51 protein-coding genes and 1 riboswitch (2 of these 52 cut by a window edge) are annotated in these 57,671 nt (G+C 53.8%); of the genes, 25 read left to right on the top strand and 26 right to left on the bottom strand.

Going from position 1 to position 57,671, the window contains the following annotated elements; translation table 11 throughout:
• The 3 genes from bglG to GA0061070_RS04045 all read left to right on the top strand — a co-directional run.
• Positions 1–132, top strand: partial view of a transcriptional antiterminator BglG gene (bglG, locus tag GA0061070_RS04055; protein ID WP_090133861.1) — the 3' end only. It extends 702 nt beyond the left edge of the window; 132 of the gene's 834 nt are visible here — the last part of the coding sequence; its start codon lies beyond the left edge, outside the window; it ends in the stop codon at positions 130–132.
• A gap of 127 nt (positions 133–259) precedes the next feature.
• Entirely contained in the window at positions 260–2,116 is a 1,857-nt protein-coding gene (bglF, locus tag GA0061070_RS04050; RefSeq protein ID WP_090133859.1) for a PTS beta-glucoside transporter subunit IIABC, read from the top strand.
• Between the two features lie 15 nt (positions 2,117–2,131).
• Positions 2,132–3,523, top strand: a complete 1,392-nt coding sequence (locus tag GA0061070_RS04045) for a glycoside hydrolase family 1 protein (protein WP_090133858.1) — start codon at positions 2,132–2,134, stop codon at positions 3,521–3,523.
• Positions 3,524–3,553: 30 nt separating this feature from the next.
• Here the strand turns inward: GA0061070_RS04045 and GA0061070_RS04040 are convergent, their stop codons facing one another.
• Positions 3,554–4,468 carry a LysR family transcriptional regulator gene (locus GA0061070_RS04040; protein ID WP_090133856.1) on the bottom strand — a complete coding sequence of 305 codons (915 nt, stop codon included), beginning with the start codon at positions 4,466–4,468 and terminating at the stop codon, positions 3,554–3,556.
• 73 nt (positions 4,469–4,541) lie between these two features.
• Between GA0061070_RS04040 and GA0061070_RS04035 the strand changes: the two genes are divergently transcribed.
• The gene (locus GA0061070_RS04035) at positions 4,542–5,498 is read left to right on the top strand and encodes an MBL fold metallo-hydrolase (protein WP_090133854.1); all 957 of its coding nucleotides are present in this window, start codon (positions 4,542–4,544) and stop codon (positions 5,496–5,498) included.
• A 58-nt stretch (positions 5,499–5,556) separates the two neighbouring features.
• Here GA0061070_RS04035 and yohP read toward each other — a convergent pair whose 3' ends face one another.
• Positions 5,557–5,640, bottom strand: a complete 84-nt coding sequence (yohP, locus tag GA0061070_RS26125) for a small membrane protein YohP (protein ID WP_015572324.1) — start codon at positions 5,638–5,640, stop codon at positions 5,557–5,559.
• 106 nt (positions 5,641–5,746) lie between these two features.
• On the opposite strand from yohP, the gene GA0061070_RS04025 reads away from it, so the two are divergent.
• The gene (locus GA0061070_RS04025; protein ID WP_090133852.1) at positions 5,747–6,517 is read left to right on the top strand and encodes an SDR family oxidoreductase; all 771 of its coding nucleotides are present in this window, start codon (positions 5,747–5,749) and stop codon (positions 6,515–6,517) included.
• Here GA0061070_RS04025 and GA0061070_RS04020 read toward each other — a convergent pair.
• A complete protein-coding gene (locus GA0061070_RS04020) occupies positions 6,514–7,098 on the bottom strand; it encodes a DedA family protein (protein ID WP_090133850.1) in 585 nt (194 codons plus the stop codon). The genes GA0061070_RS04025 and GA0061070_RS04020 overlap by 4 nt on opposite strands.
• 168 nt (positions 7,099–7,266) lie before the next feature.
• Between GA0061070_RS04020 and GA0061070_RS04015 the strand changes: the two genes are divergently transcribed.
• Positions 7,267–7,854 carry a Yip1 family protein gene (locus GA0061070_RS04015; protein ID WP_090133848.1) on the top strand — a complete coding sequence of 196 codons (588 nt, stop codon included), beginning with the start codon at positions 7,267–7,269 and terminating at the stop codon, positions 7,852–7,854.
• Between the two features lie 169 nt (positions 7,855–8,023).
• Positions 8,024–8,971, top strand: coding sequence for a D-alanyl-D-alanine endopeptidase (pbpG, locus tag GA0061070_RS04010; protein ID WP_090133846.1), 948 nt, complete (start codon positions 8,024–8,026; stop codon positions 8,969–8,971).
• On the opposite strand, the gene GA0061070_RS04005 is transcribed toward pbpG, so the two are convergent.
• The gene (locus GA0061070_RS04005) at positions 8,972–9,526 is read right to left on the bottom strand and encodes a GNAT family N-acetyltransferase (protein ID WP_090133844.1); all 555 of its coding nucleotides are present in this window, start codon (positions 9,524–9,526) and stop codon (positions 8,972–8,974) included.
• Positions 9,527–9,628: 102 nt separating this feature from the next.
• Positions 9,629–11,377, bottom strand: a complete 1,749-nt coding sequence (gene dld / locus GA0061070_RS04000) for a D-lactate dehydrogenase (RefSeq protein ID WP_090133843.1) — start codon at positions 11,375–11,377, stop codon at positions 9,629–9,631.
• A gap of 187 nt (positions 11,378–11,564) precedes the next feature.
• Here dld and bglX point away from each other — a divergent pair, with 187 nt between their 5' ends.
• From bglX to GA0061070_RS03975, 5 genes are all read left to right on the top strand, one after another.
• Entirely contained in the window at positions 11,565–13,862 is a 2,298-nt protein-coding gene (gene bglX / locus GA0061070_RS03995; RefSeq protein WP_090133908.1) for a beta-glucosidase BglX, read from the top strand.
• Positions 13,863–14,011: 149 nt separating this feature from the next.
• Positions 14,012–14,929, top strand: coding sequence for a glycine betaine ABC transporter substrate-binding protein OsmF (osmF, locus tag GA0061070_RS03990; RefSeq protein ID WP_090133841.1), 918 nt, complete (start codon positions 14,012–14,014; stop codon positions 14,927–14,929).
• Between the two features lie 8 nt (positions 14,930–14,937).
• Positions 14,938–16,092: an ABC transporter permease gene (locus tag GA0061070_RS03985; RefSeq protein WP_090133839.1), complete on the top strand. Its 1,155-nt coding sequence runs from the start codon at positions 14,938–14,940 to the stop codon at positions 16,090–16,092.
• Positions 16,085–17,032 carry an ABC transporter ATP-binding protein gene (locus GA0061070_RS03980; RefSeq protein WP_090133838.1) on the top strand — a complete coding sequence of 316 codons (948 nt, stop codon included), beginning with the start codon at positions 16,085–16,087 and terminating at the stop codon, positions 17,030–17,032. The genes GA0061070_RS03985 and GA0061070_RS03980 overlap by 8 nt, the downstream gene beginning before the upstream one ends.
• Entirely contained in the window at positions 17,016–17,753 is a 738-nt protein-coding gene (locus GA0061070_RS03975; RefSeq protein WP_090133836.1) for an ABC transporter permease, read from the top strand. Before GA0061070_RS03980 ends, GA0061070_RS03975 begins: the two co-directional genes overlap by 17 nt.
• On the opposite strand, the gene GA0061070_RS03970 is transcribed toward GA0061070_RS03975, so the two are convergent.
• Complete coding sequence (locus tag GA0061070_RS03970) at positions 17,728–17,841, bottom strand: protein YohO (protein ID WP_090133835.1); 114 nt, start codon at positions 17,839–17,841, stop codon at positions 17,728–17,730. The genes GA0061070_RS03975 and GA0061070_RS03970 overlap by 26 nt on opposite strands.
• 58 nt (positions 17,842–17,899) lie before the next feature.
• Entirely contained in the window at positions 17,900–18,631 is a 732-nt protein-coding gene (gene mlrA / locus GA0061070_RS03965) for an HTH-type transcriptional regulator MlrA (RefSeq protein ID WP_090133833.1), read from the bottom strand.
• 220 nt (positions 18,632–18,851) lie between these two features.
• On the opposite strand from mlrA, the gene GA0061070_RS03960 reads away from it, so the two are divergent.
• The 3 genes from GA0061070_RS03960 to GA0061070_RS03950 are packed head-to-tail and all read left to right on the top strand — an operon-like array spanning position 18,852 to position 21,782.
• On the top strand, positions 18,852–20,540 hold the full coding sequence (locus GA0061070_RS03960; RefSeq protein ID WP_090133906.1) for a sensor histidine kinase: 1,689 nt from the start codon (positions 18,852–18,854) through the stop codon (positions 20,538–20,540).
• On the top strand, positions 20,534–21,253 hold the full coding sequence (gene btsR / locus GA0061070_RS03955; protein ID WP_090133830.1) for a two-component system response regulator BtsR: 720 nt from the start codon (positions 20,534–20,536) through the stop codon (positions 21,251–21,253). Before GA0061070_RS03960 ends, btsR begins: the two co-directional genes overlap by 7 nt.
• Before the next feature lie 52 nt (positions 21,254–21,305).
• The gene (locus GA0061070_RS03950; protein WP_090133828.1) at positions 21,306–21,782 is read left to right on the top strand and encodes a YehS family protein; all 477 of its coding nucleotides are present in this window, start codon (positions 21,306–21,308) and stop codon (positions 21,780–21,782) included.
• A gap of 110 nt (positions 21,783–21,892) precedes the next feature.
• Here the strand turns inward: GA0061070_RS03950 and GA0061070_RS03945 are convergent, their stop codons facing one another.
• Both GA0061070_RS03945 and metG read right to left on the bottom strand, forming a co-directional pair.
• Positions 21,893–22,348: a YehR family lipoprotein gene (locus GA0061070_RS03945; protein WP_090133826.1), complete on the bottom strand. Its 456-nt coding sequence runs from the start codon at positions 22,346–22,348 to the stop codon at positions 21,893–21,895.
• Positions 22,349–22,421: 73 nt separating this feature from the next.
• Complete coding sequence (metG, locus tag GA0061070_RS03940; protein ID WP_090133904.1) at positions 22,422–24,455, bottom strand: methionine--tRNA ligase; 2,034 nt, start codon at positions 24,453–24,455, stop codon at positions 22,422–22,424.
• Positions 24,456–24,727: 272 nt separating this feature from the next.
• On the opposite strand from metG, the gene apbC reads away from it, so the two are divergent.
• Complete coding sequence (gene apbC, locus GA0061070_RS03935; RefSeq protein WP_090133824.1) at positions 24,728–25,837, top strand: iron-sulfur cluster carrier protein ApbC; 1,110 nt, start codon at positions 24,728–24,730, stop codon at positions 25,835–25,837.
• Between the two features lie 107 nt (positions 25,838–25,944).
• On the opposite strand, the gene GA0061070_RS03930 is transcribed toward apbC, so the two are convergent.
• The 3 genes from GA0061070_RS03930 to GA0061070_RS03920 form a co-directional block, all read right to left on the bottom strand.
• The gene (locus GA0061070_RS03930; RefSeq protein ID WP_208598148.1) at positions 25,945–26,376 is read right to left on the bottom strand and encodes a GNAT family N-acetyltransferase; all 432 of its coding nucleotides are present in this window, start codon (positions 26,374–26,376) and stop codon (positions 25,945–25,947) included.
• 4 nt (positions 26,377–26,380) lie between these two features.
• Positions 26,381–26,716 (bottom strand): RcnB family protein, encoded by a 336-nt coding sequence (locus GA0061070_RS03925; RefSeq protein WP_090133821.1) that lies wholly within the window; start codon positions 26,714–26,716, stop codon positions 26,381–26,383.
• 200 nt (positions 26,717–26,916) lie between these two features.
• Positions 26,917–27,930: a zinc-binding alcohol dehydrogenase family protein gene (locus GA0061070_RS03920; RefSeq protein ID WP_090133819.1), complete on the bottom strand. Its 1,014-nt coding sequence runs from the start codon at positions 27,928–27,930 to the stop codon at positions 26,917–26,919.
• A 429-nt stretch (positions 27,931–28,359) separates the two neighbouring features.
• Between GA0061070_RS03920 and GA0061070_RS03915 the strand changes: the two genes are divergently transcribed.
• A complete protein-coding gene (locus GA0061070_RS03915) occupies positions 28,360–29,898 on the top strand; it encodes a methyl-accepting chemotaxis protein (protein WP_090133818.1) in 1,539 nt (512 codons plus the stop codon).
• 235 nt (positions 29,899–30,133) lie between these two features.
• On the opposite strand, the gene GA0061070_RS03910 is transcribed toward GA0061070_RS03915, so the two are convergent.
• The 5 genes from GA0061070_RS03910 to GA0061070_RS03890 are packed head-to-tail and all read right to left on the bottom strand — an operon-like array spanning position 30,134 to position 36,156.
• Positions 30,134–31,630: a TolC family protein gene (locus GA0061070_RS03910; RefSeq protein ID WP_244153030.1), complete on the bottom strand. Its 1,497-nt coding sequence runs from the start codon at positions 31,628–31,630 to the stop codon at positions 30,134–30,136.
• On the bottom strand, positions 31,627–33,393 hold the full coding sequence (locus GA0061070_RS03905) for an FUSC family protein (RefSeq protein ID WP_090133816.1): 1,767 nt from the start codon (positions 33,391–33,393) through the stop codon (positions 31,627–31,629). Before GA0061070_RS03905 ends, GA0061070_RS03910 begins: the two co-directional genes overlap by 4 nt.
• The gene (mdtN, locus tag GA0061070_RS03900) at positions 33,380–34,426 is read right to left on the bottom strand and encodes a multidrug transporter subunit MdtN (RefSeq protein WP_425256036.1); all 1,047 of its coding nucleotides are present in this window, start codon (positions 34,424–34,426) and stop codon (positions 33,380–33,382) included. Before mdtN ends, GA0061070_RS03905 begins: the two co-directional genes overlap by 14 nt.
• A gap of 6 nt (positions 34,427–34,432) precedes the next feature.
• Positions 34,433–34,699 (bottom strand): YtcA family lipoprotein, encoded by a 267-nt coding sequence (locus GA0061070_RS03895; protein ID WP_090133814.1) that lies wholly within the window; start codon positions 34,697–34,699, stop codon positions 34,433–34,435.
• 2 nt (positions 34,700–34,701) lie between these two features.
• Positions 34,702–36,156: a metal-dependent hydrolase family protein gene (locus GA0061070_RS03890; RefSeq protein ID WP_090133813.1), complete on the bottom strand. Its 1,455-nt coding sequence runs from the start codon at positions 36,154–36,156 to the stop codon at positions 34,702–34,704.
• Positions 36,157–36,624: 468 nt separating this feature from the next.
• Here GA0061070_RS03890 and gad point away from each other — a divergent pair, with 468 nt between their 5' ends.
• The 4 genes from gad to GA0061070_RS03870 all read left to right on the top strand — a co-directional run bounded on the left by gad (position 36,625) and on the right by GA0061070_RS03870 (position 40,543).
• Positions 36,625–38,025 carry a glutamate decarboxylase gene (gad, locus tag GA0061070_RS03885; RefSeq protein ID WP_090133811.1) on the top strand — a complete coding sequence of 467 codons (1,401 nt, stop codon included), beginning with the start codon at positions 36,625–36,627 and terminating at the stop codon, positions 38,023–38,025.
• A gap of 41 nt (positions 38,026–38,066) precedes the next feature.
• The gene (gene gadC, locus GA0061070_RS03880) at positions 38,067–39,599 is read left to right on the top strand and encodes a glutamate/gamma-aminobutyrate antiporter (RefSeq protein ID WP_090133810.1); all 1,533 of its coding nucleotides are present in this window, start codon (positions 38,067–38,069) and stop codon (positions 39,597–39,599) included.
• Positions 39,600–39,714: 115 nt separating this feature from the next.
• Entirely contained in the window at positions 39,715–40,035 is a 321-nt protein-coding gene (gene hdeB / locus GA0061070_RS03875) for an acid-activated periplasmic chaperone HdeB (protein ID WP_090133808.1), read from the top strand.
• 139 nt (positions 40,036–40,174) lie between these two features.
• Positions 40,175–40,543, top strand: coding sequence for a DUF1622 domain-containing protein (locus tag GA0061070_RS03870; RefSeq protein ID WP_244153029.1), 369 nt, complete (start codon positions 40,175–40,177; stop codon positions 40,541–40,543).
• A gap of 323 nt (positions 40,544–40,866) precedes the next feature.
• On the opposite strand, the gene GA0061070_RS03865 is transcribed toward GA0061070_RS03870, so the two are convergent.
• Both GA0061070_RS03865 and GA0061070_RS03860 read right to left on the bottom strand, forming a co-directional pair.
• A complete protein-coding gene (locus GA0061070_RS03865) occupies positions 40,867–41,127 on the bottom strand; it encodes a hypothetical protein (RefSeq protein ID WP_090133806.1) in 261 nt (86 codons plus the stop codon).
• Positions 41,102–41,617 (bottom strand): DUF2778 domain-containing protein, encoded by a 516-nt coding sequence (locus GA0061070_RS03860; RefSeq protein WP_341844367.1) that lies wholly within the window; start codon positions 41,615–41,617, stop codon positions 41,102–41,104. Before GA0061070_RS03860 ends, GA0061070_RS03865 begins: the two co-directional genes overlap by 26 nt.
• Positions 41,618–41,833: 216 nt before the next feature.
• Positions 41,834–41,930, top strand: a riboswitch (TPP riboswitch).
• 37 nt (positions 41,931–41,967) lie between these two features.
• On the opposite strand from GA0061070_RS03860, the gene thiM reads away from it, so the two are divergent.
• The 3 genes from thiM (at position 41,968) to fbaB (ending at position 44,756) form a co-directional block, all read left to right on the top strand.
• A complete protein-coding gene (thiM, locus tag GA0061070_RS03855) occupies positions 41,968–42,756 on the top strand; it encodes a hydroxyethylthiazole kinase (protein ID WP_090133803.1) in 789 nt (262 codons plus the stop codon).
• The gene (thiD, locus tag GA0061070_RS03850; protein WP_090133801.1) at positions 42,753–43,553 is read left to right on the top strand and encodes a bifunctional hydroxymethylpyrimidine kinase/phosphomethylpyrimidine kinase; all 801 of its coding nucleotides are present in this window, start codon (positions 42,753–42,755) and stop codon (positions 43,551–43,553) included. The genes thiM and thiD overlap by 4 nt, the downstream gene beginning before the upstream one ends.
• 150 nt (positions 43,554–43,703) lie before the next feature.
• Positions 43,704–44,756, top strand: a complete 1,053-nt coding sequence (gene fbaB, locus GA0061070_RS03845) for a class I fructose-bisphosphate aldolase (RefSeq protein WP_090133799.1) — start codon at positions 43,704–43,706, stop codon at positions 44,754–44,756.
• A gap of 101 nt (positions 44,757–44,857) precedes the next feature.
• Here fbaB and yegS read toward each other — a convergent pair whose 3' ends face one another.
• A complete protein-coding gene (gene yegS, locus GA0061070_RS03840; protein ID WP_090133797.1) occupies positions 44,858–45,757 on the bottom strand; it encodes a lipid kinase YegS in 900 nt (299 codons plus the stop codon).
• Between the two features lie 251 nt (positions 45,758–46,008).
• Positions 46,009–47,370: a prephenate-dependent tRNA uridine(34) hydroxylase TrhP gene (gene trhP, locus GA0061070_RS03835; RefSeq protein ID WP_090133795.1), complete on the bottom strand. Its 1,362-nt coding sequence runs from the start codon at positions 47,368–47,370 to the stop codon at positions 46,009–46,011.
• A gap of 413 nt (positions 47,371–47,783) precedes the next feature.
• Between trhP and GA0061070_RS03825 the strand changes: the two genes are divergently transcribed.
• The gene (locus GA0061070_RS03825) at positions 47,784–48,245 is read left to right on the top strand and encodes a helix-turn-helix domain-containing protein (RefSeq protein WP_208598147.1); all 462 of its coding nucleotides are present in this window, start codon (positions 47,784–47,786) and stop codon (positions 48,243–48,245) included.
• Positions 48,246–48,276: 31 nt separating this feature from the next.
• On the opposite strand, the gene baeR is transcribed toward GA0061070_RS03825, so the two are convergent.
• The 5 genes in view from baeR to GA0061070_RS03800 are tightly spaced (each overlapping or abutting the next) and all read right to left on the bottom strand, a layout consistent with a single transcriptional unit that may run on beyond the window.
• On the bottom strand, positions 48,277–48,999 hold the full coding sequence (gene baeR / locus GA0061070_RS03820) for an envelope stress response regulator BaeR (RefSeq protein ID WP_090133791.1): 723 nt from the start codon (positions 48,997–48,999) through the stop codon (positions 48,277–48,279).
• Positions 48,996–50,504: an envelope stress sensor histidine kinase BaeS gene (baeS, locus tag GA0061070_RS03815; protein ID WP_090133789.1), complete on the bottom strand. Its 1,509-nt coding sequence runs from the start codon at positions 50,502–50,504 to the stop codon at positions 48,996–48,998. The genes baeR and baeS overlap by 4 nt, the downstream gene beginning before the upstream one ends.
• The gene (mdtD, locus tag GA0061070_RS03810) at positions 50,501–51,916 is read right to left on the bottom strand and encodes an MFS transporter (protein WP_090133788.1); all 1,416 of its coding nucleotides are present in this window, start codon (positions 51,914–51,916) and stop codon (positions 50,501–50,503) included. Before mdtD ends, baeS begins: the two co-directional genes overlap by 4 nt.
• Entirely contained in the window at positions 51,913–54,990 is a 3,078-nt protein-coding gene (gene mdtC, locus GA0061070_RS03805) for a multidrug efflux RND transporter permease subunit MdtC (protein ID WP_090133786.1), read from the bottom strand. Before mdtC ends, mdtD begins: the two co-directional genes overlap by 4 nt.
• A protein-coding gene (locus GA0061070_RS03800) for an MdtB/MuxB family multidrug efflux RND transporter permease subunit (RefSeq protein WP_090133784.1) crosses the window boundary here: on the bottom strand, positions 54,991–57,671 show its 3' portion. 442 nt of this gene lie beyond the right edge of the window; only the last 2,681 of its 3,123 coding nucleotides appear in the window; its start codon lies off the right edge, out of view; it ends in the stop codon at positions 54,991–54,993.

The following is a 57,671-nucleotide window of genomic DNA, read 5'->3' as shown; positions in this document are numbered from 1 at the left end:
TATCGGCTGGCATGGCAGTGCGCGGAAAAAGTTGCTCGCCATCTGGTCAGCCGCTATCAGCGTCAGCTAACGAACGAAGAAATTATGTTCCTCGCCATTCATATTGAACGGGTGAGAAAAGAAACGCGTTAAAACAAGCTACAAAAGGATTGTTACTGCATTGTGCAGGCAAAACCTGAGACCGGCTCCGCGAGGCGCTGGCTCAGGTTTTTTTTTACTCAGTCACCGCCTTCGGGCGACAGATGCAAGGGAATTCAACATGGAATATCAAGCGTTGGCGAAAGCGATCCTCAGCCACGTTGGTGGGAAGGAGAATATCAGCAGCCTGGTACACTGTGCGACCCGGTTGCGTTTCAAACTCAAAAACATCCAGCAAGCGGATGCCGAAGGATTAAAAACCAACCCCGGCGTGATTATGGTGGTAGAGAGCGGCGGCCAGTTTCAGGTTGTGATTGGCAACCATGTGAACGCAGTATGGCAAGCCGTGCGCCAGGAGGCAGGATTAACGGACGAAACGCCAATGGCGGCAGCAGAAGATAAAGGCAATCTGCTGGGGCGATTGATTGATATTGTTTCCGGCATTTTTACCCCGTTTATCGGCGTTCTTGCCGCATCCGGGATCCTCAAAGGGCTGCTGGCTCTGGCGATTGTCTGTGGCTGGCTCACAACCGACAGCGGCACTTATAAAATCTGGTTTGCTGCCAGCGATGCGCTCTTTTTCTTCTTACCGCTGGTGCTGGGTTATACCGCTGGGAAAAAATTCGGCGGCAGTCCTTTTGTCACCATGGTGATTGGCGGCGCGCTGACGCACCCGTTGATGATAGCAGCCTTCAATGCCAGCCAGGCTGATGGTGCGGCCAGCGAATCTTTCCTCGGCATTCCTGTGACGTTCCTTAATTACAGCGGTTCCGTCATCCCGATTATTCTTGCCGCCTGGGTCAGTTGCTGGCTGGAAAAACAGGGCAATCGTTTCCTGCATGCGGCGGTAAAAAACTTCTTTGCGCCGCTAATCAGCATCGCCATCACCGTCCCGTTAACCTTCCTGATCATTGGCCCAGTCGCGACCTGGCTGAGCCAGATGCTGGCGCATGGCTATCAGACCATCTATACGCTGGCACCCTGGCTTGCGGGGGCGTCTCTGGGCGCGCTATGGCAGGTCTGCGTGATCTTTGGTCTGCACTGGGGGCTGGTACCGTTGATGATCAACAACCTTGCTGTCTTTGGGCAGGACTCCATGTTGCCAATCCTGCTACCCGCGGTGTTCGGTCAGGTTGGCGCAACGCTAGGTATCTTTCTGCGTACCCGCGATGTGCGCCAGAAGATGCTGGCGGGTTCATCCATCGCTGCCGGGATTTTCGGCATCACCGAACCGGCCGTGTACGGTTTAACGCTGCCGCTGCGCCGTCCGTTTATCTTTGGTTGCGTGGCAGGAGCCATCGGCGGAGGCATTGTTGGCTTTAGCGGTAGCCATGTCTATTCCTTTGGTTTCGCCAACATCTTTACGTTGGCTCAGATGATCCCACCGGGCGGCATCGATGCAACGTTGTGGGGCGGTATTATCGGTAGCATTGTGGCGCTGCTCTTATCCAGCGTGCTGACTTTTTTTGCCGGACTGCCAAAAGTTTCGGTTGCCGCAGAGCCGGGCGGCGCGGCAACGTCTGCGGAGAACGTGGTTCTGGCGCCAATGAGCGGTACGGTTCTGGCGCTGGATCAAGTAGCGGATGCCACCTTCGCCAGCGGTTTGCTGGGGCAAGGTGTGGCGATCATTCCACAGGACGGTCGCGTAGTGGCACCGTTTTCCGGGGAAGTGGCATCGCTGTTTGCCACCAAACATGCGATCGGACTGCTCAGCAATAACGGTGTTGAAGTGTTGATTCACGTCGGTATTGACACCGTCAAGCTGGGAAGTGGGCTCTTTAGCGCCCATGTTCAGGTGGGTGACAAAGTGAATGTGGGCGATCTGCTACTGGAGTTCGATCGCGCAGCGATCCTTGCTGCCGGCTACGATCTCGCTACGCCGATTATTATCAGTAACAGCGACAGTATTGGTAGTGTGCGTACTGTGGCTGAAACCTCAGTACAGGCCGGAATGCCGTTGCTTGCAGTCGTCGGTTAATCAAAGGAGAAAATAATGAAAGCATTTCCGAAATCGTTCTTGTGGGGCGGCGCGATTGCTGCGAACCAGGTTGAAGGCGCGTATCTGGAAGGTGGAAAAGGCCTTTCAACGTCGGATGTCCAGCCAAAAGGGGTGTTTGGCGACGTGGTTGAACGCGTGGCAGGAGACAGTGCGCTGAAAGATGTCGCCATCGATTTTTACCACCGCTACCCGGAAGATATCGCGCTGTTTACGGAGATGGGGTTTAGCTGCCTGCGCGTGTCGATTGCCTGGACGCGTATTTTCCCGAACGGTGATGAAGCCACGCCGAATGAAGCGGGCCTTGCCTACTACGACAAGCTGTTTGATGAACTGGCAAAGTACGGCATTACGCCGCTGGTCACCTTATCCCACTATGAGATGCCGTGGGGGCTGGTGAAACAGTATGGTGGCTGGGGCAGCCGTCAGACCATTGGTTTCTTCGAACGTTATGCGCGTACCGTGTTCAGTCGCTACAAGGCGAAGGTGAAATTGTGGTTGACTTTCAACGAGATAAATATGTCATTGCACGCGCCGATGACCGGTGTCGGGTTGCCGGAGAATAGCAGTAAAGAGGCGGTTTATCAGGCGATTCACCATCAACTGGTGGCCAGCGCGCTGGCCGTGAAGGCATGCCATGAGATTATCCCGGATGGCAAGATCGGCAATATGCTGCTGGGTGGGCTGATGTATCCGTTGACCTGCAAGCCGGAGGATGTGCTCGAAGCGTTGCAAGAGAACCGTAGCTGGCAGCTTTTTGGCGATGTGCAGTGCCGTGGCGCATATCCTGGCTATATGTTGCGCTATTTCCGTGATAACGGTATTCGCATTGAGATCACCGCTGCCGATCGCGAAGCGCTGGCATCCACCGTCGATTTTATTTCGTTCAGCTACTACATGACTGGCTGCGTGACCACCGATAAAGCGCTGAATCAGCAGGCGCGCGGCAATATTCTCAGCATGGTGCAAAACCCGCATCTGGCCAGCTCAGAGTGGGGCTGGCAGATCGATCCGGTTGGCCTGCGTACCCTGCTGAATATGCTGTGGGATCGCTGGCAAAAACCGCTGTTTATCGTTGAGAACGGTCTGGGTGCGAAGGACAAGGTGGAAGCCGATGGCAGCATCAACGACGACTACCGCATTGCTTATCTCAACAACCATCTGGTGCAGGTGCGCGAAGCGATTGACGACGGTGTCGAGGTGATGGGTTACACAAGCTGGGGGCCAATTGACTTGGTCAGCGCATCGAAAGCCGAGATCTCCAAGCGTTACGGCTTTATCTATGTGGATCGTGATGATAACGGCAATGGCACGCTGGCGCGTAGCCGCAAGAAGAGTTTTTACTGGTATCGTGATGTCATTGCCAGCAACGGCACAATTCTGAAGTAATGCAAACAGGCCCGCTGACGAGCCCGTTTGTTATCCGATCAGATGGCGGATAAACGCTTTCAGCCACATCACCGCCGGGTCACTGCTGTGACGCTGGTGCCACAGTAGCGCCACTTCGACCGGTTCTGCATCCAGCGGCAGCGGGCTTGCCAGTAAGCTGCGTGTTCTCTGCCACTCCGTTGCCAGTCCGGCGGGTACGGTCGCCAGTGCTGGCATCGTTTCCAGCAGACCTGGCAGGGCGGCAAAATGCGGAGTGGTGTAATGCACACGGCGTTGATGGCCGGTTTTTGCCAGCAGCGTATCAAAATGGCTGCTGGTTGCCTCACGGTAACTAACCATCAAATGGGGATGAGCGGCAAACGTGTCGACATCCAGCGGCGCGCTGAGCGTCAGTTGCTGCGGGTGCCAGAGCGTGACAAATGACATGGTGGTCAGCACTTCACGTTCAAGCCAGCGCGGCCCGGCGGTGGCAACGCTGATCGCCATATCCATTTCGCCACCTTCGAGCCGCGTGGCATCGCTGAAAGGATCGCTGGCTACCACGTTCAGACGCATGCCGGGAGCCGCCTGCTGAAGCGCCGGTATAAGACGCGGCATCAGCCACATTTCTACCCAGTCGGCCATACCGAGCGTCAGCGTGATGTTCACGGTTTTCACATCAAACGCCGCTTGCTGAAACAGCGCGCTCTGCAACTGTTCCAGCAGCGGCAGCAACTCGCTGTGCAGCTCTTCCGCACGGGCTGTGGGTTGCATGCGATGGCCGCTGCGGATAAACAGCGGATCGTCAAACAGCGTGCGCAAACGCGACAGCACACCGCTCACTGCGGGCTGCCCCAGATGTAGCTTATCCGCCGCAGCGGAGACGCTCTGTTCACGAAACAGTACGGCAAAGGCGATCAGCAGGTTCAGATCGATTTTGCGAAAATCATTCTCTTTGATAGTCATTATCACTCCAATCAATTGGTGCGATAGTAGCGCTGGCGGGATACTGTTGCAACGAAAACAACAGGAGAAAGTGATGAAACATTATCCTCTGCTAATGGCGCTGGTGGGCGCAACGATGATCTTCAGCGCCCACGCAGCGCAACCACCCAGTACGCATCAAGCGCAGGCGCCGGGATATTACCGGATGGCGATGGGCGACTGGCAAATCACCGCCGTTTCCGACGGCACGGTCGCCGTGCCGTTTGACAAGCTGCTCACTCATATTTCCCCGGCAACGCTGCAATCGCAGATGGCGAAAGCCAACCTGGCAGTTCACGCCGAAACGTCAATCAACGCCTTTGTCATTAATACCGGTAAACAGTTGATTCTGGTCGATACGGGAGCCGGGCCGCTGTTTGGTGATGCGGGCGGGCATCTTCCGGATAACTTGCGGGCGGCGGGCATCGATCCAGATGCGATTGATACGGTGTTGCTGACTCACATTCATGCCGATCACTCTGGCGGCGTGCAGCGCGACAGCAAGCCGGTGTTTCGCAATGCCACGGTTCGGGTCGATCAGCGCGACGTGGATTTCTGGCTCAACCCGGCACATCTGAAAGAGGTTGAAGAGAGCCAGCGTTACACCTTTGCTGAATCCGAACGCTCGCTGCGCCCGGTGATCGATGCCGGTAAACTCAGTACGTTCCACGCACCGACGGAAATCATTCCCGGCATTGACGCAGTACCTGCGCCAGGGCATACGCCGGGTAGTGTGATCTATCGGGTTACCCACGGCGGTAAGACATTGATGTTGTGGGGCGATATTATCCATGCGCATCCGGTGCAGCTACCGGATCCTGGCGTGGCGATCCATTTTGATGTCAACCAGCAGCAGGCCGTTGCCACACGCCAGAAAGTACTGGCACAGGTTGCCCGCGAAGGAGACTGGATAGCCGCCGCGCATATTGCGTTCCCTGGCATTGGCAAAGTGATAAAAGCCGATAAAGGCTACCGCTGGGTGCCGATTAACTACAGCGCGCAGGGGAATTAATCTGACGGATAGCGCTGCACTTCAGGTTGGCTGAAGTGCAGCCGCCACCCGCTCAGCATTAAAAAATCATCTTAAACACACCTGTCACCACCAGCAGACCAATCAGAAAGATAATCAGGATCACCCAAAGTAAAATTTTCAACATTTTTAACGCCCTCCATACATGTGGAAGTACAAAGCGTAGATAATCTGCTGCATTTTTGCCTTTTTTCTATACTTAATGGTTTGCAATCACCGGAGGGCGAACAATGTCTGTTACCCATGTTGCAGTGGTCACTGCCGCAGATTCCGGTATCGGCAAGCAATGCGCGCTGATGCTGGCAGAGCAGGGTTTTGATATTGGTATTACCTGGCATTCAGATGAAAAGGGCGCACAAGATACGGCACGGCAGGTGCAAGCTTTCGGGCGAAGGGCCGAAACCATCCAGCTCGATCTTAGCCAGTTGCCGGAAGGCGTGCAGGCGATACAAACGCTGATTTCCCGTTTCGGACGCATCGATGTACTGGTCAATAATGCTGGCGCGATGAGCAAAGCGCCTTTCCTGGAGGTGACGTTCGAAGACTGGCGCAGCATTTTTACCGTCGATGTTGACGGCGCGTTTCTCTGCTCGCAAATTGCGGCGCGGCAAATGGTAGCGCAGGGGCAGGGCGGACGCATCATTAACATCACCTCGGTGCATGAATATACGCCGCTGCCGGAGGCAAGTGCCTATACCGCTGCGAAACATGCGCTGGGCGGATTAACTCAGTCGATGGCGCTGGAGCTGGTTGATCACAACATTCTCGTCAATGCGGTTGCGCCCGGCGCGATAGCCACGCCGATGAATAACATGCGCGATGATGATGCGAAACCCGGTTCGATGCCAAATATTCCGCTGGCCCGGCCCGGCACCACCAAAGAGATAGCCAGCATGGTGGCCTGGCTCTGTTCAGAGCACGCCAGTTATACCACCGGGCAGTCGTTTATTATCGACGGCGGATTTATGCTTGCTAACCCGCAGTTCAAACCTAAAGCTTAATCCTGCTTTGTGCTGTTCTGGCGCTTCTTACGGCGGTGCCGGAACCACCAGCGCAGACAAACCACCAGCGCAATAGCGATAACCAGCCAAATCCAGCGTTTTACATGCTGATCGAACTGATGCAGCCACGGGCCAATCACTTCCCCGCCAACGTAGCCCAGCGTGGTGAACAGTAACGCCCAGACGATCGCGCCAAGAATATTCAGCGGCAGAAAAATTTTCGGACGCAGATGGCTGGTGCCAATCAGCAATGGGCCCACGATGCGAAAGCCATACATAAAGCGCGAACCAATCACAAACAGGTAAGGATGGCGGCGAATCAGCGTTTGCGCCTGATGGATTTTGTCGCGATGGCGTGAGAAGCGGCGCAGTATTTTCATGCCGTAACGGCGGCCGAGCAGATAGAGCAGTTGGTCGCCAAACATGCCGCCCAGCGCCACAGAGATAACCACCAGCGGGAAGTGTAATAATCCCTGATGCGCTGCAACTCCGCCAAGCAGCGTAATGGTCTCACCTTCAGCAATACTGCCAATAACCAGCGCGGCATAGCCATACTGGCTAATCAGTTCATTGATATCCATTAAAAAGAAGCCCTCCCGGTAAAACGCTTATAAGCATACACCCGACTGAAGGTTCTTGCCGGAAGGATATTTTGTGCTACAGCGCTATTTTTACTTCTGTACAAAAAATAATCACAATAGTGAATTATACTTGCAGTGTCGTTGTTCGGGCTGTCAGAAGGGGGCGTTATGAACCATGTCTGGGGACTGTTTTCCCATCCCGATCGTGAAATGAAGGTGATCAAAAGCGAAGACGAGACGGTTTCGCATCACTACACTCACCATGTGCTGTTTATGGCGGCAGTACCGGTTATTTGTGCGTTTATTGGTACCACACAAATCGGCTGGAACTTCGGTGAGGAGAATGTTGTCAGGCTGTCGCTGTTTACTGGCTTCTACATGGCGGTACTGTTTTATGCGCTGATGCTGGCGGGAGTGGCCGTGATGGGCCGCGTCATCTGGTGGATGGCACGAGGCTACCCGCAGCGCCCCGGGCTTGCGCGCTGTATGGTGTTTGCCGGTTATGTCGCAACACCGCTGTTCCTGAGCGGTATTGTGGCGCTCTATCCGCTGGTATGGCTATGCGCGTTGGTGGGTACCGCCGCACTGTTCTATACCGGTTACCTGCTCTATGTTGGTATTCCGACCTTCCTCAATATCAATAAAGAAGAGGGGCTGAGCTTCTCCAGTTCCACGCTGGCGATTGGTGTGCTGGTGCTGGAAGTGCTGCTGGCACTGACGGTTATCCTCTGGGGCTACGGCTACCGCCTGTTTTGATAAAATGCATTGCTGGCGCAAATGCCAGCAATGCAATCTTCAGCAATGATTCTTCTGTGGCGACAACCCTGTATGGCGGCTATTATGCGCAGGCTAGCCTCATTATTTTCCTGATTAATGAAAGCGGTGTGCGTAATAACGTGCGTGAATAATTTTCAGAAGTCTCACCATGCAGAAATTTCGAGTCCCTTTATTAAGCCTGGCTTTATTGCTGGCTGCGCCCGTGGCGCCGTTTGCTGTTGCGAAAACTACTGCTGCAACCACTGCCGCACAACCTGAAATCGCCTCAGGTAGCGCGATGATTGTCGATCTGCAAACCAATCAGGTGATCTACTCCAGTCACCCGGATCTGGTGCGTCCTATCGCCTCCATTACCAAGTTGATGACCGCGATGGTGGTGCTGGATGCTCATTTGCCGCTGGATGAGAAACTCAAAGTTGATATCAGCCAGACGCCGGAAATGAAAGGGATATACTCCCGCGTACGTCTGAACAGCGAGATCAGCCGTAAAAATATGCTGCTGCTGGCGCTGATGTCGTCGGAAAACCGCGCTGCCGCCAGCCTTGCGCACCACTATCCGGGCGGTTACAACGCGTTTATCGCCGCGATGAATGCCAAAGCCAAAGCGCTGGGCATGACCAATACGCATTATGTTGAACCGACCGGGCTGTCGATTCACAACGTTTCTACCGCACGCGATCTGACTAAACTGCTGATTGCCACCAAACAGTATCCGCTGATTGGGCAACTGAGCACCACGCGCGAAGAGATGGCAACTTTCAGCAATCCGGCCTATACGCTGCCGTTTCGCAATACCAACCATCTGGTCTACCGCGATAACTGGAATATTCAGTTAACCAAAACCGGCTTTACCAATGCGGCAGGGCACTGTCTGGTGATGCGTACGGTGATTAATAACAAGCCGGTGGCGCTGGTGGTAATGGATGCATTCGGCAAATTTACGCACTTTGCCGATGCCAGCCGTTTACGTACCTGGATTGAAACCGGGAAAGCACAGCCGGTTCCGGCGTCGGCGCTGAGTTATAAGCGCCAGAAAGCGGCGCAGATGACGCAGAATAACAGTTCAGCGGGCGAGCAAACCGCGCAGAACGATTAATTACTCCGGCAGCGTCCAGTCACCATCGTTGAGTGGACGCTGCATAATCAGCGTATCTCGCCAGTCCCCTTTCTTGTAGCCGACGCTACGCAGTTGCCCGACAATCTCAAAGCCGTACTTTTTATGCAGCCGCAGGGAGCCGGAATTATTATTGCCGTCGCCAACCACCGCAATCAGTTGCCGCCACGGCCCCTCTTCACAGCGTGCAATCAGGGCACTCATCAGCGTTGAACCGATCCCGCGACCAGTCATGCTGGCATCGACGTAAATCGACTCTTCCAGCGTATAGCGATAAGCCTGACGCGGGCGATAGAAACCGGCGTAGCAGTAGCCAACGATAATGCCGTGATACAGTGCCACCATCCACGGCAGGCCATCGCCGGCGATTTTGCTCATGCGGACACGCATTTCATCAATCGTCGGGGGGACTTCTTCGAAGGAGGCGCGACCGTGTAGCACATGCCAGGCATACAGCGATGCAATGGCGTGCACATCGTCAGGTGTGGCGTCGCGCACCACGACAGCAGGGCCGGAGAGAATATCGACAGCAGACATGGAAAGGTGTGCTCCTTCGAAACGGGGAGCCAGAGAAACGTTTCTCTGGCGTTTTTTGTTACTCTATTACGAAAGGAGCACACAATACAGTCTGTCTAATGGCTATTTTATCGCCGCTTTAGCGTGATTATCTGCTGTTGACTCTTCTTGCCAGAATTTACGCTTGGTGGTTTTTCCGATACCGGGATTCATGCTGTTTGTCGGATCATTTTCCCGATAAAACTGTTTTAGCGTTTCTGCGGCTTCATACAGGTGGCCCACGTTATGTTCCGCAGGGTATTGCGCGCCACGCTGGCGCAGCAGTTCAAGCATTTGCTCTTTCAGTGCATGGGCGTCGACGCCTTTTTTGACGATGTAATCCTGGTGGAAAACATGGCACATAAAATGGCCATAGTAGAGTTTGTGCACCAGTTGGTTGTCGATTTCCGGCGGCAGATGTTCAAACCACTCGCTATCGTTGCGCCTGAGAGCGATATCGAGAGCCAGAATATCTTCTACTTCGTCGGCATGTACCGCCTGATAGCGGATCGCCGCACCGGCGGCGGCAAAGCGGTGTAAAAAGGCTTTGCTCCCTTCCTCCGGCGTACAGACGAAAAAGCCGCCTTCAGCACTGGCAAAATAGTTCGTCAGCCAGTTTTGCGCTTCCGCAATGCCGTCGCCGGACATCTTCAACAACAGATGATGCTCATACTTATCGCGCCATGTTTTCATTCGCGGTGGCAGGTGCGACGGAAAAATGGCGCTGATTTTTTGCAGTGAACGGTCAATAAAGTGTGGCTTGAACAGCGGCGCTTTATCCAGCAGCGCTTCTGTGCGTCCCTTCAGGGTAAAGAACAGCGGCATTTTGTCAGTGCCGAGCTTATCGATCATCAGGAACGTGTCTTTCCCGTAGCGTTCGGCAATGTCGTAAATATCGCGGTGCATATATTCGCCCGCTACTGGCAGGTGGGCGAAATTCGCCAGAATGTGGCGGCGGATCTCCGTTAATACGGCGGTCTGATTGGTGCCGATATAGAACACCTGCTGCTGTTTTTCCGCCGGGAAAGTATCCAGACGCACAGCAAAAACCGCGAGTTTGCCCGCACAGCCGGAGGATTCAAATAGCCGATCTGGATCGGCATTGTAGCGCGCCGGGGTATCGGCTTCGACATCGCGCACGCGGGTAATGTAATCATTATCATGGCCGTGACGCTGATCGTGTCGCACGTTATCCGCTTTGATGTTTTCGTCATCTAACGCGTTGAGGATCTGCTCCGGTGTTTCCCCCAAATCAATGCCCAGATGGTTAACCAACTGCAATTTGCCCTGCTCATCGATACGGGCGAACAGCGACATCTCTGTATAGGCCGGGCCACGTTGCACCAGTGAACCACCGGAGTTATTGCAGATCCCGCCAATCACCGAGGCGCCAATGCAGGAGGAGCCAATCACCGAGTGCGGCTCGCGGCCCAGCGGTTTAAGCGCCTTTTCCAGCGAGTAGAGCGTGGTACCAGGATACGCCAGCACCTGCTCACCGTTATCCAGCAGATGCAACTTGTCGAGCCTCAGGGTGCTGATAATCACAATATCGCGGTCATAATCATTGCCGCTGGGCGTTGAGCCTTCGGTCAGGCCCGTATTTGCCGCCTGCATCAGGATGATTTTATCAGCGCTGACGCAAGCAAGTAGCACGCGCCACAGCTCCACTAAGGTTCCGGGAAACACAACCGCCAGCGCATCGCCGTGGCCGGAGCGAAAGCCTTTACGGTAGCGGGCGGTTTTGGCGGGATCGGTCAGCAGGTGAGACGCGCCGACCAGTCGTTTCAGCTCGTGTAAAAATGTGTGGTTCTCGTTTGACGTTGCGAATGACATATTCCACTCCTGTGGTGAGTCAGCATTTTTGTGCCTGTAATAGTAGTCCCGCTAAACCTGACGAGGGAGCGAATTCGCAGAAAAATCAGAGTTCAACTCTGCAAGACATGCCAGGATTATGGCACACTGCGTTTTTTTCGCGGTTCGTTCCGTGGTTATGGGTGAAATACAAGAGAGTAAATACGACATGAAATGGCTATGTTCTGTAGGTGTCGCGATGAGCCTCGCGCTGCAACCCGCGCTGGCTGAGGAGTTGATTGGCAACCATCCGCTGACGCCGGAAGCAAGGGATGCATTTGTCACTGAGTTGCTCAAAAAGATGACGGTTGATGAAAAAATTGGCCAGTTACGTCTTATCAGTGTTGGCCCGGATAACCCGAAGGAAGCTATCCGCGAGATGATCAAAAAGAGCCAGGTGGGGGCGATTTTTAACACCGTCACCCGTCCGGATATCCGCGAGATGCAGGATCAGGCGATGCAGCTTAGCCGCCTGAAAATTCCTCTCTTTTTCGCCTACGATGTGATTCACGGCCAGCGTACCGTCTTCCCGATTAGCCTTGGCCTGGCCTCCAGTTTTAACCTTGATGCGGTGCGCACGGTGGGGCGCATTTCTGCCTGGGAAGCTGCCGATGATGGCCTGAATATGACCTGGGCGCCGATGGTGGACGTTTCCCGCGATCCACGCTGGGGCCGCGTGTCGGAGGGGTTTGGCGAAGACACCTTCCTGACCTCTGAAATGGGGCGCACGATGGTAGAAGCGATGCAGGGCAAAAGCCCGGCGGATCGCTACTCTGTGATGACCAGCGTTAAACACTTTGCCGCTTATGGCGCGGTGGAAGGCGGTAAAGAGTACAACACCGTCGATATGAGCCCGCAGCGTCTGTTTAACGACTATATGCCGCCGTACAAAGCAGCGCTTGATGCCGGTAGCGGCGGCGTGATGGTGGCGCTTAACTCGCTAAACGGTACGCCCGCTTCGTCGGATTCCTGGCTGTTAAAAGATCTGCTGCGTGATCAGTGGCACTTCAAAGGTATCACCATTTCCGATCACGGTGCGATCAAAGAGCTTATCAAACATGGCACGGCCGCCGATCCGGAAGATGCGGTGCGTGTGGCGCTGAAGTCCGGCATCAACATGAGCATGAGCGACGAGTACTACAGCAAGTATCTGCCGGGGCTGCTGAAATCCGGCAAGGTGACGATGGCGGAGCTGGACGATGCCACGCGCCATGTGCTGAACGTGAAGTACGACATGGGCTTATTTAACGATCCTTACAGCCATCTCGGCCCGAAAGAGAGCGACCCGAAAGATACCAATGCGGAAAGCCGTCTGCATCGCAAAGAAGCGCGTGAAGTGGCGCGCGAAAGTATGGTGCTGCTGAAAAACCGCCTTGAGACACTGCCACTGAAAAAAACCGACACCGTGGCGGTAGTTGGGCCGCTGGCCGACAGTAAACGCGACTCGATGGGAAGCTGGTCTGCGGCGGGTGTGGCCGATCAGTCCGTTACCGTGCTGACCGGCATTCGCAATGCGCTGGCCGATAAAGGCGAGGTGCTGTACGCCAAAGGGGCGAACATCACTAACGACAAAGACATCGTTAACTTCCTCAATCTGTATGAACCGGCGGTAGTGGTGGATCCTCGTTCGCCGAAAGAGATGATTGATGAAGCGGTGGCGGCGGCGAAGAAATCCGACGTAGTGGTTGCGGTGGTGGGTGAAGCGCAGGGGATGGCGCACGAAGCTTCCAGCCGTACCGATATAACCATTCCACAAAGCCAGCGCGATCTGATTGCCGCGCTGAAAGCGACCGGTAAACCGCTGGTACTGGTGCTGATGAATGGTCGTCCGCTGGCGCTGGTGAAAGAGGATCAGCAGGCTGATGCGATCCTCGAAACTTGGTTCGCCGGGACGGAGGGCGGTAATGCCATCGCCGATATTCTGTTTGGTGATTACAACCCGTCCGGTAAGCTGCCGATGTCTTTCCCGCGCTCGGTGGGACAGATCCCGGTTTACTACAGCCACCTGAATACCGGCCGTCCGTACAATGCCGATAAGCCGAATAAATACACTTCCCGTTACTTTGATGAAGCGAACGGTCCGCTCTATCCGTTCGGTTACGGTCTTAGCTACACCACTTTCAAAGTCTCTGACGTGAAAATGTCCGCGCCGTCGATGACCAGCACCGGCAAACTGACCGCCAGCGTGGAGGTGACCAACACCGGTAAGCGCGCGGGTGAAACAGTGATCCAGATGTATTTGCAGGATGTCACTGCGTCGATGAGCCGTCCGGTGAAACAACTGCGTGGCTTTGACAAGGTGAACCTGCAACCCGGCGAAACCAAAACCGTTAGCTTCCCGATCGATGTGAATGCGCTGAAGTTCTGGAACCAGCAGATGAAATATGCTGCGGAGCCAGGCAAATTCAACGTCTTTATCGGTGTTGATTCTGCTCGCGTCAATCAGGGCGAGTTTGAACTGCGCTGATCTCTCCCAGGCCGGGTAACCGGCCTGATTTTTTCCGCTATACCTTATTCGTTTATCGTTTAGGGCTTTCACGCGACAAAGCCGCTATTTTTCGGCTACGCTTTTTTCTCAACCTGCTGAAAAAGGCGGCAAAAAATGAGGGAAATAGAATGACAATCACCCATAAGATTGCGTGCTCACTGCTGCTGGTGGCTGCCACGAGCCTGCCGTTGCAGGCAGCGGAACCGGTGAAAGTGGGATCTAAAATAGATACCGAAGGTGCGCTGCTGGGCAATATCATCTTGCAGGTACTGGAAAATCATGGCGTAAAAACAGTCAATAAAGTGCAGCTTGGCACCACGCCGGTGGTGCGCGGGGCGATTACCTCTGGCGAGCTGGATATTTACCCCGAATACACCGGCAACGGCGCATTTTTCTTTAAAGATGAAAACGACCCTGCATGGAAAAACGCGCAGCAGGGGTATGAGAAAGTGAAAAAACTCGATGCCGAACAGAATAAGCTGGTCTGGCTGACGCCCGCTCCGGCGAATAACACATGGACTATTGCCGTGCGCCAGGATCTGGCACAGAAAAATAAGCTCACATCTTTAGCCGATCTGAGCCGTTACTTGAAAGAGGGCGGCGAATTCAAACTGGCGGCATCGGCGGAGTTTATCGAACGCACCGATGCGTTACCGGCTTTTGAGAAAGCGTACGGCTTTACACTGAAACAGGATCAACTGCTGTCACTGGCTGGCGGCGATACGGCAGTGACCATTAAAGCTGCCGCGCAACAAACCTCTGGCGTAAATGCTGCGATGGCCTACGGCACGGATGGCCCGGTGGCGGCGCTTGGGCTGCAAACGCTGAGCGATCCGAAAGGTGTGCAACCGATCTATGCGCCCACGCCGGTGGTGCGTGAAGCGGTGTTAAAAGCGTATCCACAACTGGATACGTGGCTGAAACCGGTCTTCACCAGCCTGGATGAAAAAACGCTGCAAAAACTGAACGCCAGCATTGCCGTTGAAGGGCTGGATGCGAAAAAAGTGGCAGCCGATTACCTGAAAGAAAAAGGGCTGGTGAAATAAGCGCTGTTATGGAGGATTCGCGACGTTGTCATAATCGTGTGCTGCTGCTATTGATGGTAGCCGGGCTGCTGGCAGCCTGGCTACCGTTTGTTAACTATGCACCAAACCGGCTGGTATCGGGCGAAGGTCGCGCGTTGTGGCAACTGTTTCCGGCGTTCTGGCTGCTGGCACCTTGTCTACTGTTGATACTCAGTTTTGTGCCAGGGCGCGTTGCGCAAATCGTTACGTTGGTGCTGGCCGAAGCGCTGTTCTGCCTTTTGGTGTGGAGTGCGGGCAGGGCGGCGACGGAGCTGGCGCAGTCTGGCAGTGCGCTGGCGCGAACATCGCCGGGAAGCGGGCTGTGGTTGTGGCTGGCGTTGGCGTTGCTGGTTTGTAGCGACGCTATTCGCCGCCTTGCCAGCCATCCTGTCTGGCGCTGGCTGCTCAATGCGCAAATCTGGTGTCTGCCGCTGCTCTTACTGCTCAGGGGTGAGTTGGATGATCTCTCGTTGTTGCATGAATACCGCAACCGCCAGGAGGTGTTCAATGATGCGCTGGTGCAGCATCTGACCCTGCTCTTCGGTACGCTCATTCCCGCGCTGGTGGTGGGGTTTGCCCTCGGTTTATGGTGCTACCGTCATCCGACGCGCCAGGGGCCGGTTTTTACGGTGCTCAATATCATCCAGACCATTCCTTCCGTCGGGCTGTTCGGCCTGCTGATCGCGCCGCTGGCCGGGCTGGTGCTGCACTTCCCGGTATTGAGCCGTTTCGGCATTGCCGGAACCGGCATGACGCCTGCGCTGATCGCCCTTATTTTGTATGCCCTGTTGCCGCTGGTTCGCGGCGTGGTCGCCGGGCTTAACCAGGTTCCGCAGGAAGTGCTGGAGAGTGCCGAGGCGATGGGAATGAGTGCACGCCAGCGTTTCTGGCAGGTACGCATGCCGCTGGCGCTGCCGCTGCTGCTACGCAGTTTGCGCGTCGTGGCGGTACAGACGGTCGGCATGGCGGTGATCGCGGCACTGATCGGTGCCGGAGGCTTCGGCTCGCTGGTCTTCCAGGGGCTACTGAGCAGTGCGCTGGATTTGGTGTTGCTTGGCGTGATCCCGGTTATTGCGCTGGCTGTCGTCGTGGATGCGCTGTTTGGCTTAAGCCTCGCGCTGCTGAAGGTAAGACAACATGATTGAATTTAAAAATGTCAGCAAAACCTTTGCCGGACAGCAGGCTGTCAGTCATCTCGATCTGCATGTCAAAACGGGGGCTTTTTCGGTACTGATTGGCACCTCTGGTTCCGGAAAATCGACCACACTAAAGATGATCAACCGGCTGATAGAACATGATGATGGCGCGATTTATTTTGCCGGTGAGGATATTCGTCAGCTTCCTGTACTGGAGCTACGCCGCCGCATGGGGTATGCCATCCAGTCGATTGGGTTGTTCCCGCACTGGACGGTGGCGCAGAACATCGCCACCGTGCTGCAACTGCAAAAGTGGTCACACGGGCAGCGCGACGCGCGCGTGGATGAACTGATGGCGATGCTGGGACTGGATGTTTCGCTGCGCGACCGTTTCCCTCATCAGCTTTCCGGCGGGCAACAGCAGCGGGTCGGAGTCGCTCGCGCGCTGGCGGCCGATCCAGAAGTGCTGTTGATGGATGAACCTTTCGGTGCGCTGGATCCGGTCACCCGCGCGGCATTGCAGCAAGAGATGGTGCGCATTCACCGTCTGCTTGGGCGCACCATTGTACTGGTGACTCACGATATCGATGAGGCGTTACAACTGGCGGATCACCTGGTGTTGATGGATAAGGGTAAAGTGGTGCAGCAAGGGACACCGCTGGCGTTGCTGACCGCGCCGCACAACGATTTTGTCCGTGAATTTTTCGGCCGTAGCGAACTGGGCGTGCGCCTGCTGTCGCTGCGCCAGGTGAAAGGCTATCTGCGCCGTGAACCGGTTTATGAAGGGGAACCACTGCGGGCGGAGATGACGCTGCGCGAAGCGTTGTCGGCGTTTGTCGCCCAACAGTGCGAGATCCTGCCGGTGCATGATGACAGCGGTCAGCCCTGCGGCAGTCTGCATTTCCGTGATTTATTGCGCGTGGAGGACAGTGGTGAGGCTTCTGCGTGATCCACTGCTATGGTTGATCGCGCTGTTTGTGGCGTTATTGCTGTGGCTGCCGCACAGCGCTGCGTTGTTCAGCGCGCTGTTTCCACAACTGCCGCGCCCGGTCTACCAGCAGGAGAGCTTTGTATCATTGGCTGCGGCGCATTTTGCGCTGGTGGGTATTTCCAGCGCAATTGCCATTGTGCTGGGCATCGGTGTCGGCATTGCGGTGACCCGTCCAGCCGGGCGCGAGTTTCGTCCGCTGGCGGAAACCATTGCTGCCGTCGGGCAAACTTTTCCGCCAGTGGCGGTGCTGGCGATTGCCGTGCCGGTCATGGGGTTTGGTAAAGAGCCGGCGGTGATTGCGCTGGTGTTATACGGGATTTTGCCGATTTTACAGGGCACGCTGGCCGGGATCGCCGCCGTGCCAGAGAGCGTACAAAGCGTGGCGCAGGGCATGGGGATGAGCGCGTGGCAGCGTCTGGTGAAAGTGGAGCTACCGCTGGCTGCGCCGGTGATCATTGCGGGTGTGCGTACCTCGGTGATCATCAATATTGGTACGGCGACGATTGCCTCAACGGTGGGCGCGAGCACGCTCGGTACGCCGATTATCATCGGGTTGAGCGGTTTTAATACGGCTTATGTTATTCAGGGGGCAATTCTGGTGGCGCTGGCCGCGATTATTGTCGACCGGGCATTTGAGCGGTTGACGCGCTGGCTTAGCCAGCACCGCCACGCACAATAAACGAATAACCTGCGAGCATCACACCGCTGATGCCGCCGATAGCCATCAGCAGAAAAATCGCGATGACGATAATTTTACCAGCCTTCATATGTCGTTCCTTTTGTTAAGGCAAGTAGTATAAAGGGAGCCGGGTTGTTGATAAAACATTAAATACCGAGAAGCGCAACGCGGTGGCCGTTTTCCTGCCATGCCAGCAACTGATGCAGTTGTGCTGTTGTCGGGCTTTCTCCGCACCACACCAGCAGCGTCTGGCCATCAAACATCTCGGGGCGCAAATGGCTGAGCGAATGTGCCAGCACGTCTACCCGCCAGCCTTGCTGGCTGGCGATCCAGCCTTCCAGCCATAAACGGGGGGTGTCGTGAATATTCCAGCCGATCACCAGCGCGTCCTGGCCGCTCTTTTTGCGTGCCAGTGCCAGAGAGCCGGAAATATGGCTAATCAATATGCCATCAAGCAGGCTGAGCATAGCTTGCAGTGCGGGCTGCGGGTTCTGTAGGCGGTGGCGTAAAGGCATAATCAGGTTGCTGGTCAGCGTGCTGGCCGGGTAGTCGCGTTCGTGCTCTTTGATCCACTGGTGCAACTGCTGCTGATTACCCTGTTGCAGATAGCGCAGCGCGGTCTCTTGCTGTTCCCGCCAGGCGTCGCGAACCTCTTCAGGTTCGCTGGAAAGCAGGTTTTGCACTTTGCTGACCTGAACGCCATTACTGATCCAGCTTTTGATTTCCCGAATGCGGTCGATATCTGATTCGGTAAAGAGTCGGTGGCCGCCATCCGTGCGTTGGGGTTTCAATAACCCGTAACGTCGCTGCCAGGCTCGCAGCGTGACGGGATTGACATCGCATAACAACGCCACTTCACCAATTGTGTAAAGCGCCATAGTTTCACCTTTGCTTACTGGCTCCCACTTTAACTGTAGCCTCTGGTGGTCACGTGAAGAGAAATCGGCAAAAAATTGCCTGGACGGCAGGCAAAAGGTGAATTCTCTGGTAAGACTTTGTGATACAGAGCACGATTTGCTATTTCTTTGCAGCGCTTCAAAGAAACGCACGGCAACTCCATGTATGTTACGCGCTTTAGTTGATGTGGTATTTGTCGGTATGTACGAATTCAATCTGGTGCTGTTGCTGCTACAACAGATGTGCGTGTTTCTGGTTATCGCCTGGTTGATGAGTAAGACGCGCCTGTTTATCCCACTGATGCAGGTTACTGTCCGTCTGCCGCACAAATTATTGTGCTACGTCACCTTCTCTATTTTCTGCATTCTTGGCACCTATTTCGGGTTGCATATCGAAGACTCTATTGCGAATACCCGGGCGATTGGCGCGGTAATGGGCGGCTTGCTCGGCGGCCCGCTGGTTGGCGGTCTGGTCGGGCTGACCGGTGGCCTGCACCGTTACTCGATGGGCGGCATGACGGCGCTGAGCTGTATGATCTCCACCATTGTCGAAGGGTTGCTGGGCGGCCTTGTCCATAGTGCATTGATTAAGCGCGGCCGCACCGATCTGGTCTTTAGCCCGTTCACCGCCGGGGCAATCACTTGTGTGGCGGAGTTGACGCAGATGCTGATTATTCTGCTGATTGCCCGGCCATTCGACAGCGCCCTGCATCTGGTGCAGAGCATTGCCGCGCCGATGATGGTCACCAATACCGTCGGCGCTGCACTGTTTATGCGTATCCTGCTGGATAAACGCGCCATGTTCGAGAAGTACACCTCGGCGTTTTCCGCTACGGCGTTGAAAGTGGCTGCTTCCACTGAGGGGATTTTGCGCCAGGGTTTCAACGAAGAGAACAGCATGAAGGTGGCGCAGGTGCTTTATCAAGAGTTGGAGATTGGCGCGGTGGCTATTACCGATCGCGACAAGCTGCTGGCTTTTACCGGCATTGGCGACGATCATCACTTACCGGGGCGACCGATCTCCTCGATCTGGACGCAGCGTGCCATCGAAACCGGCGAAGTAGTGTACGCCGACGGCAATGAAGTGCCGTATCGCTGCTCGTTGCATCCGCATTGTAAGTTAGGCTCAACATTAGTTATTCCGCTACGCGGCGAAAACCAGCGTGTAGTGGGTACCATCAAGCTATACGAGGCAAAAAACCGCCTGTTCAGCTCCATCAACCGCACGTTGGGCGAAGGGATTGCACAACTGTTGTCGGCGCAAATTCTCGCCGGGCAGTACGAACGGCAGAAGGCGCTGCTGACGCAGTCAGAAATTAAGTTACTGCATGCGCAGGTGAACCCGCATTTCCTGTTCAATGCGCTGAATACGTTAAAAGCGGTGATCCGCCGCGACAGTGACCAGGCCGGGTTGCTGGTGCAATACCTCTCGACCTTCTTTCGCAAAAACTTAAAACGCCCGTCAGAGATCGTCACGCTGGCAGATGAAATTGAACATGTGAATGCCTACCTGCAAATCGAAAAAGCGCGCTTCCAGTCGCGGTTGCAGGTGCAGTTACACGTGCCAGAGGCGCTGTCGCATTTGCAACTACCGGCATTTACGCTGCAACCGATTGTCGAGAATGCCATTAAGCATGGCACATCACAGTTGCTCGGCGTCGGCGAGATTTCCATCAACGCCAGCCTGGATGGGGATCATCTGCTACTGGCAGTGGAAGATAATGCGGGTCTGTATCAACCGAAAGATGATGCCAGCGGGCTGGGGATGAGCCTGGTGGATAAGCGGTTGCGCGCCCGCTTCGGTAACGACTGCGGTATCAGCATTGCCTGCGAACCGGATCTGTTTACCCGCATTACGTTAAGACTCCCGCTGGAGGAACAGGCATGTTAAAAGTGCTGATTGTTGATGATGAACCGCTGGCCCGGGAAAACCTGCGTATTCTGCTTCAGGAAGAGAGCGATATAGAGATTGTTGGCGAGTGTGGCAACGCCATTGAAGCGATTGGTGCAGTGCACAAGCTGCACCCCGATGTACTGTTTCTTGATATTCAGATGCCGCGCATCAGCGGGCTGGAGATGGTCGGCATGCTTGATCCTGGCAATCGCCCTTATGTGGTGTTTCTTACCGCCTTTGATGAGTATGCGGTGCAGGCGTTTGAGGAACATGCGTTCGATTACCTGCTTAAACCTATTGAGGCACGTCGTCTGGATAAGACGTTGACGCGCCTGCGCCAGGAGCGCGGCGTGCAGGATATGTCGGTGCTGCCGGAGAACCAGGAGGCGCTGAAATTTATTCCCTGTACCGGGCACAGTCGCATCTGGCTTCTGCAGATGGATGAGGTGGCGTTTGTCAGCAGTCGGATGAGCGGCGTTTATGTCACCAGCCAGGAGGGCAAAGAGGGTTTTACCGAGTTGACGTTGCGTACGCTGGAGAGCCGCACGCCGCTGGTTCGCTGTCATCGCCAGTATCTGGTGAATATGGCGCACCTGAAAGAGATTCGCCTTGAAGATAACGGCCAGGCGGAGCTATTGCTACGCGACGGGCTGACGGTGCCGGTCAGCCGCCGCTATCTGAAGAATTTAAAAGAGGCGCTGGGGTTGTAAATTCCTGTGCGATGCCTACACTGCGCGCTGGTTTATCATTTTGGGGAAAGAGATGCTTAATAACGACATCCTGCGTAGCCTGCGTTACACACTGCAAGCGGACAATAACGCGCTGGTGCGCATTCTTGCGCTGGCGGATACAGAGGTCACCGCCGAACAGATTGCGCCGTGGCTGCGTAAAGAGGATGAGGCAGGGTATAAGCCGTGTCCGGATATTGTGTTATCCGCTTTTCTCAATGGGCTGATTTATGAAAAACGCGGTAAAGATGACAGCACGCCGCCGCTGGTGGCCGAGCGCAAGTTGAATAACAACATTGTGCTGAAAAAATTGCGAATCGCCTTCTCGTTAAAGACCGACGATATTCTGGCGATTCTGACCGCACAGCAGTTCCGCGTGTCAATGCCGGAAATCACCGCCATGATGCGCGCGCCGGAACATAAAAACTTCCGTGAGTGCGGCGACCAGTTTCTGCGTTATTTCCTGCGTGGCTTAGCCAGCAAGGTGCAAAAGCCAAAAGCACAGGCCTGATAAGCGAGGCTGCCTGAGCGTTGTGAAAATGCCGGACGGCGACGTTGCCTTATCCGGCCTGTGATCTTCACCGACCCGGTAAGCGCAGCGCCACCGGGCAAGATGACGAATTACTGAACCTCTTTAAAGCCCTTCGCTTTCAGCAGCGCTTCCGACTTTTGCATACTGATGCCATCCTGCACCGTGCCGGTAAACGCCGTGCCCTGCAACGCATTCAGATCGGCGAAATTCACCGCGCTGTAATCGACATCCAGCGTCTCCTGCGCATAGGTTTGCTGGTAATCAACGCTCTCTTTGATCCCTTTGACGCTCTGGTATTTCTGGCTGATCGGCCCGAGGACTTTCATCGCCTCCTCTTTGTTGCTCGCGCCAATGGCGCTGTAGTCGATCTTATTTTTCGCCGTCTGGCGCAGCACTTTGTCGTCTTTGTAGTAATAGGTCAGCGTTAGCTCAGTTCCTGGCGCCGACCAGCTAAAAGTTTTGCTCTGCTCTTTCTCTCCGCAGCCACTCAGGCTGAAGAGCAGGACAAAGGCGAAAAGGGCGGCAAAAAGATGACGGATATTCACGGTGATTCCCCTGTTTCTATAAGCTGTTATCAGTATAGAAAAAAGGCGCTGATATCAGCGCCATTCATTATTGTTATTTGACCTGTTGGCCGGCTTTCGCACCACTGTCCGGACTGAGCAGGAAGATGTCCTTGCCGCCAGGACCTGCCGCCATCACCATTCCTTCGGAGATGCCGAAGCGCATTTTACGCGGCGCAAGGTTCGCCACCATTACCGTCAGACGGCCAATCAGCGCGCCCGGATCCGGGTAGGCAGAACGAATGCCAGAGAAGACATTGCGTTTCTCGCCGTCCAGATCCAGCGTCAGGCGCAGCAGCTTGTCAGAACCCTCAACAAATTCCGCATTCTCAATCAACGCCACGCGCAGATCGACTTTGACAAAATCATCAAAGCTGATGGTCTCCTGAATCGGATTGTCGGCCAGTTCGCCGGTCACCGGCGCGGCAGCCGCTTTCACTTCTTCTTTCGATGCTTCAACCAGCGCTTCCACTTGTTTCATCTCAATGCGGTTGTACAACGCTTTGAAGGTATTCACTTTGTGGCTGAGCAGCGGCTGGTTGATGGCATCCCACTCCAGCGTGGTGTTGAGGAACGCTTCCGCACGCTCAGAGAGCGACGGCAGAACCGGTTTCAGGTAGGTCAGCAGAACGCGGAACAGGTTGATACCCATTGAGCAGATGGCTTGCAGATCGGCATCGCGGCCTTCCTGTTTTGCCACCACCCACGGCGCCTGCTCATCAACATAGCGGTTAGCGACATCTGCCAGCGCCATGATTTCGCGTACCGCTTTGCCGAATTCGCGGCTTTCCCACGCTTCGCCAATGCTGGCCGCCGCGTCGATAAAGGTCTGGTACAGCGCCGGATCCGCCAGCTCTGCCGCCAGCACACCGTCAAAGCGTTTGGCGATAAAGCCCGCGTTACGGGAGGCCAGGTTGACCACTTTGTTGACGATGTCGGCATTCACGCGCTGGATAAAGTCTTCCAGGTTTAGGTCGATATCATCAATGCGCGAAGAGAGCTTCGCCGCGTAGTAGTAGCGCAGGCTGTCGGCGTCAAAATGGTTCAGCCAGGTGCTGGCTTTAATGAAGGTGCCACGCGATTTGGACATCTTCGCGCCGTTCACCGTCACATAGCCATGAACAAACAGGTTGGTCGGCTTACGGAAATTGCTGCCTTCCAGCATTGCTGGCCAGAACAGGCTGTGGAAGTAGACGATATCTTTACCGATAAAATGATACAGCTCGGCGTCGGAATCTTTCTTCCAGTATGCGTCGAAGCTGGTGGTATCGCCGCGTTTGTCACACAGGTTTTTGAACGAGCCCATGTAGCCGATCGGCGCATCCAGCCAGACGTAGAAATATTTACCCGGCGCGCCCGGTATTTCGAAGCCAAAGTACGGCGCATCGCGGGAGATATCCCACTGTTGCAGCCCGGATTCGAACCACTCCTGCATTTTGTTGGCCACCTGCTCCTGTAGCGCGCCGCTGCGGGTCCATGCCTGCAACATTTCGCTGAAGGAGGGCAGATCGAAGAAGAAGTGCTCGGAATCACGCATTATCGGCGTCGCGCCGGATACCACGGATTTTGGCTCGATAAGCTCGGTCGGGCTGTAGGTCGCGCCGCACACCTCGCAGTTATCGCCGTACTGATCCGGCGATTTACATTTCGGGCAGGTACCTTTCACGAAACGGTCCGGCAGGAACATGCCTTTTTCCGGATCGTAGAGCTGAGAGATAGTGCGGTTTTTAATAAAACCGTGCTCTTTCAGGCGCGTGTAGATCAGCTCCGACAGCTCGCGGTTCTCGTCGCTATGCGTGGAGTGGTAGTTGTCATAGCTGATGTTAAAGCCAGCAAAATCGGTCTGATGTTCCTGACTCATTTCGGTGATCATCTGCTCCGGGGTGATCCCCAGTTGCTGCGCTTTCAGCATGATCGGCGTGCCGTGGGCATCATCCGCGCAAATGAAGTTCACCTCATGGCCGCGCATTCGCTGGTAACGGACCCAGACATCAGCCTGGATGTGCTCCAGCATATGGCCGAGGTGGATAGAGCCGTTGGCGTACGGCAGTGCGCACGTTACCAGAATTTTCTTCGCGACTTGAGTCATAGTAGGCATTACATCTTCTAGAGAAAAAGGGGTATCGATAGTACCAAAAGGGGGATTAGCGCGCTACGCGATCGAGGCCGTTTTAAACCATATATGCAGATAGGGGGATAATTGAACGACGCCAGCAGGCGCGTTTAAACCCCATGCACCAATATGCGCAATAATTACGCTATATGTTAATGGCATGAATCCGTAAATGGATAATTATTACCTGTGCGGTAAACTTGGCCGCTACAATGTCGTTTCTTCAGAACAACTACAAAGGAGTCGGGATGAGTTCGCAATCCCCGGCCAAATCCCCGGAAGCTTTGCGCGCCATAGTTTCGGGAACATTGGCCAATTTTCAGCACCCAACCCTGAAGCATAACCTCACGGCGTTAAAAGCCGTGCACCATGTTGCGTGGCTGGATGGCACCCTGCATATCGAACTGGTGATGCCGTTCGTCTGGCGTACCGCGTTTGAAGAGTTGAAAGCGCAGTGCAGCGCGGAACTGCTGCGCATTACCGAAGCGCGCGCCATCGACTGGAAACTGTCGCACAACATCGCCACCCTGAAACGCGTGAAGAATCAGCCGGGTGTCAACGGTGTGAAAAACATCATTGCGGTCAGCTCCGGCAAAGGCGGGGTAGGGAAGTCCTCCACTGCTGTAAACCTGGCGCTGGCGCTGGCGGCGGAAGGGGCGAAAGTCGGTATTCTGGATGCGGACATCTACGGCCCGTCTATTCCGCTGATGCTGGGTGCGGAACATGAACGCCCGACCTCGCCGGACGGAACACATATGGCGCCGATCATGGCGCATGGTCTGGCTACGAACTCCATCGGCTATCTGGTCACCGACGATAACGCTATGGTGTGGCGCGGCCCGATGGCCAGCAAAGCGCTGCTGCAATTGTTGCAGGAATCGATGTGGCCGGATCTTGATTACCTGGTGCTGGATATGCCGCCAGGCACCGGGGATATCCAGTTAACGCTGGCGCAGAACATTCCGGTCACCGGCGCGGTGGTGGTCACCACGCCGCAGGATATTGCGCTGATCGACGCCAAAAAAGGCATCGTGATGTTCGAGAAAGTGGAAGTGCCGGTTCTGGGGATAGTCGAGAACATGAGCATGCACATTTGCAGCAACTGTGGTCACCACGAGCCGATTTTCGGCACTGACGGCGCAGAGAAGCTGGCGGAACAGTATCACACCCAACTGCTTGGTCAGTTGCCGTTGCACATAACGTTGCGTGAAGATCTCGATAAGGGCACGCCGACGGTCGTCAGCCGCCCGGACAGCGAATTCACGGCTATCTACCGCAACCTTGCGGATCGCGTTGCCGCGCAGCTCTACTGGCAGGGCGAAGTTATTCCTGGCGATATCGCCTTTCGCGCGGTGTAAAACCAGCGTGGTTGCGATGCAGCTCTGAATCGCAGCTTCGAAGAGAGAGCAGGCCGGATGGGGGTAATACCGCATTCCGGCCTGCAATTTTACTGCTTCACCAATTATTACTGTTTCACATAGTGCATCAGCACGTAATCCCCTTCCGGTGATATACCCTGCGCTTCTGCCCGCCAACCGTGGCGCTCATAAAACGCCAGTGCGGCCTTATTGTGCAACAAGCATTTCAGTGCACCGGTGCCGGTAAACGTGGTCTGAACATGTTTGAGAAGTGCGCTGCCGACCCCTTTACCCTGAAAGGCCGGATCAACAAACAAGTTATGCAGGAAGTTGTCGTTTTCGTACACCGAAGCGAAACCGAGACGATGCCCCTCATCTTCAGCGACCCAAATCACTTCATCGACGGTGGCAGCATCAAAGTCTTCCAGTTGCCAGTCACGCCCATCGAGCCAGCTCCAGCCAGCTCTGCGGGCTTGTAAAAACAGCGTGCGCAGGAACGGCCTGTCACTCTCCTGCCAGCGGCGAATAATCACAGGCATTCCCTTAACGATGGTAAAAAATGTCGCCGTTATAGGCTTTGAGGATTTTTCCTTCAGCGTCGGTGATCAGCACGTAGTTGCCGCCCATGTAAGTCCAGTGGCTACCGGGTTGCGGCGCGGGCAGGTTACGCAACTGCCACTGTTTGATGTTGTACTCTTCGCTACGGTACATCTCTGGCACGGTATCGCCGATATTGAATTTAGTAAAGTCAGCAACAAAATCCTTAATTTCATACGATTGCGTGCCGGTCGCCGCTGGTGTGGCCGTCTGCGGAGCCGCAAACGCCGAGGAGGCGGTGACCAACAGCGCACCCAGAAGCATCATTTTCGTTTTACGCATTGTTTCTCCAGGTTGTTCTTTTTACATTTCACGCAGTTGCTTATGTAGCACGCTATCATTGCCGTTAACGCGGTACTGAGCAACCGGGAAAAAATAACGCTTTGGTAAAAAGTGTAAGCAAACCCAGGTAGTAGCTGTACAGGCGGAGAGCGATTTTCGCTATCTGCTTGTAACGTTTGGGAATAATCCTGGCTGAATGCTCAGTCAGCAAACCCTTCCAGCACAATCTTGCCGACGGCGCGCTGGCTTTCCAGCAGTGCATGCGCCTTACGTAAATTCGCGGCATTGATGGTGCCAAAGTGCTCGCCGAGCGTGGTTTTCAGCACGCCCTGATCAATCAACTGCGCCACGCGGGTGAGCAGCTTGTGTTGCTCGATAATATCGTGGGTGGTGAACATTGAACGGGTAAACATAAATTCCCAGTGCAGAGAGAGGCTTTTCATCTTCAGCGGCACGGCATCCAGGCTTTCCGGATCGTCAATCAGTGCCAGTTTACCCTGTGGTTGCAACGCATTAATCAACTGCTGATAGTGCTCCTGGGTATTGTTCAGGCTGGCAACGTGCGTCACCTGCGCAATGCCAATCCGCGCCAGCTCTTCGGTCAGCGGTTTGCTGTGATCAATCACATGATGCGCGCCCAGCGCTTTCACCCACTGCTGGCTGGCAGGGCGCGATGCGGTGCCGATCACTGTCAGGCGGGTCAGTTTGCATGCCAGTTGCGTCATGATGGAACCTACGCCGCCCGCCGCGCCAACGATCAGCAACACATCGCCTTCGTTGCCGTTCTCGTTGATGCCGAGCCGGTCAAACAGCATTTCCCATGCGGTGATGGCGGTCAGCGGTAGCGCCGCTGCCTGGGCGTTATTCAGCGTTTTAGGTTTGCGTGCCACAATGCGCTCATCGACCAGTTGATATTCGCTGTTGCTACCCGGACGGGTCAACGCGCCCGCATACCATACTTCATCACCTGGCTGAAACAGCGTTACCGCCTCGCCAATGGCTTTAACTACGCCGACGGCGTCCCAGCCCAGTACGCGTGGGGTATCGGCATTAAACCCGGCACGAACTTTGGTATCAACCGGGTTAACGGATACGGCTTTCACTTCGACCAGCAGATCGTGGCCGCAGGCCTGCGGTTGCGGCAACTCAATATCACTGAGGAAATCCAGGTTACTGCTACCCTGAGCTGTGCGGGTAATGGCGATTGCTTTCATACGTGCTCCGTTAAGTAAGGGATGTGAACTCGTGTGATTAATGGTAGTCAGGCTGATTGATATGAGAAACCATCAAAATCGGGAAGCACTTATTCTCTGATAGTTAAAATCATCCGACGGGAAAGTGGTGGTGGGCTACGACGGCACCTGAGAAAGTTCGTTCTTCCGTCCGTCGCTGACCACTGTTTTGCGGGATCTCGATTTGCAGGAGATCTGCCAATAGTTGCAAGCTATTGTACTTTTGGCGTTAGTCTTAGAAACCGCATTATGTGTACGGGATACACGACGATGGTTTTGCTAAGGTATTGTTTGCAATTATATTCTTATACTTAACCTAAATATCCATACTTTTGTGCCGATAATTGTCGCAGGCCGCACCGTTTTGATGGGGCCGATGGTTGTGTCGACATCTTACTTAAGGGTACAAATATGTCATTACGGCGGTTTTCTTTTCTTATTTTCAGTCTCTTACTCTGTATCTTCCTAATTAGTTCTACATCTAACCTTTGGTCACTTACGCGCAGCAACCAGTCGCTGGACAGTGTGAACAAAGAAATTCGCGTGGTGTTATCCGTGATTGATCCGATCAACCACAGCCGTACATTGCGGGTCAGGCTGATGGAAGCGATGATTAACGCCAGCCTTGGCGACAGCGAGAAAGCCCATGCATCGCTTGAGAAAGCGCAAGAAGTGATGCAGAAAGCTTCTGCCGCTTTTGACGCCTACAAGGCAGCTTCACATATTGCGGGTGAAGAACAATTTTCCGTTCCCTATAACAATGCCTGGCATGTTTATGTTAATGATGGCCTGAAACCGTTGATGGATGCCGCGAACCGTAATGACAGCGCGCGCTTTAATCAACTGGTCAGCGATACGATTCCGCGACTCGATCGTCAGTTCGAAATCACGCTGGATAATTTGCTGGCGTTTCGCGAGAAAAACGCGCAGAGCCTTAACAATGACGCACAGAGCCAGTTTATCAACAGTATTATCACTCTCGGTGTCTTCACTCTGCTGTTTACGCTGATTATCATTGCCATGTTTATCCTGATACGGCGTCGTGTTCTCTCTCCCCTTGATGCTGCCCGGCTTCATTGTCAGCAGATGGCTGCCGGAGAACTGCATAGCCCGGTGATATCGCGCTCGAAAGACGAAATCGGTACGCTGCTTAGCTCGCTGGAGCAGATGCGTCTTTCGCTGGTGGATATCATTTCGCAGGTTCGTCATTCAAGCGAAAGCGTGGCCCATGCAGCCGAAGAGATTGCCGCCGGAAATACGGATCTCTCGGCACGAACAGAGTCCCAGGCCGCTTCCCTTGGCGAAACAGCCGCCAGCATGGAACAATTGACCTCCACGGTGAAACACACCTCAGAAAATACGAACCAGGCTAACCAGCTTGCCAGCAACATGCGCAACTCCGCACAAGAGGGCAACACAATCGTTGAAGAAGCGGTGCTTTCAATGAAGGAAATCGAAAGCAGCTCCGGCAAAATCGACACCATTATCGGCCTGATTGAAGATATTGCTTTCCAGACGAATATCCTGGCGCTTAACGCGGCCGTTGAGGCAGCCCGCGCCGGAGAGCAGGGCCGTGGTTTTGCCGTTGTCGCCAGCGAAGTCCGCAACCTGGCGCAGCGCTCGTCGGTTGCTGCGAAAGAGATCAAGGAGTTGATTGAGCAATCCGGCAATCAGGTTCAGATTGGCAGCGAAAGAGTGGAGCGCGCAGGTGAAAGTATGAAGCGCATTATCACCTCCGTTAAACAGGTGTCCGAACTGATGTCTGAAATTGATCTCTCCACCAATGAACAAAGCCGTGGTATTGAGCAGATCAATATTGCTGTCGCGCAAATGGATTCCGTTACCCAGCAGAACGCCGCACTTGTTGAGGAAGCCTCTGCCGCAGCACATTCGCTGAAAGAGCAGTCGCAACTACTTAAACAGGCCGTGGCCGTCTTCAGACTTAACTGATGACTGAAACGGTATCAGGCAGGTTTCGGCCTGCCTGCTATGTGCGCCGGGGAAGTTCCCCATCCGGCCTGATGATGACTAATGAAACGCAAGAGGGGCTCAAGGAAGCGTGGAACAAATCCATGACTTGACGAACAGAAACCTGATACAAGGCTCCCCGACTCGGCAACTCGCGCCTATGATCGTGAAGGCTATAACCATAAAGGGCCAAAGAATGGTTATGAAATTCTGAATATTATTGAGAGCGGGTGATTTCTCCCATAGTAAAAGCAAGGTTAGCCGCAGCAATAAACGCGGCACTACGGGCATCAGCACTAATTTGTCGGGCATCAAGTAATCCGTTTGCTGCTTCGAAAGCCTGGGTAATCGTTCCGATACCATTCCGATAAGCATCACTGGCAGCGTCAAAAGTGACAGAAGCCGTTTTCACCAGATGAATGGATGCATCGTTGGACTCCAGGGCGGAGCGAAGTGTATCGCTCGCAACTACAATTTCCCGCAGTGCAATATCCTGTGTTTTCTGTAAACCATCCCGGGCTACGTTAAATCTGGATTCGGCTTCCTGAACGCGGGCTGCTCGTATGCCGCCGTCATAAAGCGGCATACTTACCCCCAGCACAATGCCTGAAGATGAAGTGTGCGGGGTTGCTGCCGGTAATCCCTCGGTATCAAAACGTCCGTGACCTCCCGCTATAACACCAGCCAGATAAATTTTAGGGAGAAAATCCACTTCTGTGGCTTTCACTGTTGAACGGGCGGCCTCAACTGCTGCGTAGCCAGCCTGGATATCTGGCCGTCGGGAAAGCGCAAGCTTTATCGCCGTTTCAGTTGGAGGAGAAAGCCGCGCAGGTAACGGAGTTTTATCATCGTATGCTACTTTGATGTCAGCGAATGGGGAAATACCTGTTGCGCCGAGTAAATCTTGCCAGCGGTCGCGCTCTTGACCCTGGGCCATAACATGATTCAGTTTTGATTGTGCAACCAACTGCTTTGCCTGGCTTACCTCAATAATGGTCGCTATACCATTTTTGTTTCGCTCTTCCGCCGCGTTAAGAATCTGCTGGCTGTTTTTCATCATTTCGGCAGTATTCCTGGTACGGATAAGCGCCGCGCCATACATATAGTAAGCACGTGTCACATTGAAGATAATTTTCTGGTGTGTACCATTAAAGGAAGCGTTGATGGCGTAGGTGTTCTCTTGCGCTGCCTTAACCAGTGCGCTTCGCTGACCAAAATCGAAGAGTAACCACTGCAAACCAATGGCGGGGATCACTGCGCTGTCAGTGGTATCCAGGTCATGGTATCCCGCGATGGAGTAGGGAAGCGGTGAACGTGTACGCTGGTATCCACCTACGACTGTTGCCGAAAGTAAAGGTAAAAGCGTCGCCTCCGTGATACCCGCAGCAAGAGCAGCTTGCTTTGACTGCTCCCATGCGATGCGGGTATCTGGATTTAGCTTTTCGGCAATGTCGATTAATTCCGCTAATTCATAGGCATGTTGCGGATTGAAAACCGGGATGGGCATCTGTTCCAGTGTATGCTCACCGCCAGCTAACGCATCAGACAAATTTAGTGCCGATCTGGTCGGGGTAACCTGATCCCATGATGCTGAAGGTGATGGCGGTGCCAGACTCAGACTATCTGTTGCACAAGCGGACATCAGCATAGCGAAAGTAACAACGCCGCCCTTCTGGATAATACGCAGACCTTTTCCCCATCTTGATATCTTCATCCAGTTAGTTCCTCAAGCCGACGGATGTGCTGTTGCCTCCCTGAATTCGTCACTTCTGCGGGCAGGAACAGGATTGGGCAAAGCGCGGTGATTGCAGCCATCTGTTCCCGGAATTGTTCATACTCACCGGGAGTTGGTCGCAGGAAGACGGGTTCAAAAAACGCCAGCCTGAGCGCTTCATGTGCGCTGGCGAGGGCCTCCTCTACATTACCGGCTTCACGGGTTGCCGTTGCCCTTGGTAGTGAGTCACTTTTTGCCAGAATCGACAGGCTTGCCAGCGCGCTGGCAATATGTGAGCGCACGGCCGTGGCAACTGACACCGGCCATACACAGGTGAAAATAATATAGATAACCAGATTTCCAAGCAGAATGCCTATCACCCTGTCATAGGCTACGCCCAGATCTATAGCGGGTTTAGAACCATGAAGGACGCAGAGTAAAAATGCCAGACCAATCTGGATACCCGCGTAGGCTATCCGCTCATTACCACTGGAAACCCAAGCGGCCAGCGTCAGCATGAGAAAGATCATCACCATCAGTTGACCAATGTCAGTCATTAGCGGAAAGAGGTATATCAGGGAGAGAACCCCTGCCATGGCACCAATCAGACAACCGATAATACGAAGGGTAAGTTTGTGGACGGTTTCGCCGGTAGTACTGAGTGCAACAACATAGCAGGTGATCATCGCGGTATGGATATCCTGCCAGTTGAGTGCCGTGTAGATGAAATAACAGATGAGGCTGCCAGCAGTTGCTTTCAGGGCAAAACGAATATGCTCCGGACTGGTAAAGGCGTTTTCTACAAAGAAAGCCGAATTTGTTGCTACCGGGATGTCTCCTTTGGCAGGGGTGACGAGCGTCCGCAGGGTATTATGTAGTTCACTTGTTCCCACTGGTACGAGTTTTTTCTCCCCCGCTCCGTAAATAATCTGCTGAGCAATAGCCTCACAGGTATTTGCCAGCAGGCACCGTTCAGCAGTGGGGAGCGTAGGGGCGAGTGCGGAAGTTGCCAGTAGCAGACGATAGCTTGAATAAACAGCCGCCTCCAGCCATCTTGCTTTTTTTAGTGGGCACAGGCGAAAAATGCGGATCAACGTGACCTGCTCCTGTAGCGCTTTTTGGCCATCCAGTAATTGCTCCTGTATAACCGAAAGGTTACGCGTGTCAGGTTCACGCAATGCCTGTGCCGCAGATTCCAGCCGTTTCGAAAGGCTCTGACACAGCAATTTCAAGGAGGAGCGCCCAAGAAAAAAAGTAAAGATGATGAGTAGAAGCATCGGACTGGCTGCCATGAGCCAGGCGTAAAGCACCGCTCGGGTAGCAAGCTCGCCATCGGGAGCATTTCCAAGTAGGCTCATAACGAAAGCAATTACCAGCGCAATAATGCTGCCAACGGGACCAAGTTTGCTGGCAGAGCCTAACCAGAGGAAAAAGATAGAAGTGATGGTGAGCAGCATCATTCGCAGGAGCGGGAACTCCAGCGCCAGTGGCAGAGCGATAAACAGCAGTCCCACTACTATCGAAATGAGAAGTGTAACGGCAAACGCCATTACCATACTTTCTGCACTGTCGGGCTTCATGACAAACAGGATCAGGTAGCAACTGATTGCCGACTCAGGAATACCATACAACATTGCAACAAAAGCCATCACGGTGCATAGCAAACCGATGCGCCAGGCGATTGCAAAACGCCCAGGAAAGCTCATTAGATCACGGGAAACCTGATGTAGCAGTTCGTGCCAGTGATTTTTAGCACCCATCATGATGAACGATGACCTCAGCGGTTGCTCCGACACGCATCAATGACACAGGAGGATTCTCCAGGCTTATTCGGACCGGAAACCGTTGCGCAACACGTACCCAGTTCAGGGATTTTGGCACATAAGGAAGACTGCGCGGGAATGTGAGCTGATCCTGAGAACTGATCCCCCAGCCAATTCCTTCAACCTTACCTTTGATGGGCGTCTTGCTGTCAGTCATAACGTAAACCGTGGCGCACTGACCGATTTCTATTTTCACCAATTCGGTTTCTCGAAAGAAGGCCGATGCATACCAGTGTTCGCTGTTGATAAGGGTGAAAATTGCCTGATCCGGCGCCACAAACTCGCCCGGCGAAATGTTCAGCCCCACAACCAGACCATTAGAAGGCGCGCGAATCACCGTATTTTCCAGTTCTCGTTCTGCAATAGACAGTGCTGCTTTTCTGGCGGCTACCAGTGCTTCCGAGGCATCAGTACTGCTGACCAGAGCGTCTGCTGCAGCGGACTGCTTCAACGCCTGTTGCAGGCTGATCTCCGCATCTCTGCGGGCAGTTGCCGCATCGTCAACCTGCTGTGCAGTTACATAACCTTTCGACAGCATAGGCTGTAACCTGGAAAGGGTTTGAGTGGCCAGCTTCAGATTCACTTTTGCACGGGTGATTTGTCCATTAGTGACTTCAGCATTAGAGCGCTCGGCAAGCACGCTGCGTTGTTGCGTATTGTTGGCGGCTTCGGCTATTTTTAGTTCTGCCCGGGCCTGGTCAACACGTAAACGATACAGGTAGGGATCGATGACAAACATAACGTCGCCCCGGTGAACATATCCATTTTCTTTCACATTGAGCGAGATAATCCGCCCCGGGACTGGTGCGCTGACATTAATGATATTGGCACCAATTTCGGCATCTGTTGAGGTGGGATTATCGGCATTATATTGCAGGGTGAGCCAGCCGAGCACCAGTGCAGACACGGTGAGCAGGAGCCCTACGGCAATTGCCAGGCGACGTTGATGAGAGTACAGAAACTTTTTCATCATAAACGACTATGTGAAGAGAGAAAGATATACACCACATGCCACTCCAAGCATCAGAAAGACATAGGCCAGAAGCTTGCAAGGCAACACTTCATCGATACCCAGGCGAATGAAAAGTAGTCTGCCGAGAATTGCCGCCAGCATCCCCAGTACAGCGCAAACTATCCAGACGGGAAAATATGAACCCAAAAAAAAGAACGTCGGCGCACGACCAGATACACAACCTGAGAGGAGTGCCGATGACACTAAAAAAACCACCTTCAGTTGCCTGCACATGCTCACAAAGTGTTCTTGTAAATTACGCCATCTTTCATAATGAGCCTGAAAGACTTCTCCGGACTAGCGATCAGTTGAATATCGGTTAGTGGATCGCCATCAACAAGGATCAGGTCCGCCAGCGCATCCGCTTCAATTACCCCCAGTTTGTCTGGGTATGGGTTTCGTGGCCCCGACATTGCGCACAGTTCAGCATTGGTGCTGGTAGCCATCTTCAGAATTTCAACTGGTTTATACCAGCGTGTAAGTTTGGCGAGTTGTATTCCCTGACGGGTTGCCAGACGAGCGTCGAACAGGGTGTCGGTTCCCCATGCGGTTTTTATCTTGTACTGCTTTGCCAGTTGGTAAGCTGTGTCGGTTCCCGCACACATAACCAGTTGTTTCGCTCGCGACGAGGGGGTAGCCATTTTGACCGCATCTTCATCATCGAGAAAAGGTTGTAGACACCACCAGATGTGCTTATCAGCCATCAGTTTTACCGTGTCCTCATCAACCATTTGCCCGTGCTCAATGCATTTAACTCCACCGCGGATCGCCATCGTGACAGCCCGAGCCGTATAAGCATGGACTGTCACGTAGGTTCCCCAGTTTTCTGCGGCGGTTACGGCGGCAGCAATTTCTGGGACAGAACCTTCCGTCACATCAATGCCATCGTATTGGGATGCTACCCCGCCTCCAGCCATAAATTTTACCTGAGATGCACCGCGCATCAGTTGCTCTCTGGCCCGTAGCAGAACCTGATCCGGACCATCCGCAATAGCGGTAATCCCAACGCGCTCGCCGTAGCTTAATGCCTCGTTTGTGGCTCGCGGTATATCGCTAAGCATTCGAAAATCACCATGCCCACCGCTCTGGCTAATAAATGCGCCAGAGGGATAAATACGGGGGCCAACTGCAATTCGTTCGTCGATAGCTCGTTTTAGCCCAAACACCGGGCCACCCATGTCGCGCACGGTGGTAAACCCACGTAGCAGCGTGGCCTTAGCTTCAGCGATGGCCAGGGCCTGAATATAGTTAAAATCCGCAGTCATGGCGGTCATCATTGTGGGGCGAGCCATAATCGCATGCCAGTGCGCATCGATAAGACCAGGCATCAACACACCATTATTCCCATTTATGGTTTCTATTCCTGGTGGGAGAGGTGTTGTTGCCGGGACGACAGCTTTGATTTTATTTCCTTCAACGATGACATTAAGCCCGGTACGCAGTGAATCAGAGACACCATCAAACAGGCGTACGTTTGTAAACGCGACAATACCGGGTGAGGTGGGTTCCACATCATGAAGATGCTCATCGTTTCCTGAAAGGGCCTCCCTGACGGTCTGTGCGGAAACCGGAGGGGCCTGGCGGGCCGCACGTGTCAGGACGGTATTTATCCAAATGAATGCCGGACTCTGACATAGGCAGGTTTCATCATGATGCAGAGGTTCTGTCGTAAGCAATCGCTGGAGTGCCATGAACTTAATCTTCTATAAAAAGTAGGGGAATGTATTTTTATAATTAGCCTGACCAAAAATTTAGTCAAGCAGGTGAGATTGAATATAATATAAAAATTCCCTAAATGAACTTTACTTACTTTTGGAATTGATAAGGGTCAATTTTCCATAGTTAAAATTAATTAATGAATGGTGAGGTGGAATAATTTATTCCATGGCACATTTTATGCAATTTACTTGAAGAGTGGCTATGCTCTTAAAATACGGGGTTTGCAATTTTTCTGAGAGCGTCTTGGGTATATTCTGATTGTTAAAAATAGAGATACTTCATATTCTAATGTTTTTTTGTGCTAGTAATAATGATATCTTTTTGCTTTTGAGAATGATTTTTATTATTTATTTTTTTTGCGCGAATTTTTAGTGTTTAATTTTTTTTTTGCTGAGGCAAGGTATATCTTAATAGTAGGCTTTTATGATCAAGAGGTTTTTATGTCTAGTAAATTTCTGTCTGATGAATACAGTGAAAACGATGATGTTTATGCGTCGGTTGATCTTGCTGCATCGTTGCCAAAAAATAGATTTCCTGCGGTTGAACGTTCAGCAAGGAATGTATTTAACGCTATTCGTGACGAGCTGTTGCTGGATGGCAACTCACGCCAGAACCTGGCGACTTTTTGCCAGACGTGGGTCGATGATGAAATCCGTCAATTGATGGACTTATCCATCGATAAAAACATGATTGATAAAGATGAGTACCCTCAAACGGCTGAGATTGAAGCCCGTTGCGTGAAAATGTTGGCCGACCTCTGGAATTCACCGTCGGCGGAAACGACACTTGGGTGTTCAACAATTGGTTCTTCGGAAGCCGCTATGTTAGGGGGCCTTGCCATGAAATGGCAATGGCGTAAAAAACAGGCTTCACAGGGTAAAAACACCGACAAACCTAATATGATTTGTGGCCCGGTACAGATCTGCTGGCACAAGTTTGCCCGTTATTTTGATGTGGAGTTACGCGAGATTCCGCTTGAAGGTGAACGTCTGATAATGTCTCCGGAGGAGGTACTCAAGCGTGTGGATGAGAACACAATAGGCGTGGTACCGACACTAGGGGTTACGTTCACCTGTCAATATGAACCGGTAAAAGCCGTGAGTGATGCTCTGGACAAACTGCAGCAAGACACGGGGCTCGATATACCTATTCATGTTGATGGTGCTAGTGGCGGATTCCTTGCGCCATTTTGTGCACCAGATTTGAAATGGGATTTCCGTTTGCCGAGAGTGAAATCTATTAATACCTCCGGTCATAAATTCGGTCTGGCTCCGCTGGGGGCTGGGTGGGTGGTATGGCGAGAATCGAAGGATTTGCCGGAAGAGTTGATTTTTAACGTAAACTACCTGGGAGGCAACATGCCCACGTTTGCGCTGAACTTCTCTCGACCAGGTGGGCAAATTATTGCTCAGTATTACAACTTCTTGCGTCTTGGGCGTGAAGGCTACGAGAAAATCCACAATGCCTGTTATGAGACAGCCAGGTTCCTCGCCACTGAAATTGGGAAAATGGGGCCTTTCGAGATCCTTTTCGATGGTGACAGAGAGAAAGGCATCCCGGCCCTGGCATGGAAGCTAAAGGATGGGGCTTCCATCGGTGGGTATTCACTGTACGATTTTGCCGACCGATTGCGTACACGTGGCTGGCAGGTACCGGCTTACTCTATGCCTGCAAATCGTGAAGATCTGGTTATTCAGCGAATTTTAGTCCGTCATGGTGTCAGTCGTGACCTCGGCTGTTTACTGGTGGAGGATATGCAACGTGCACTCAAATATTTTGAAGCTCATCCAGTCAGTAAACCATTAAGTGAAGAAGAAGCCGGTGGTTTCAACCACAGTTAGTTTTTCCTGTTGTATTTGATAGGCCTGTTCAGGAGGAATTTATGGCTACATCAACACATAATGAATTTAGCAAGGAGCTATCGCTATTAGGGTTCTTTGCTATTACCGCTTCTATGGTGATGGCGGTTTATGAATATCCGACTTTTGCTACATCTGGGTTTTCATTGGTTTTTTTTCTGCTATTGGGCGGCATCCTCTGGTTTATTCCTGTAGGGTTGTGTGCCGCAGAAATGGCGACAGTTGAAGGTTGGGAAGAGGGGGGCGTGTTTACCTGGGTCTCAAAAACCATGGGTGAGAAATGGGGGTTCGCCGCCATATCTTTTGGTTATTTGCAGATTGCGGTTGGTTTTATCCCAATGCTTTATTTTGTACTGGGAGCGCTTTCCTACATACTGAAGTGGCCAGCACTAAATGATGAGCCGGTGACAAAAACGGTCGCTGCACTTATCATTTTATGGGGGCTTGCCTTAACGCAGTTTGGTGGAACCAAATATACAGCCAGGATTGCTAAGGTTGGTTTTTTTGCGGGGATTTTACTACCGGCAATTATTCTTGTAGCTCTCGCTATCTGGTATCTCTATTCTGGCGCTAAAGTTGCTATTGAGATAAATGCATCAACGTTTTTCCCTGATTTTACAAAATTAGGCACTCTTGTCGTCTTTGTGGCTTTTATATTGAGTTATATGGGTGTTGAAGCATCAGCGACTCATGTCAATGAAATGCGCAATCCAGGAAGAGATTACCCGCTGGCCATGTTGCTATTGATGATAGCGGCTATATCCCTGAGTTCCGTGGGGGGGCTGGCTATTGCCCTGGTGATCCCGCAGGCGGATATCAACCTCTCTGCAGGGGTAATGCAAACTTTCAGTGTGCTGATATCCCATGTTGGCTCTGGGTTTGAATGGGCGGTGAGAGTGATTTCTGCATTATTATTGCTTGGTGTGTTGGCGGAAATTGCATCATGGATTGTAGGACCTTCCCGGGGGATGTACGTAACGGCACAAAAAAAACTGCTACCTGCAAGTGCAGCCAGGCTGAATCAAAACGGAGTTCCCGTAGTACTGGTAATTTCGCAGCTTGTCATCACCTCTGTTGCTTTAGTCATCCTCACCAACACTGGTGGGGGAAGTAATATGTCGTTCCTGATAGCACTGGCATTAACAGTGGTCATCTATTTGTGTTCATACTTCATGATGTTTATCAGCTACATGCTGTTAGTATGTAAATATCCGGAGAAAAAAAGGACGTTTAATGTTCCAGGAGGAAAAAAGGCCAAGCTGCTTATTGCTGCGGTAGGATTGCTGACATCAATAATGGCTTTTGTCATTTCTTTTTTGCCCCCGGATACCATACAGGGTGATTCAACCGATAAGTATGTTGAACTGCTGGCAGTAGGCTTCCTTGTCGTGTTTGCATTACCGTTTATTGTGTATGCTTTGCGGAATAATAAGGAAGGTATCAATGAGGGAGTTACATTATTACCAATTAATACTGAAAACGCGCCGGAAGGGCATTTCTTTCTTCACCCTCGAGCACGCCCGACACACCATATTATTGTTCATAAAATGAAGTGATATTAATGCGTTAAGGATGCGAGAGGCGGAGAGAAGCACGTGGTAACAATGCCTCCTGCTAAAAGGGATGACTAAAAAGTCCATCACAATATATTTGATATAGATGAGGATTTTAATGAAAAGTATGAAAATAGTGTTCACCGGTTTGGCTCTGGTAGCAAGTTTATTTTCCGGGGCAATATCCAGTGCCCAGGCGGCTGAAAGGAGCCCCGAAAATATGACATGCCATGAATTTATCAACCTGAACCCGAAAGCTATGGCACCGGTTGCATTCTGGATGTTGCATGATAAAACAACTTACAAAGGAGGGGACACGGTCTCGCTCGATGAGACCGTGAACGTTGCGGTTCCACAAACAGTCGAATTCTGTAAAAAGAATCCGCAAGCCAAAGTATATGAATTCAAAAGTAAGTTGCAGGACTTGATTGTTCATTAATATCAACTAATTGAGCCTTGCATTGCCAGAGAATAATGCAAGGCTTTTTTTATCTTACCCGGCAAGAAGAACCACAAACTGTCAGAATTTACCTGCCAGGCAAGCTGGCTCAGAACAGAATTAACGAGAGGAGAAATTAGTGTCGGATATTATTTTTTATAAACAGTTCATGACACATGGTGTGATATTTCTACAGTTTGTAACTGAAACGATGTCAGTTTTATGTATTGTTATTGGTCTACTTTGGGCATCCTACATTCTGATATTTTGTTATCGTAATCCATATGGAAGTATCAGGATTCGTTTGGGGCTCGGTGGATGGCTAGCTGTTGCCCTTGAGTTCCAGTTAGCATCAGATATTCTGGCAACAACAATCAGTCCAACTATTGATGAGTTGATAAAACTAGCGATTATTACAGTAATCCGCACCGTACTGAATTTTTTCCTGTCAAAAGAACTGGAAGCCCAATCTAAAACAGAAAAAGTTGCTGAGGATAAAACTTCGTGATTTGGTTTATTTCCCCAGTGACTCAGATGCCGAATATGCTCCTGTTTGCTGAACCGTATCCGCAGACCCATGTACGGAGCGTCACGGTATCCGTCAGTCTGAAAGCTTCCTGGATAAGTTCTGCGGGAATGAGTTCGGAAAGTGAGCGGGTCCGTTCTGGTACTGTGAGATGAATAATGCCGAGAGCCTGTGAAAGTTCTATTAAAAAGGATCCATGTGAAGACATGAACCCTTTTTACATCAACCACCGGATCGGTCAATTGATCCTTAAATGATCGGCATTAAGCCAAATGGCTCGCCTTTTTGTATTAATTTATGTTTGGCTACTGATATTTTCGCCGTACTTTCTGAATAATGAACATCAACAGTGCAGTAACAACGAGCATGAGCAGGAACAGCACCCATAGAAACGATGGATCAGCTTCGCCATCAGCAAATCCCAACCCGGTGCGGTTCAGAAAATCATTACTGATTTGAGACAAATATTCGACCAGCCCGCCCAGAGGGAACAGCACGATAAAGAATGAAGCCGCAAAGCAGAGCAAACCGATCAGTATGTTAATTGTTAAATTTGCATGACGCATAATCAGTCCGCCCTGTTACGTCTATACGCCCATATGCCATTAATCCTTTACCTCCTGGCACTCGAACTTTCTTACGTGCAAGTAATGAGGTTCTGACTAACTGGAAATCAGGAATGTTATAGAAAGTTATGCATCCCCACGACTCCCCCTCACCATTTGGGCGCAACGGGTGAAGCCGGAAAGATCCTCTGTCAACGCCATTAACGAAAACGTGATCACTCATTGTGGAAGCGTTGAATAATCCAAACCACTCGTCGTGGTTTGTTCCATTCCTGAAATCCTTAACAAATCGTTCTACCTGATTGGCAATACTCCCGGACGGGGCATCAACGATCCAGTAAGTGCCTACAGGCAAAGCCGCATTTCGTATAAATGCACACTCTGCGATGTTGGTTACTGGTGCTATCCCCGAAAATACTGGAAACGTTCCGACACCGTAAACATGAAGTTTAAGCCGTCTCCCGTCTGCTGATACGTCGTTGTAGTCCATCCTGCAAATCTGCATAACATAAAACTCCCTGTAGATTTGCGGGTTATGTTACCGCCGATTTAACCAACCAGCCAGCCTTACCCTCTGAATTTGGGACACATTTGGGGACACAAGTTGGGACACAGCGCATTTTTAAGTGTTGTGTCTTTGGCTTCTCGCTGGCATGATCCTGAACAGGGATTAACGGGACGTTAATCGCAAGTTTTTGATTTTGTAGTAAATGACTCGGGGTGCCCCATCACTGATGGGCTGAGAAATACCCGTATTACCTGATCTGGATAATGCCAGCGTAGGGAAGTCAGATGCCTGTCGGGCTATCACTTCTTTCACGGCCTGGCAGGAGCGAAACCATGCAACCTGACCTGCTCGATCGTGCACAAACTGCACATGCTTTACAGCAATTCCGTCGTCATTCCCCGCTTGTTCACTGTATGACCAACGACGTTGTGCAAACTTTTACCGCCAATGTGTTGCTGGCGCTTGGTGCGTCGCCGGCCATGGTGATTGATCGTGACGAGGCGCAGCAATTCAGCGCGATTGCTGATGCGCTGTTGATTAACGTTGGTACCTTAACCCGCGAGCGGGCCGACGCGATGCTGGGGGCCGCTGAAAGCGCAAATGCGGCTGGCAAACCCTGGACGCTCGATCCCGTTGCCGTCGGCGCACTCACTTTCCGTACGCAATTTTGTCAGCAACTGCTTGCCCTGCATCCAGCGGCAATCCGCGGTAATGCCTCCGAAATTCTGGCACTCGCGGGAGTGAGCGCAGGCGGGCGCGGCGTGGATACCACAGATACTGCCATCAATGCGTTGCCCGCAGCGCAGGAACTGGCGCGGCAAATCGGCGCGGTGGTGGCTGTTACCGGCGAAGTGGATTATGTCACTGATGGCCGTCGTACACTGATGGTCACGGGTGGCGATGTGCTGATGACACGGGTTGTCGGCACCGGTTGCGCGTTATCCGCCGTGGTCGCCGCCAGTTGCGTACTGCAAGGTGATCGCCTGGTGAATGTGGCCGCCGCCTGCGCCTGGCTCGGGCTGGCAGGCAGCCTGGCGGTGGCGAACAGCAACGGACCGGGCAGCTTTATGCCCGCTTTTCTCGACGCGCTCTACACGCTGGGCGGGGAGGATTCGTTATGAGACGAATCAACGCATTGACCATCGCCGGTACCGATCCGAGCGGTGGCGCGGGAATTCAGGCAGATTTAAAAACCTTCTCGGCGCTCGGTGCTTACGGCTGTTCAGTGATCACAGCTCTAGTGGCGCAAAATACCCACGGCGTGCAGTCGGTGTACCGTATCGAACCGGATTTTGTCGGCGCACAGCTCGACTCGGTGCTCAGCGATGTGCGTATTGATACCACCAAAATCGGCATGCTGGCGGAAACCGATATTGTCGAAGCGGTGGCGGAGCGTCTGCGCCACTATCAAGTACGTAATGTCGTGCTGGATACAGTAATGCTCGCCAAGAGCGGCGACCCGCTGCTGTCTCCCTCCGCCGTGTCGGCGCTGCGTCAGCATTTACTGCCGCAGGTTTCACTTATTACACCTAATCTGCCTGAGGCCGCTGCGCTGCTCGACGCGCCGCATGCCCGCAATGAGCAGGATATGCACGCACAGGGCGAAGCGCTGCTGGCGCTCGGCTGCGAGGCGGTGCTGATGAAAGGCGGGCATCTGGATGACGCCGAAAGCCCGGACTGGCTTTTCACTGGTGAAGGCGCGCTACGTTTTACCGCGCCGCGCGTGGCGACGAAAAATACCCACGGCACAGGCTGCACGCTCTCCGCCGCGCTGGCTGCGTTGCGCCCGCGCCACAGCGACTGGGCGTCGACGGTTGCGGAAGCCAAACAGTGGCTAACGGCCGCACTGGCGCGGGCGGATTCGCTGGAAGTCGGCAGCGGAAACGGGCCGGTTCACCATTTCCATCAGTGGTGGTAAGCCGGGTTCCGAAACGTGCCAGCAGATAATGCTGAAAAAAAAGGTAGCAGTGGAAAATCTCGCACATGAGTACCAGGCTTATTTTTGCCTGCCGTAAGGCAGGTCGGGATAATCCAATTCGCTTTGTGCGAAGCTTACGGGAGCATAGCTATGACTGATATTGTGCAGTTACTTGGCAAAGACGCCGACAGCCTTCTGCAACACCGCTGTATGACCATCCCCGCTGATCAACTCTATTTGCCGGGTGGTGATTACGTGGATCGCGTGATGGTCGATAACAACCGTCCGCCTGCGGTGCTGCGTAACATGCAGACGCTGTATAACCACGGGCGGCTGTCGGGCACCGGGTATCTGTCCATTCTGCCGGTTGACCAGGGGATTGAGCACTCGGCGGGCGCATCCTTTGCCGCGAATCCGCTCTATTTCGATCCGAAGAATATCGTGGAGCTGGCGATCGAAGCCGGGTGTAACTGCGTTGCCTCCACCTACGGCGTGCTGGCCTCTGTTTCCCGCCGCTACGCGCACCGCATTCCCTTCCTCGTTAAGCTCAACCACAACGAAACTCTCAGCTACCCAACGGAATATGACCAGACGCTGTATGCCAGCGTTGAGCAGGCATTTAATATGGGGGCAGTGGCCGTTGGCGCGACTATCTATTTTGGATCGCAAGAATCTCGCCGCCAGATTGAAGAGATCTCGGCTGCCTTCGAACGCGCTCATGAACTGGGGCTGGTAACCGTGCTGTGGGCTTATCTGCGCAACTCTGCCTTCAAGAAAGATGGCGTGGATTACCATGTTTCAGCGGATTTGACCGGCCAGGCGAATCACATTGCCGCCACCATCGGCGCGGACATCGTGAAGCAGAAAATGGCGGAAAATAACGGCGGCTATAAAGCGGTTAATTTCGGTTATACCGATGAACGCGTCTGCAGCAAATTAACCAGCGATAACCCGATTGATCTGGTGCGCTATCAACTGGCGAACTGCTATATGGGGCGCGCAGGGCTTATCAACTCTGGCGGCGCTGCTGGTGGCGACACCGATCTGGCCGATGCTGTCCGTACAGCAGTTATCAATAAACGCGCGGGCGGCATGGGGTTGATCCTTGGCCGCAAGGCATTCAAGAAAACCATGGCCGACGGCGTAAAACTGATTAACGCCGTGCAGGATGTCTATCTCGATCAGAAAGTGACCATCGCATAACGGTTTTCGTCACAACCTCTCCTCTTCGGGGGAGAGGTATTGCATTTTTTGTCTCGTTATGTGGCCTGATAAGCGAAGCGCCATCAGGTATTTTTAAGCGATTATCGTAATAACGGGCAATCCGGCGGTAACCGACACTGCAACGCATCAGGCAACACTTCAATGCGGAAATGCTCGCCGCTTAGTGGTTCACCGTCGAGGTTAAAGGTGATCTCATGCGGGGCGCTGACCTCGAACCATGTCGATTTTCCGTCAATAATATGCGGGTTATCTTCCGGCTGCGTCAGGGTGGTTAACAGCGCGGGTAACAGTTCTTCGCCGGTAAAAATACGCAGATGCAATAAGCCATCATTAATTAACGCCTGCGGGCAAAGCTGCTGTCCGCCGCCCGCCTGGCGACCATTACCAATGCCAATCACCAGCGCATCGCCTTGCCACTGAAAATCCTCACCGCGAATTTCGCAGCGATCGGCTTTTAGCTTATCCAGCCGCAGCAGCCCGTGGATCAAATAAGAAACCCCGCCCAGCGCGGCTTTCAGTTTTTCCGGCGTTTCTGTGGTGATGCGAGTACCAAAACCACCGGTTGCCATATTAATAAAACAGGTTTTATCGTTAACGCGGGCGATATCGATAGCCACCGCTTTACCCATGATGGCCAACTGTAACGCTTTCTCCAGCACCTCGGGGATCCCTGCGCTGGTAGCGAAATCATTGGCGGTGCCGAGCGGTAAAATACCGAGCGCCGGAATGTTATCGCCCGTGCAGTTTACCAACGCTGTCGCCACTTCGTTGATGGTGCCATCGCCACCGCCAGCGATCACTGTCTCTGTACCAAGTTGCTGTGCTTCTTTAACGTAGCGCACAGCATCGCCTTTTTCCCAGGTGACGCGCACCTGAATATTCATGCCCTCGTCACGCAACCGTGCGATGGCTGCGCGCAGCGTTTCGTCTCCGGCGCTTTTACCATTGAGGATCAATAAGCTTCCTGGAATTTTGCCCATTTTTCTCGTCTTTATTGCATGCAATGAAGAAAGTGTATCTCACGAGCGAGAATGGGATAAAAAAAGCGGAAAAAAGCGGGAAAAAAAATCAGCCTGCGTAAGGGAGATTACGCAGGCTAAGGAGGTGGTTCCTGGTACAGCTAGCATTTATGGGTTATGTTTTTCAGCAAGATGGATAATACCTATAAAGGCCGGGGAGGTATGTGATCCGATTCTAAGATTCTTCCAGCCGGAAAAATAACCCTGCTAAATTACTTCGTGTGAGGATTACGCGTCGACTGCCCGGTGAAATTGCGCATCAGAAGCGCATATTCCAGCGCCATATCCTGCGGAACCGGCAACCAGACAGTATAACCATCGCCTGGCGCGACCGACATTGCTTCGCCTTTGGCGTTTTCCATCTGCTCAAGCGTAAAGTTGACATTGCCCTGCGGCGTCATCAACTCGAGACTGTCGCCGACCGAAAACTTATTTTTCACCGCGACGGCGGCCAGATTACCTTTACGCTCGCCGGTGAATTCGCCGACAAACTGCTGGCGCTCGGAAACCGAGTAGCCATAGTCATAGTTCTGGTAATCATCATGCGTGTGGCGGCGCAGGAAACCTTCGGTGTAACCGCGATGTGCCAGCCCTTCCAGCGTTTCCAGCAGCGAAGTGTCGAACGGTTTACCCGCAGCGGCGTCGTCGATTGCTTTGCGATATACCTGCGCAGTACGGGCGCAGTAGTAGAACGATTTGGTACGGCCTTCGATTTTCAGCGAGTGCACGCCCATCTGCGTCAGGCGCTCAACATGAGCAATCGCCCGCAGATCTTTCGAGTTCATGATGTAAGTGCCGTGCTCGTCCTCGAAGGCGGTCATGTACTCGCCTGGACGCTGCGCTTCCTCAATCATAAAGACTTTATCGGTCGGCGTACCGACGCCCAGCGTGGGTTCGATGTTCTGTACCGGAATGGGTTCGTGAACATGTACGATATTGCCGATAGCGTCTTCTTTACCTTCCTGAACGTTATATTCCCAGCGGCAGGCGTTAGTGCAGGTGCCCTGGTTCGGATCGCGTTTGTTGATATAACCTGAAAGCAGGCAGCGGCCGGAGTAAGCCATGCACAGTGCGCCGTGCACGAAGATTTCGATCTCCATCTCTGGCACCTGGCTGCGAATTTCGGCGATCTCTTCCAGCGACAATTCACGTGAGAGGATCACGCGCGTCAGCCCCATCTGCTGCCAGAATTTCACCGTTGCCCAGTTGACCGCGTTTGCCTGTACTGAGAGGTGGATCGGCATCTGTGGGAAGTTTTCCCGTACCATCATAATAAGCCCTGGATCGGACATAATCAGCGCATCCGGCCCCATATCCACCACCGGTTTCAGGTCGCGGATGAAGGTTTTCAGCTTGGCGTTATGCGGCGCGATATTCACCACTACATAGAATTTTTTTCCCTGCGCGTGGGCTTCATTGATGCCAATTTGCAGGTTTTCGTGGTTGAATTCGTTATTACGCACGCGCAGCGAATAGCGCGGCTGGCCAGCGTAAACGGCGTCCGCGCCGTAAGCGAAGGCGTAACGCATATTTTTCAGCGTTCCCGCCGGGGACAGGAGTTCCGGTTTAAGCATGATTTTCTCGTTCTGATGACAGGTCAGATCGCCTCACCAGGTGAGGCGGCGGGGGAGTTTCCCTAAATTTAGGGCGGGAATTGTAGCGCCGCGCGCCGGGGGAGTAAACCTGTGCGTTAGTTCACGCGGAGCGGCGGCCATTTCCGCGCCGGTTATTTCCGCCTCGCCACTGAGCACAGCCAACAGCAGCATCAGTGCGCCATAGTCGTATTTCTTCACCATCCTTCTTTGATATACCTGAAGCGCCCGCCAGAATACAGATGATTACAGCATTGCTCCCGACCGGTTTATACTCGGCGGAGGGCTTTGTCAGGGCGCTGTCGGGACGATGTCGTGTTGCTGTCGGGTAACGATCGTGTTGTTGTCAGCGTGGTTCAGCGACACTGCAAGCCGGTTTCCTGTGGAGAAATATTATGAGCAATAAAGTGAAAGCATTCCGTCTGGCCCGCGCCTGGTCGCAGGAACAGCTTGCAGAAATGGCCGCGTTGAGCGTCAGAACGGTGCAGCGTATTGAAAATGGCGATCAACCTTCGCTGGAGACGCTGAGTGCGTTAGCGGCTGTGTTTGGCGTCAGCGTTACTGAGTTGTCCGGGCAGGCGGAGGCGGGGGAAGAGGCGTTGGATCAGCGCATCACAGCCGCCCGGGAAAAGGTCGATGCTGAAAGCCGCTTCTGGCGCTCGCTTATCACCGCAGTCATCGTCTGCGTGCTGCTCTATTTCCTTAACCGCAGTACCGCGCCAGAATCGCTGTGGTCACTGTGGGTGGCGGCGATTTGGGGTGGATTGCTGCTGGTGCGGGGTTTGCGGCTCTTTGTTTTCGCTGAGCCGATCGCCCGCTGGCGCAAACAGCGTTTACAGCGGCTGTTGCGTAAATAAAATGCTATCGGGCGTGAAGCCCGACAGACGTTTACGCCAGTTTGCAGGCGTCAGCTTCCCAGCGGTAGCCGACGCCGTAAACCGCGCGGATAAAGGATTGTTCCTCATCCAGCGCTTCCAGTTTTCGGCGCAGGTTTTTGATATGGCTATCGATGGTGCGGTCGGTCACCACGCGATAGTCATCATAAAGATGGTTGAGCAGTTGTTCGCGGGAGAAGACCTTGCCCGGCTCGCTGGAGAGGGTTTTCAGCAGGCGGAACTCCGCCGGGGTGAGATCCAGCAGTTTGTTGCGCCAGCTTGCCTGGAAACGCCCTTCATCCACAATCAGCGGGCTTTCCGCATCCAGTGCCTGCAATTCGCGCTGCGGCTTGCAGCGGCGCAGAATGGTTTTGACTCTCGCCACCACTTCGCGCGGGCTGTAGGGTTTGCAGATATAATCGTCGGCGCCGATTTCCAGACCCAGCAGGCGATCGATCTCCTCAATTTTTGCTGTCACCATAATGACCGGTATATTGGAGAAGCGACGGATTTCCCGGCACAGCGTCAGACCATCGGTACCGGGCAGCATCAGATCGAGCAGGATCAAATCCGGCGGCGTCTGGCGGACGTATCCCAGCACCTGATCGCCGTGGTTAATCAGCGTCGGCGCGTAGCTGGCCGCCCGTAGATAATCGATCAGCAACTGTCCCAGCTTCGGTTCATCTTCCACGATCAGAATGCGCGGCGTGTTTTCATCAATGGGTAGCTCAGTCATACTTCTCTCGATTCTTCGCCTTCAAGCGGTAGTTCAACTGTAATGGTAACCCCGCCGAATGGCGAGTGCCCGGCGTGGATAGTGCCAGCATGGGCCTCCACAATATTCAGACAGATTGCCAGCCCCAGTCCGGAGCCGCCGCTGGCTCGGTTGCGCGATCCTTCCGTGCGATAAAAACGCTCAAACAGGCGCGTAAGCTGCTCGTCGGAAACGCCCGGCGCGCTGTCGGCAAAACTCAGGATCAGTTTGCCGTCACGAGTGGTGGACTGAATCAGCGTTTGTCCGCCGCTGTCCGTATAGCGCAGGCTGTTTTCCAGCAGGTTATTAAACAGTTGCATCAGGCGATTGGGATCGCCAAATACTCTGCTACTGGTGGACTGCAAATCCAGCGACAAGTTCAGGTTTCGGCTGGCAAAACGTTCATGAAACGCGCCAGCGACAATCTCCAGCAACGTCACCACATCCACCGGTGTGCGCTGATAGGCCAGGGCACCCTCGTCGGACATCGACAACTGATGCAAATCGTCCACCAGCTTGGTGAGCGTGCTAACCTCCGCCTGTAATGACAACACTGATTCCGGCGTAAATTTGCGTACGCCATCCTGAATTGCCTCTAGTTCGCCGCGCAGTACCGCCAGTGGCGTACGCAGTTCGTGGGAGATATCAGCCATAAAATCGCGGCGCATTTGCTGGTTTTTCTCCAGCGTGCTGGCCAGCAGGTTAAAATCACGCGCCAGCCTGCCCAGTTCATCCTGGCTGTCAGTCTTGACGCGCGTCGAGAAATCACCAGAGGCAAGTTTGTGCGTTCCCTCGACCAGCCGTTTCACTGGTGCCAGCAGGCCGCCTGCCAGCGGGAAGGTTGCCAGCGCCGCCAGCAGCGTGGCGAGGCCGACAATCAGCCAACTGGTGCGACGCTGTTGGCGGGCAAAATTGATGTCGGTATTGCGCGTTAACCGCTCAACCGGGGAGGCAATCACCCAGCCCACCGTTTTCTGGTTCACCACAATCGCCCGGCGGTTGCCTTCATCCGGCACCGTGCCGTGCGGGCCGACCAGCACAATGTTGTGCTGATCGACAACCCAGAACTGCGTGCGCCAGCCATGCGGCGGTGGCGGGCCTGGTGGGCCTGGCGGCGGGTCATAGCTTTCCATCCCCTGTGCTGCTCTGCCGTTGTCGCCCATCGTGCGATTCCGCTGCATGGCCTGTTCCGGCCTATCGGCGCGATCATCTTCATGGTTGTTATCGCGTTCGAAAGATCGCAGGATATCGAAAATCATCCGGTCGTTATTGCGCAGAAATTGCCAGTCGCCGTGCTGAGCGTACTGCTCGGCCAGCGTGTCACTCAACATTTGCAGGCGCTGTTCGTTGCCGCGCTTGATATAGTCGATAAACCCGTGCTCAAAGCTGATTCGTACCGCCCAGTGCATGATTACCAGCAGTACGATGCAGGTAGTCAAAATAGCCAGGAAAAGTTTGGCCGTAATACCCGGTCGCCAGAATTTCATGATTCTCTCCTGTTGCGACGGGCAATCACGACGTTCTGGCTGGTATCGTTCGGAACGCGGGCGAAGATCAACGCCGGTAGTGAAATAATCACCGCCATACTGAGATAAGCGTAAAGGAAAATATGATGCGCCGCGCCGCTGTCCGCTGACAGATGCTGCTGACCGAACAGGCCGAGCAGCAAACCGGCGACGGTAACGCCGATACTCATCGACAACTGCATGGTCATCGACAGCAGGCTGTTGCCGCCGCTGGCCAGTTCATCGGGCAGATCTTTCAACGTCAGAGTGTTCATCGAAGAGAAGCGCATCGAGTTAATCATCCCCTGACAGAACAGCACCACCGGCAGCAGGTAGTACCAGCCGAGCAGGGCGGTGGTCATAAACAGCAGGCTCACCAGCGCCAGACCAAGGGTGGAACAGACCAGCGCGCGGCGATAACCAAAACGGTTAACCACTTGCACGACAATCCGCTTCATACCCATACTGCCCAGTACCATCGGGATCATCATCAGCCCGGCGTGGAACGGCGAAAAATCAAGGCCAATCTGCAAAAACACCGGCGTCATAAATGGCAGCATGCCGCTGCCTATACGCCCGGCGAAGCTCCCGGCCAGCCCCAGGGAAAATGAGGGCGTGCGGAACAGTCGCAGGTTGAACAACGCACTATCATTACCTCTGGCATGCAACAGATAAAACAGCATCGCTGCTGCGCCCACCGCCACCAACGCAGCAAGCTGGACGGACGAAAGCCCCAGCCCGCGGTTGCCGTCGAGCGCCAGCGTCAGCGTCGCCATACCACAGGCCAGCAACGCAAAACCCGCCATATCGAAACGGCGGGTTTGCAGTTTATAGTTTGGCATCCGGCTCAGGGTGGCGATCGCGCCGATAATACCGACCGGCAGGTTAATCAGGAAAATCCAGTGCCACGAAGCATACTCCACCAGCATCCCGCCAAGTGTCGGGCCAACCAGTGGGCCGATTTGCCCCGGCAGAGTGACGAAAGTCATCGCCGCCATATATTGGTCGCGCGGGACGATTTTCATCACCGTCAGCCTGCCTACCGGCACCATCATCGCCCCGCCGATACCCTGTAAAACCCGCGCCATCACCAGTTGATCAAGGGTTGAGGCCTGCGCGCAAAACAGCGAGCCGGTAGTGAACAGCACAATGGCGAGGAAAAAGATATTTCGCACGCCAACCCGATCCGCCAGCCAGCCGCTGGCTGGCAGCATGATTGCCACGGTCAATACATAGGAGACCACCACCATGTGCATATGCAGCGGGCTCTCTCCCAGGCTTTGCGCCATCGAGGGGAGGGCCGTATTCACAATCGTGGTATCCAGCGACTGCATAAAAAAGCCAAAGGCGACGATCCATAGTTGCCAGTGGATGTTTTTGGGAAGTTCATTCATTCACTAACTGGCTCTCTCTCTTTCTGGCTAAAACGCATACGCAGGCGGTCAAAGAAGAGGTAGACCACCGGCGTTGTATACAGGGTAAGAAGCTGGCTCATCACCAGACCGCCGACAATGGTGATCCCCAGTGGCTGGCGCAGTTCGGAGCCGTCGCCGCCGGAAATGACCAACGGCAGTGCGCCAAACAGCGCCGCCAGGGTGGTCATCATGATCGGACGAAAACGCAGCAAACAGGCCTGGAAGATGGCCTCTTCTGCACTCAGGCTCCCCTTGCGCTGGGCTTCGAGGGCGAAGTCGACCATCATTATGGCATTCTTCTTCACTATCCCTATCAGCAACATGATGCCAATCAGTGCGATCAGGCTAAACGGCGAGCCGAACAGCTCCAGCGCCAGCAGCGCGCCGACGCCCGCCGAGGGCAGCGTTGAGAGAATGGTCAGCGGGTGGACGTAGCTCTCGTAGAGGATCCCCAGCACGATATAGACTGTAGCAATCGCTGCCAGGATCAGGATCACCTGTGAATTCATCGTCTCCTGGAATACCTGCGCCGTACCGGCGAAGCTGCCGCGCACGCTCGAAGGGACGCCAAGTTGCGTCATCGTACGGTCGATGGCGTCGCTGGCTTCCGACAGCGAAGTGCCTGTCGGCAGGTTAAAAGCGATGGTCGATGCTGCCGACAGCCCCTGATGGTTTACCGACAGCGGCGCATTCGCTGGTTGCCAGTGGGCAAAGTAAGAGAGCGGGATCGACTTGCCTTCGCTGTTGATCACATACATCTTGTTTAGTGCGCTCACGTCCTGGGTATAGCGGGGATCGACTTCCATCACCACTTTATACTGATTAAGTGGTTGATAAATAGTGGAGATCTGCCGCTGACCGAAGGCATCATTCAGCAGACTGTTGGCCGCCTGAACGCTGATGCCCAGCCGCGACATCGTTTCGCGATCGTAAATCAGGTTCATCTCTGCGCCGTTGTCCTGCTGGTCTGAGTTGACGTCCGCCAGTTGCGGCAGCGCCGCCAGTGCTTTACGGATCTTCGGCTCCCACTCGCGCAAGGCGCTGAGATCGTCCGACAGCAGGGTGTACTGGTAGCTGGCATTGGCCTGCCGTCCGCCGACGCGAATATCCTGTACGGCCATCAAAAACAAGCTTGCGCCAGGCTCTTTCGCCAGTTTAACGCGCAATCGGTCAATCACCTGCTGCGCTGTTTCATTACGAATATGTCGCGATTTGAGGGTGATAAACATCATGCCGCTGTTTACGCGCGAACCGCCGGTAAAACCGGTGACATTATCCACTGCCGGGTCGTCACGGATGATTTTCATAAAATCCTGCAACTTACCGCGCATTGCCTGAAAAGAGATGCTCTGATCCGCCTGAATGCCGCCCATTAGCACGCCTGTGTCCTGCTCAGGAAATAAGGTTTTCGGAATGGAGATATAGAGCCAGACATTCAGCGTGATGGTGCCAAGCAGCACCAGACCCACCAGCCTTGTGTGGTTCAGCACCCATGAAAGCGAGCGGGCATACTGCTGCTGGAGTGCAATCAGCAAACGGCCAACGCCTTTTTCCCGCGTGCGTTCTCGCGGTTTATGGCGTTTCAGCAGCCAGCCGCACATCATCGGTGTCAGCGTCAGTGAAATGGCCATCGAGATGCCAATCGCCACCGACAACGTGACGGCAAACTCGCGCAGCAGCCTGCCCGGTAGGCCGGCCATCAACAGCAGTGGCAGGAACACCGCTATCAGCGACAGGCTCATCGACAGCACAGTAAAACCGACTTCCCGTGTTCCCTGCAATGCCGCCTGCAACGGTTTCACGCCCGCCTCAAGATGGCGGGAGATGTTTTCCAGCACCACAATGGCATCATCAACGACAAAGCCGGTGGCGATGGTCAGCGCCATCAGCGACAGGTTATTCAGACTGAAACCGCACAGGTACATAGCGGCAAATGTGCCGATCAATGAAACCGGTACGGCGACCGCCGGGATCAGCGTGGCGCGACCGGAGCGCAAAAACAGAAACACCACCAGGATCACCAGCGCCACCGAGATCACCAGCGTCTGCTCCACTTCCGCCAGCGAGGCGCGAATGGTCGGTGAGCGATCCTGGGCGATTTGTAGATTGATAGCGGCAGGAATGGTTTTCTGTAATTCCGGCAGACGAGCGCGGATGCCATCCACCGTCTGAATAATATTGGCTTCCGGCAGCTTGCGGATCATCAGCAAAATCGCCGGTTTTGCGTTGGTCATCCCGGCATTGCGCACATCCTGCACCGAGTCGCTAACCGTGGCAACATCGCTTAAATGTACCGCTGCGCCGTTGTTGTAATGGATGATCAACGGCTGGTATGCGGCCGCCGTTTTTAGTTCATCATTGGTTTGCACCTGCCAGCGTTGAGCGCCGTCATCCACCGCGCCCTGCGGCCGACGGACGTTAGCATTGCTGATGGCGGTACGCACGGCATCAAGAGAAACACCCTGATTAAACAGCGCCTGCGGGTTGAGGTCGACGCGCACCGCGGGCAGCGAGCTTCCGCCGATATCAACATCGCCGACGCCGTCGATCTGCGCGATGGTTTGTGCCAGTTGCGTCGAGGCAAAATCGTATAACTGGCCCTGCGAATAGGTATCCGAGGTCAGTGTCAGGATCATGATCGGCGCATCCGACGGGTTCGCTTTGCGATAGGTCGGACGGCTTGGCATACCGCTTGGCAGCAGGCTTTGTGCCGCGTTGATCGCCGCCTGTACATCGCGCGCTGCGCCGTTGATATTGCGGTCAAAATTAAACTGCAAAATGATACGCGTATTGCCCAGTGAACTGGAGGAGGTCATTTCGTTGACTCCGGCAATCCGCCCCAGTGAGCGTTCCAGCGGCGTAGCGACCGACGACGCCATCGTCTCCGGTGAGGCACCAGGCAGCGAGGCGCTGACCATGATCACCGGAAAATCGACCTGCGGTAGCGGGGCTACCGGCAGCAGCCGGAAGCCAAGGATGCCGCACAGCGTTATAGCCAGCGAAATCAAAATCGTCGCCACCGGGCGGTAAATGAAGAGGGCGAAAAACTTCACTTACGCCTCCTCTTCACGGCGTGGGAAGCGTTGTTTTACGGCCAGCGACAGGCGGTCGAACAGCAGATAAATCACCGGCGTGGTAAACAGCGTTAGTACCTGGCTGACCAGTAGCCCCCCCACCATGCCGATACCCAGCGGGCGGCGCAGCTCTGCGCCCACACCGGTGCTGAGCATCAGCGGTAGCGCACCGAGCAGGGCTGCCAGCGTGGTCATCAGGATCGGGCGAAAACGCAGCAGACAGGCCTGGAAAATCGCCTCGCGCGGCGCCATCCCTTCTTCACGTTCGGCGGCGAGGGCGAAGTCAATCATCATGATGGCGTTTTTCTTGACGATACCAATCAGCAGAATGATGCCGATAATGGCGATCACATCCAGCTCACTGCCGGAAATCATCAGCGCCAGCAGCGCACCAACGCCAGCGGTCGGCAGCGTCGAGAGAATGGTTACCGGGTGGATAAAACTCTCATACAGCACGCCGAGCACGATATACATTGCCGCCACCGCTGCGACGATCAGCCAGACCGTGCTGCCAAGCGCAGCCTGGAACGCCAGCGTGCTGCCCTGGAACTGGGTGCGGATATCGGTCGGAAAATTAAGGGTTTTTTCACTGTCGGTGATCGCCTGCACCGCATCACCCAGCGAATAGCCGCGCGCCACGTTAAAAGAGATGGTGGTGGAGGGGAATTGATCAAGGTGGTTAATACTCAGCGGCGCAAAGCGCTGTTCCACTTTAGCTATCGAGGATAACGGCACCACACCGCCGCCGCTGCTGGCCAGACGAATGTTCTCCAGCGCCGCCAACCCTGGTGTTTGTGTTGTGTCGTGTTCCAGCACCACGCGGTACTGATTTGACTGGGTATAGATGGTGGAGATCAGCCGCTGACCAAAGGCGTCATACAGCGCGTTATCAACATCCGACATGGTGATGCCAAGACGGCTGGCGGTGTTGCGGTCAACGTTGACCCAGGCTACCAGCCCTTTGTCCTGCCAGTCGCTGCTGACATCAGAAAGTTGCGGCAGTGCTTCCAGTTTAGCGATCAGTTGCGGCACCCAGGTGCTCAAGGCGTCCAGTGAGTTTGCCTGCAAGGTAAACTGGTACTGGGTGCGGCTGACCGTGGTGTCGATGGTCAAATCCTGCGTCGGTTGCAGATAGAGCGCCACGCCGGGCACTTTTGCTGCCGCCTGTTGCAGGCGCTCAATCACTGTCTGTACACGGTCGTCGCGTTTATCCAGTGGCTTAAGGTTGATTTGCAGACGGGCGCTGTTCAGCGACGGGTTGGTGCCATCAACGCCAACAAACGAGGTCAGGCTTTCAACTGCCGGATCCTGCAGGATAACGTCGGCTACCTGCCGCTGGCGTTGCGCCATGCTGGCAAACGATGCCGACTGTGGCGCCTGTAGCGTACCCTGAATGATGCCGTTGTCCTGTACCGGAAAGAAACCTTTTGGAATGAAAACCCACAGCGCCATTGACAGTAGCAGTGTGCCTATCGCCACGCTGAGTGTCAGCCACGGGTGGTTAAGCACTTTCGCCAGCAGATGGCCATAACCGGCGATCACGCGCTCGAAAAAACGTTCTGAGGCGCGGGAAAAACGGTTCTGCTTGCGCAGGGATTCCTCGCTCAGCATGCGCGCGCACATCATCGGTGTCAGCGTCAGCGACACGATAGCCGAGATCAGAATTGCCACTGCCAGCGTGACGGCGAACTCACGGAACAGACGCCCGACGATATCGCCCATAAACAGCAGCGGGATCAGCACGGCAATCAGCGAGAAGGTGAGGGAGATAATGGTAAAGCCGATCTCGCCTGCGCCTTTGAGCGCTGCCGCCAGCGGTTTTTCTCCTTTTTCGATATAGCGCGAGATGTTCTCAATCACCACAATCGCATCATCCACCACAAAGCCGGTGGCGATGGTCAGCGCCATCAGCGTCAGGTTATTGATAGAGAAATTGAGAAAAACCATCACCGCAAAGGTACCGATAAGCGACAGCGGCACGGCCACGCCTGGAATGATGGTGGCCGGAATATTGCGTAGAAACAGATAGATAATCATCACCACCAGCGCAATGGCCAGCATCAGTTCGAACTGGGTGTCGCTGACTGAGGTGCGGATGTTGTTGGTGCGATCGGAGAGCACTTTCACCGTGACCGATTTCGGCAGACTCTTCGTTAATTGTGGCAGCAGAGTACGAATCCTGTCGGCGGTATCAATGATGTTGGCGCCCGGCTGACGCTGGACATTCATCACAATAGCCTGTTGCTTATTCGCCCATGCGCCAAGCCAGCGGTTCTCTGCGCCTTGTTCCACTGTTGCTACATCGCCAAGGCGAATGGCCGCACCGTTCTGGTAAGCGACAATCAACTGGCGATACTCTTCGGCGGACTGCATCTGGTCGTTGGCGGAGAGCGTGATGGCGCGCGTTGGGCCATCAAGGCTACCTTTCGCCGAGTTAACGTTGGCATTGTTGATGGCGGTGCGAATGGTTTCACTGGTCAACCCCAGCGCAGCGACAGCCTGCGCGTTAAGTTTGACGCGTACAGCCGGGCGCTGGCCGCCGGAAAGGGTGACCAGACCAACACCGGAAACCTGCGAAATTTTCTGCGCGACGCGCGTTTCGACCATATCTTCCACCTGCGTCATCGGCATGGCGGAAGAGGTGACTGCCAGCGTCATGA

Source organism: Kosakonia oryziphila, from assembly GCF_900094795.1.
GTDB lineage: Bacteria > Pseudomonadota > Gammaproteobacteria > Enterobacterales > Enterobacteriaceae > Kosakonia > Kosakonia oryziphila.
The sequence above is the reverse complement of the archived record's forward strand: the minus strand, read 5'-3'. Positions and strand labels throughout refer to the sequence as shown.

Bases quoted from the DNA above. Each gene is read 5' to 3' on its own strand.
- bglF (WP_090133859.1), top strand. From the start codon at position 260: ATGGAATATCAAGCGTTGGCGAAAGCGATCCTCAGCCACGTTGGTGGG.
- GA0061070_RS04045 (WP_090133858.1), top strand. From the start codon at position 2,132: ATGAAAGCATTTCCGAAATCGTTCTTGTGGGGCGGCGCGATTGCTGCG.
- GA0061070_RS04040 (WP_090133856.1), bottom strand. From the start codon at position 4,468: ATGACTATCAAAGAGAATGATTTTCGCAAAATCGATCTGAACCTGCTG.
- GA0061070_RS04035 (WP_090133854.1), top strand. From the start codon at position 4,542: ATGAAACATTATCCTCTGCTAATGGCGCTGGTGGGCGCAACGATGATC.
- GA0061070_RS04025 (WP_090133852.1), top strand. From the start codon at position 5,747: ATGTCTGTTACCCATGTTGCAGTGGTCACTGCCGCAGATTCCGGTATC.
- GA0061070_RS04020 (WP_090133850.1), bottom strand. From the start codon at position 7,098: ATGGATATCAATGAACTGATTAGCCAGTATGGCTATGCCGCGCTGGTT.
- GA0061070_RS04015 (WP_090133848.1), top strand. From the start codon at position 7,267: ATGAACCATGTCTGGGGACTGTTTTCCCATCCCGATCGTGAAATGAAG.
- pbpG (WP_090133846.1), top strand. From the start codon at position 8,024: ATGCAGAAATTTCGAGTCCCTTTATTAAGCCTGGCTTTATTGCTGGCT.
- GA0061070_RS04005 (WP_090133844.1), bottom strand. From the start codon at position 9,526: ATGTCTGCTGTCGATATTCTCTCCGGCCCTGCTGTCGTGGTGCGCGAC.
- dld (WP_090133843.1), bottom strand. From the start codon at position 11,377: ATGTCATTCGCAACGTCAAACGAGAACCACACATTTTTACACGAGCTG.
- bglX (WP_090133908.1), top strand. From the start codon at position 11,565: ATGAAATGGCTATGTTCTGTAGGTGTCGCGATGAGCCTCGCGCTGCAA.
- osmF (WP_090133841.1), top strand. From the start codon at position 14,012: ATGACAATCACCCATAAGATTGCGTGCTCACTGCTGCTGGTGGCTGCC.
- GA0061070_RS03985 (WP_090133839.1), top strand. From the start codon at position 14,938: ATGGAGGATTCGCGACGTTGTCATAATCGTGTGCTGCTGCTATTGATG.
- GA0061070_RS03980 (WP_090133838.1), top strand. From the start codon at position 16,085: ATGATTGAATTTAAAAATGTCAGCAAAACCTTTGCCGGACAGCAGGCT.
- GA0061070_RS03970 (WP_090133835.1), bottom strand. From the start codon at position 17,841: ATGAAGGCTGGTAAAATTATCGTCATCGCGATTTTTCTGCTGATGGCT.
- mlrA (WP_090133833.1), bottom strand. From the start codon at position 18,631: ATGGCGCTTTACACAATTGGTGAAGTGGCGTTGTTATGCGATGTCAAT.
- GA0061070_RS03960 (WP_090133906.1), top strand. From the start codon at position 18,852: ATGTACGAATTCAATCTGGTGCTGTTGCTGCTACAACAGATGTGCGTG.
- btsR (WP_090133830.1), top strand. From the start codon at position 20,534: ATGTTAAAAGTGCTGATTGTTGATGATGAACCGCTGGCCCGGGAAAAC.
- GA0061070_RS03950 (WP_090133828.1), top strand. From the start codon at position 21,306: ATGCTTAATAACGACATCCTGCGTAGCCTGCGTTACACACTGCAAGCG.
- metG (WP_090133904.1), bottom strand. From the start codon at position 24,455: ATGACTCAAGTCGCGAAGAAAATTCTGGTAACGTGCGCACTGCCGTAC.
- apbC (WP_090133824.1), top strand. From the start codon at position 24,728: ATGAGTTCGCAATCCCCGGCCAAATCCCCGGAAGCTTTGCGCGCCATA.
- GA0061070_RS03930 (WP_208598148.1), bottom strand. From the start codon at position 26,376: ATGCCTGTGATTATTCGCCGCTGGCAGGAGAGTGACAGGCCGTTCCTG.
- GA0061070_RS03925 (WP_090133821.1), bottom strand. From the start codon at position 26,716: ATGCGTAAAACGAAAATGATGCTTCTGGGTGCGCTGTTGGTCACCGCC.
- GA0061070_RS03920 (WP_090133819.1), bottom strand. From the start codon at position 27,930: ATGAAAGCAATCGCCATTACCCGCACAGCTCAGGGTAGCAGTAACCTG.
- GA0061070_RS03915 (WP_090133818.1), top strand. From the start codon at position 28,360: ATGTCATTACGGCGGTTTTCTTTTCTTATTTTCAGTCTCTTACTCTGT.
- GA0061070_RS03910 (WP_244153030.1), bottom strand. From the start codon at position 31,630: ATGAAGATATCAAGATGGGGAAAAGGTCTGCGTATTATCCAGAAGGGC.
- GA0061070_RS03905 (WP_090133816.1), bottom strand. From the start codon at position 33,393: ATGATGGGTGCTAAAAATCACTGGCACGAACTGCTACATCAGGTTTCC.
- mdtN (WP_425256036.1), bottom strand. From the start codon at position 34,426: ATGATGAAAAAGTTTCTGTACTCTCATCAACGTCGCCTGGCAATTGCC.
- GA0061070_RS03895 (WP_090133814.1), bottom strand. From the start codon at position 34,699: ATGTGCAGGCAACTGAAGGTGGTTTTTTTAGTGTCATCGGCACTCCTC.
- GA0061070_RS03890 (WP_090133813.1), bottom strand. From the start codon at position 36,156: ATGGCACTCCAGCGATTGCTTACGACAGAACCTCTGCATCATGATGAA.
- gad (WP_090133811.1), top strand. From the start codon at position 36,625: ATGTCTAGTAAATTTCTGTCTGATGAATACAGTGAAAACGATGATGTT.
- gadC (WP_090133810.1), top strand. From the start codon at position 38,067: ATGGCTACATCAACACATAATGAATTTAGCAAGGAGCTATCGCTATTA.
- hdeB (WP_090133808.1), top strand. From the start codon at position 39,715: ATGAAAAGTATGAAAATAGTGTTCACCGGTTTGGCTCTGGTAGCAAGT.
- GA0061070_RS03865 (WP_090133806.1), bottom strand. From the start codon at position 41,127: ATGCGTCATGCAAATTTAACAATTAACATACTGATCGGTTTGCTCTGC.
- GA0061070_RS03860 (WP_341844367.1), bottom strand. From the start codon at position 41,617: ATGGACTACAACGACGTATCAGCAGACGGGAGACGGCTTAAACTTCAT.
- thiM (WP_090133803.1), top strand. From the start codon at position 41,968: ATGCAACCTGACCTGCTCGATCGTGCACAAACTGCACATGCTTTACAG.
- thiD (WP_090133801.1), top strand. From the start codon at position 42,753: ATGAGACGAATCAACGCATTGACCATCGCCGGTACCGATCCGAGCGGT.
- fbaB (WP_090133799.1), top strand. From the start codon at position 43,704: ATGACTGATATTGTGCAGTTACTTGGCAAAGACGCCGACAGCCTTCTG.
- yegS (WP_090133797.1), bottom strand. From the start codon at position 45,757: ATGGGCAAAATTCCAGGAAGCTTATTGATCCTCAATGGTAAAAGCGCC.
- trhP (WP_090133795.1), bottom strand. From the start codon at position 47,370: ATGCTTAAACCGGAACTCCTGTCCCCGGCGGGAACGCTGAAAAATATG.
- GA0061070_RS03825 (WP_208598147.1), top strand. From the start codon at position 47,784: ATGAGCAATAAAGTGAAAGCATTCCGTCTGGCCCGCGCCTGGTCGCAG.
- baeR (WP_090133791.1), bottom strand. From the start codon at position 48,999: ATGACTGAGCTACCCATTGATGAAAACACGCCGCGCATTCTGATCGTG.
- baeS (WP_090133789.1), bottom strand. From the start codon at position 50,504: ATGAAATTCTGGCGACCGGGTATTACGGCCAAACTTTTCCTGGCTATT.
- mdtD (WP_090133788.1), bottom strand. From the start codon at position 51,916: ATGAATGAACTTCCCAAAAACATCCACTGGCAACTATGGATCGTCGCC.